The sequence below is a fragment of the Xanthomonas bonasiae genome, assembly GCF_017163705.1.
GTDB lineage: Bacteria > Pseudomonadota > Gammaproteobacteria > Xanthomonadales > Xanthomonadaceae > Xanthomonas_A > Xanthomonas_A bonasiae.
Map to the genome: position 1 here is coordinate 57158 of NZ_JAFIWB010000003.1, position 55135 is coordinate 112292.

Here is a 55135-nt window from a genome sequence, read left to right on the forward strand (position 1 = left end):
CCTGTCCGCTGCCGGCATCGATGCCATGATCGCGGAGCGTACCGGGCGCACCGATATCCGCATCGACCAGGTCTTCTGGGCATCCGCCTATGCGATGAACGCGCGCCTGGCCGATCGCTATCGCGTCGGCCGCATCTTCCTGGCCGGCGATGCTGCCCACATCCATCCGCCGACTGGCGGACAAGGCCTCAACACCAGCGTGCAAGACGCCTACAACCTGGGCTGGAAGCTGGCCGCGATGATCGCCGGCGCCGCCGACGCGTTGCTGGACAGTTACGAGCAGGAGCGGCGCCCTATCGCCGCAGGCATGCTCGGCCTGTCGGTCGAGCTGCTGGGCGCGGCCAAGCAAGGCGACATGCGCCGGGGCCGCGAGACCCAACAGCTGGACCTGTACTACGACGCTTCGGTCCTGGTGCAACCGGCCATGTCTTCTTCCAGGATCGCCTCCGGAACGCGTGCGCCCGATGCGCCGCTGCTCGGTGCGGCAGGCCAGATGACGCGCCTGTTCGAGCTGTTCAAGGGGCCGCACTGGACGCTGCTGGGCTACGGAATCGAACACGCGGCACTGCCGGCCCGTCGCGGTGTGCATGCGTATACCGTTGGCGAGCGCGGCGACGTGCGCGACATTGGCGGACATTTCGCCGAGACCTACGGGCTGTCGCCGGGCGATGTGGTACTGGTGCGGCCCGACGGCTATGTCGGCATGACCGCGCAGGTCGGCGAACGGCATGCGCTTGCCGACTACCTGGCGGCGCTTGGCCTCTAGTCTGCGGGCAGCTTGCCTTTGATGTCGTCGGCGAACTTGCACATGAGCCGGACCAGTTCCTCGACATCCCGATCCTCCCAGTCGGCGAAGACGGAGACGCCGATCCGCTTGCGTGCCTCGTCGACACGGTCCGTCATCGCCTTGCCCTTGTCGGTGACGACGGCCTCGCGAATGCGGCGATCGCTGGCGCTTTCCCGGCGATCGACCAAGCCGTGGCCTTCCAGCTTCGCGACCTGCCGGCTGACGGTGGTGTAGTCGCGCCCCACGCGATCGGCCAGCTCGACCACCCCGATCGGCCCGAGCCGCTCCACCAGCACCAGCAGCGGGAACAGGGCGCGTTCCAGGGAGATTCCCGCTTCCCGAATCATCGCCTCGTCGCGCTGCGGCCTGTTCATGACGCCGACGATCTCGAGCAACGCCCCGTGCAGATCGCGGAATCGATCGTTGCGCTGTGCCTGTTTCGCCTTCTTCATCGACCCTGAATCAGCTTTCTTCGATGCGTGCATGCTACACCCATGCACCTGGGAACGAGGTCTCAGGCGGCATGCACGGCCAGCGTTCGCGCCAGCACCGCCAGCACCGCCAGATGCCCAATGTAGTAGATGTAGAACGCCCAGCGCGTCCGTGGAATGGGGAAATCGCGGTTCGCCAGCAGCACCACCATCGGCAATGCCAGCAAGGCCCAGCCGTTGCCGTTCCACCAGCACAGCGGTCCGAACGCCACGACGAGTACGGCGATGCGCGCATAACGGTGTTCAATCACGTCGCGCAAGCCGTGCCGGGGCGCGCCCTGGCGTGGCGCGTGCGGCATCGCGCGCAAACGGAACACCCACCAGGCGGCCAGTACCAGGATCAGTCCGGCCCAGTTGTAGTCCACCAACGGCGGCGCCGCCAGGACGCACATGCCGAGCAAGGTCCATTGCTGTCGCTGGATACTCCAGATCACCGCCGCCGCCAGGGCGAAGCTCAGCAGCACGTTGAACGGCATCCAGTAGCCGAACGCCAGTCCATACGCCGGCTGGGCCAGGATTCCCCACAGCAGCAGCCTGCGCACGGACTTGAGCAGGTCGGCGCCAGGCTGGGCCAGGTTGTAGGCCATGACCAGGGCGAACAGCGGGAACGCGACGCGACCGAGTTCGGACACGATCGGGATATAGCCGTGGACCAGCACCTTCGCCGCGTGATCGCCGGTCATCAGCAGCAAGGCGATCCATTTCAACAGTTCGCGGGCACTGCTGGTCATCGTGTCGTTCAGAACGCCGCTCCTGGCGGCCAAGTGTCCGCCCTGCCCCTGCCTTGCCGCCATTGCCTGTGACGGCGGCGCGGCGCGCATCGCGGCGGTTCGGCGAGCAGCCGGCGCGCATCGCTGTCGAAGCCATGGACGGTAGACTGTTCCGCGCAAGTCGGCAATACGGGCGACTGCGTTTCCCGGCGCGGCGCGCCATCGCGGATCGCGCCATGGATGCGGCCGCGGTCAGTGCGGCTGTGGCTGCGCCATCGGCAATGGTGCGGAAGCCGGGCGCGCCATGTGCAGGCAGCGGTCGGCCACGGCGGACAGGCTGGTCCGGTGCGATACCACGACCAGCGCGGTGCGCGGCAGGCGTTGCCGCAGCGTCGCCAGCACGTGCTGCTCCGAGACCGCGTCGAGAGCGCTGGTGGCCTCGTCGAGCAAGGCGATCCGCGGTTGCCTGAGGATCACCTGCGCCAGCAGCAAGCGCTGCAGTTCGCCGCCGGAGAGTTTGGCGGCGGCGCTGTTCAAGGTGGTGTCCAGGCCCTGCGCGCCAGTCTGCAGGCGCGCGGCCAGGCCGACGTCGCGCAGCGCCTGCCACATCGCCGCTTCGCTGGCGCCCGGCTCGGCCCAGGCCAGGCAGTCGCGCACCGTGTGCTGCCACGGGCGCATGCTCTGGCCGACATAGGCGCCATGCCGCACCAAGGCGCGGTACGCCGCGAAATCCAGCGTTTGCCCATCACATTGCGCCGCGAACACGCGAGGTTCGACCATGCCGGCGAGCACGTCCATCAGGCTGCTCTTGCCGGCACCGGAGTGTCCGCAGATCAAGGTCATGCTGCCGGGCGCCAGGATCAGTTCGCCGATCACGACCGCGGCCAGCGGCGGCGCCAGGCCGATCCTGTGGATCCGCAACGGGCCATGCATGGGCGCGGCCGCGTGCGGCGTTGCCGGTGTCGCCCTCGCCGTCCCCAGGCCCACATAGTGCTGCCACAGCTCCAGCGCCGGTGCCGCCGAACGCAGTTGCTGGAAGCTCTGCCGGGTCGAGACCAGATACGGCAGCAGCCGTCCCAGCAACAGGCCTACGGTGATCAACGCGCCGCGGTCGATGCCGTGCCAGAAGCAGGCCAGCAGCATGATCGCCGCGATGGCGGCGACGGCGCTGAGTTCGAGCAGCAGCCGGCCCGAGGCGACCAGCGCCTGTTGCCGCCAGTAGCCATGGCTGAGCCGGCTGGAGATCGCGTCGTAGCCGCTTTTCTCCAGGTCTTCGCGTTCGAACGAACGCACGTGGCGCAGGCGCCGCGGGAAATCCTCGCTGAGCCAGAACAGCCGGGTCATGTCGGCGACGTACTGTCGGCTCACCCGCGCCTGTTCGTGGCCGGAAATGCGGAACGCGAGCACGGCCAGGCCCAGCAGCGGCGGCAGCGCCAGCACCAGGGTCGGCGACACCAGGAAGGCGATGCCCAGGCTGACGCCGGCGGTGATGGCGGCCACCAGCAACTGCAGCAATGCGCTGAAGCCCTGGACGATGATCTCGATGTTGTAGGTGAGGACGTTGGCGATTTCCGCCGAACTGGCATCGGCAAGCGCCGGTAGTGGCGCGTCGAGCAGGCGCGCGTGCACCATGCGGCGCAGGCGCGCCGCATGGCCGCTGGCCAGGTCGGCGGCCTGCCGCGCGCCCGTCCAGCGCAGCAGGGCAAAGCCAACGCTGGCGACGACGAAGATCGCCGCCTGGGCGAGGACGCCGTCGGGCAACGCGAGCACGCGGCCGCCGAGCGTCAGTGCATGCCCGGGTTGCACCAGCGGCACCAAAGCGACCGTGGCGACGCCGCCGGCCAGCGCGCAGACCAACGACAGCACGACGTAGACACAGATGCGCATCCGCTCGCCACGATCCAGGGTGGCGATGAAGGTACGCAGCAGCGGCGCCGGGTCGGGCGCGCTGTGGCGGTGCGCGGTCATCGGTGCCGGCCCGGGGACGGCGCCCGTTCGCCGGTCAGCGTGGCAGGCTGCGGCGCGCCAGCATGCCGCGCCACTGCGAGCATGGTGCCGCGGCCGCCCTCGCCTGCGCGCGACGTCGCCGTTCTCATGGCCAGCATACGTTCGTCGTCGCCGCACTCATCGCAGCAACTGCAGCACGGCGTCGACCGAAGCATCAGGATGCGTGCCGCGTTGCAGTTCGTGCACGCCCAGTCGCTGCAGCTGGCGTGCGAACAGCGGCCATCCCGGTTGCGCGGCGGCGTAGGGCTGGTCGGCGGTCAGGCGCTCGAGTACCTCGGGCTCGGCGATGGGCCGCAACAGCTGCTGGGGATCCGCGGCAGCCGTACTGGAAACGAACACCGCACCGGCCAGCTGCAACGGCGCGGGCGCAAGACAGGCGCGACCGTTGCGGATATCGACTTCGTGCTTGACCGCGCCGCTGCGGCGCCGGATCGTCGGCGCGGCGGCGATCCAGGCGCGGGTCCGCGCGTCGACCAGCCGCAGCAGATCCGGCCGCAGGTGCAGGAAATTGCCGATGCCGGTGGCGAGCATGCGCTGCGGTTCGACGAACAACGCGTCCTCGGCGAGGAATTCCAGGCCGCGCAGCAGGCTGTGCAGGGCCAGCGTGGACTTGCCCGCGCCGCTGGCGCCGAGCAGCAGCACGCCGCGCCCGCCGGCGCCGACGCAGGCGCCGTGCAGCGGCACCAGGCGCATCGCGCGCGCCGCCAGCACGAACACCGCGAACTCGATCAGTTCGTAGCGCACATGGTAGGGATGGGCGAGCATGTCTTCCGACACCACCAGCAGCGCCCTGCCCTGGTCCGGCATCAGCACCATGTAGTTGTCGGCGTCGATGACCCCGCACAGCACGCCGGCGCCGGAATGGGTCTGCACCGGCGGCGGCTGCAGCGCGAAGACATAGGGGGCGTCGTGGCGCGCGACCAGGTTCAATTCGATGCAAAAGTCGGCTGGTTCCGGCAACTGGTGCGGCGGTACGCCGCCGAACGCGGCTTCGACCAACTGCAGCAAGGCCTCGCTGTTGCTTTCGAAGCGGAAGCGACCGCCCAGCAGTTGCTTGCTGAGCACGTGGTCGCGCCGCAGCCGGTCGTGAAACGGATCGGCGGCGACGCCAGCCTGCGTTGCGGCAGTGCTGGCCGCAGGCTCCCAGCGTTGCGTGCGCATGGTCGAGAGCTGCATCGGGGATGGGTCCGTGGGGTCGATGCGCGTGAGTGCGTGCAGCGGCAGGAAAGGTTGCGCGGGTCATGCGCGACGATGCGCCTGCGCGGCGTGCACAACCAAAGACGGCGCCGGCGGCACTTACGGCACGGCCACCTGTGCGCGGCCACTGCTGCATGCGCCGCGGCATCCGTTGCCGGCGCCGAACGAGACCCTTCCGCCGATGCCAAAGATCCAGGTCAGCCACTCCTATTTCCTGCGCTACGACCCCAAGCAATGGGAGCGCGGAAAGCCGTATCCGCCGCTGGCCACGCTGCAGGTGGCCACGCTGCTGCGCCGGCACGGGCACGAGGTGACGCTGTTCGACGCGATGCTGGCCGACGGCGTGGAGGACTACCAGGGCTCGCTGCGCGCGGCGCAGCCGGACCTGGTGGTGTTCTACGAGGACAACTTCAATTTCCTGACCAAGATGTGCCTGAGCCGGATGCGCGAGGCCGCCTGCCGGATGATCGCCGAGGCGCGTGCCGGCGGCAGCCGGGTGATCGTGGCCGGCTCCGACGCGTCGGACCATCCCGAAGCGTTCCTGGCCGCCGGCGCGCACGCGGTGCTGATCGGCGAAGGCATCGCGCCGCTGCTGGAACTGGTCGAGCGGCTGCAGCGAACGCCCGACATCGATGCCGCGGCCTGGGTGGCGGACGTGGCCGATGTCGCCACCGCTGCGCTGCCGCAGCTCAAGCGCGCGCAGATCGGCGCGCGGCCGCCGGATCCGCGCCTGTCCGGGCTGGCCGCCTGGGACCTGGTCGATATCGAGCGCTACCGGCGCCTGTGGCTGCAGCGGCACGGCTATTTCAGCCTGAACATGGCCGCCTCGCGCGGCTGCCCGTTCCGCTGCAACTGGTGCGCCAAGCCGATCTGGGGCAACCACTACAAGCGTCGCAGCGCGCCGGAAGTGGCCGCGGAAATGATCCATCTCAAGCGTGCCTTCGCCCCCGACCATATCTGGATGGCCGACGACATCTTCGGCTTCCACATCGAGTGGGTGGAAGAATTCGCCGCGGTGCTGGCCGCCGCCGATGGCTCGATCCCGTTCACCATCCAGACCCGCGCCGATCTCGGCAGCGAGCGCATGGCCGCCGCGCTGGCCCGCGCCGGCTGCGCGGAAGCGTGGATCGGCGCGGAAAGCGGCAGCCAGCGCATCCTCGACAAGATGACCAAGGGCACCGCGGTGGAGGACGTGATCGCCGCCCGCCAGCGCCTGGGCGCGCACGGCATCCGTGTCGGTTTCTTCCTGCAGCTCGGCTACCTGGACGAGCAACTGGACGACATCCTCGCCACCCGTGCGCTGGTGGCGACGGCGCGTCCGGACGACATCGGCGTCAGCGTGTCCTACCCGCTGCCCGGAACCAAGTTCTACCAGCAGGTGAAGAACCAGCTCGGCCGCAAGACCCATTGGCAGGACAGCGACGACCTGGCGATGATGTTCCATGGCGCCTACCACTCGGAGTTCTACCGGCGGGTGCGCGATCTGCTGCACCGGCAGGTGGACCTGCAGCGCAGCGAGGCCACGCGGCCGCCGCAGGACTACGCGCAGGACTGGCTGGCACTGGATGCGCAGTGGGACGCATTGATCGCCAGCGAAGGCCGGCACCGGACCGACGCCGCCCTGCCGGCCGCAGCCACTGCCTCCGACCGCCGCATCCCGCTGGTGCAACGCCAATGACCGCGCAGGCGACGCCGCAAGCGCATGCGCCCTCCTCCACCGATCCCTTTGCCGAGCGTGCGACGCAACCTGCGTTGAAGCATGTCGGCACCGGGTTGCGGCTGGCGACCGAAACCCTGGCGCGCGAGCTGGCGCGGCCGGGCAACGCGATGCCGCAGTGGGACCGGCTGCAATGGCAGCTGGCCGCGGCGGCGACCGCCGCGCACGGCATCGGGCCGTTGCTGAGCCGGCTGTCGGTATGGCCCAATCGCGACTGGAGCGCGTTCCTGGCCGAGCAGCGCGAGCACGTCGCCCACCGCTACCGGCGCATCGCCGCGCTGCTGGAGCGGATCGATGCGCTGGCGCAGGCCGCCGGCGTGGCGATCGTGCCGCTGAAGGGCGCGGCCTTGCACGCACAGGGCCTGTACCTGCCTGGCGACCGGCCGATGGCCGACATCGACCTGCTGGTGCGCGCCGAAGATGCGGCGCAGGTGGGTGCGCTGCTGGAAGAGCTCGGCTACGTGGCCGAGTTCGCGCAGTGGAAGCACCAGACCTTCCGCCCCGCGCAGGCGCACTCCGTCGCCAGCCTGGGCGAGCATCGCGACACGCCGATCAACATCGAGCTGCACCTGCGCATCCAGGAGCGGCTGCCGCTGGCCACGGTCGATATCAGCGAGCGCATATTCCCGCGCGACAGCCGCCCGGGGCTAAACCCCTACCCGTCCAACGGCGCGCTGATGAGCCATCTGCTGCTGCATGCGGCCGGCGGCATCTGCAGCCGCAGTCTGCGCTTGATGCATCTGCACGATATCTCGTTGCTGGCCACGCGGATGAGCGGCAAGGACTGGCGGGTGCTGTGCGACGCCGCCGATGGCGCGGCGTGGTGGGCGTTGCCGCCGTTGCAGCTGGTGCTGCGCTATTACCGCACGGCGATTCCGAAGACGGTGCTGGCGCAGCTGCGCGCGCAGTGTCCGCCGCTGCTGCGGCTGGTCGCGCGGCGGCTGGATCTGACCCGCGCCTCGTGCTCGCAGCTGTGGCTGCCGGCGCTGCCCGGGATCGAGTGGGCGCGCTCGCTCGGCGAGGTCGTACGCTATCTGCGGCAGCGGCTGCAGCCTTCGCAGGAAAGCCGACAGGAACGCGCGGACATGATCCGCACCCAGCTGTGGCTGCAGGGCCAATCCTGGGTCGCCCTGCCGCAGCGTCGGCGCGTGCTGCTGCGCCTGCTGCGGCCGGTGCCGCGCATGGATACGCTGTATGCGGTGCGCAGCGCGCTGCAGGGATATGCGGCGGCGCGTTGAGTGATGTAGCTCCCTGTAGGAGCGGCTTCAGCCGCGACAGGCATCACCGGAAACGCTGTCGCGGCTGAAGCCGCTCCTACAGGGAAGACGTTATGTTCACGCGCGCGCCGGGCACAGCCGGCGGTAGATCGCGCCGAAGCTGCGCACGGTGTGCTCGGCATCCTCGCGCACCGCGCGGCACTGCGCGGACCAGGCCAGGCGCAGGCGCAGTTCGTCGTCGGCCAGGACCTGGCGCAAGGCTTCGGCCAGGCCGGCCCAGTCGCCGGTCGGCACTGCCAGCGCCGCCGACGGTGCCCATTCCAGCAGGTGCCCTACCCCGGTGCCGACGGTGGGCACGCCGGCCACCGCCGCTTCCAGCAGCACCATCGGCCCGGCCTCGTGCAGCGACGACAGCACCAGCAGATCGGCGGCCTCCACCAGCGGGCGCAGTTCGCGCTGGGTCTTGAAACCGAGAAAGCGCACCTGCTGCGACAGCCCCAGTTGCGCGACCAGGCGCTGCATCTCGCCGTCGAGCGTGTCCACGCCGACGATATCGATCCGGAACGCGACCCCGGCACGTGCCAGTGCCGCCAGTGCGCGCAGCAGCGTCGGCTGGTCCTTGACCCGGTTGAGGCTGGCGACGTGCAACAGTTGCGCCGTGCCGCCACCGCGCCGGCGCGGCGCGCGCTGCGGCCAGGCGCGCAGGTCCACGCCCAGCGGCACGCGTTCGGCGGCGATGCCCAGCGCCTGCACTGCCTCGACGATCGGCACGCTGGCCGCGGTGACCGCGTCCGCCAGCCGCAGCACCAGCGCCTCGCGCAGCCGCCCTTGCCATTTGCGCCGTCCGCCATAGCCAATGGCATGCAGCGCAACCAGTTCGCCGCCGGCGATGTGCACCAGGCTCGGCCGCCGCAGCAAGCGCGCGGCGGCCACCGCGATCAGGCTGCAATGGCCGGAGAAGATCGATTGCACCAGGTCGAACGGCGCCAGGCGATGCTCGGCGCGGATCGCGGCGACCGCGCGCAGGCGGGTGCGGCCGTCGCCGATGTTGTGGATGCGCGCGCCGAGCAATTCCCAGCACGCCGGCGTGGGCTCCTGGTGCAGCACGAACACATGCACCTCGTGGCTGCGCGCCAGGCGCTCGATCAGGGTCAGCAGCACCGGGATCACCCGGTACTCGCCGCTGCGATCGACTCCGCCGGGCACCACCAGCGCCAGCTTCATGCGTCGCTCCGCGCGGCTTGCTCCAGCAACTGCGCATAGGCGCGCGACCAGCGCCGGCCCACCGCCGCGAACGACAGCTGCGCATCGAAATGGGCCCGGACCTGCGCCGGCGACGGCCGTTCGCTGGCGGCATGCACCAGCGCCTCGGCGAGCAGCCCGGCATCGCCGCACGGCCACAGTTCGCCGACGCGGCCGCAGTCGGTGAGCGCACGGAACGACGGGATGTCGGTCAGCACCGGCAGCGTGCCGCAGGCGAACGCTTCCAGCGCCGCGTAGCCGCAGCTTTCGGCCAGGCTGCCCGACACGAACAGATCCGCCGCGCGCATCAGCGTCTGCACCTGGGCGTGGTCGACCTTGCCCAGCAGATGCACGCGCCCGCGCAGACGCGAGTCCCGCTGCACGCGTTGCTCGACCGCTTCCAGCAACGGCGCGCTGCCGAACGCGCAGAACAGCTGCAGTCCGGGCAGCCGCGCGGCGGCGCGGGCCACGCCGTCGAGCACGGTCAACGGATCCTTGCCGGCGCTCAGGCGCCCTACCCACAGCACGCAGGGCGCGCCATGCAGGCCGCTGTCGCGCCGCGCCTGCGCGCGATCGCCGGGGGTGAAGCGGCAGCTGGATTCGGGGATCGCGAACAGGCGGGTGGACGGCGCGAACAGACCGGCATGCACGAACGTCCGCGCCAGATCCAGCGAGGTGAAGGCGATTCCCGCTGCGGCCGCGTACCACTGCCGCCACTGCGAACGGCGCCACCAGCGCGGCGGGCGATTGGCGTGGTCCTGCAGCAGGATCGGCACCTGCGGCAACTGCCGCGCCATCGCGCAGGCCTCGCGCGCGAACTCCAGGCCGTGCACGTGGACCACGTCGGCGCCGATCGCGTGCACGATGCCGGCGATGCGCCGCGCCCGGCTGCTGGTGCCAGCATTGCCCGGATCGGTGAAGTGATATTCCACGCCGTTGCGCAGCAACTGCTCCGATACGTCGGCGGCCTGGATCACCGACACCCGGGTACCGGCGCTGGCCACCGCTTCGGAGATGTCGGCCAGCGACGGCCAGTGCGCGAACACCTGCGCCGGCGCCAGTCCCGGCGGCGTGCGGACGAAATTGATCTGGGCGACGTGCATGGGGTTTCCGCTGGGGGGCGACTCGCTAGATGCCGGAGACCTGCGGCCGGCGCAGGCGCACCAGCCAATTGGCCAGGTTCAGTTCCCACGGCCGGTCGTAGCGCCGGTAGCGGTAGCGCCACGCCGCCATCGCGCTCAAGCCGCGCTTGGCCCAGCGCGGCGAGCGCAGGTCCTGCGCGGTGGGATAGCGGCAGCCCAGCACGGTGACGAAGTCGCGGATGCGCTGGCGCAGCGCGTCGTCGAGCCAGGGCGCGTCGGCATGGCAGGCGTAGTCCACCCATTGCGGCTGGGTCCATTCCTCGGGCGTGCGCGGGAACACCACCGGCGCGCCGTGCAGGTCGCGCAGCGGCATCGACGCGCGCTTGCCGCGATCCTTCTCGTGGCGGCTCGCCTCCGGCAGCGGCGTGTACACGTAGACGATGATTTCCGATTGCGGATTGATCCGCTTGAGCTCGCGGATGAACTCGAAGGTCTGCTCGGTCTCGTGCACGGTGTCCTGCGGCGGCGCGACCATGAACGACAGTTCCGGGATCACCCCGTTGCGCCGGCACAGCTCGGCCACCTCCAGGGTCTGGTCGGGGCGCGTGCCCTTGCGGATTTCCTTGAGCATCGCCCCGCTCGGCGATTCGGCGCCGATGTAGGCCATGCGCAGCCGGCTCTTGCGCACCAGCTTCCAGGTGCTCTCGGACAGGTTGAGCAGCGCGTCGGCGCGCGCATAGCACCACCACGGCATCTCCAGCTTGGCCATGACCTCCAGCAGCGGGATCATCTCCGCCTCGCGGTCGAAGAAGTTGTGGTCGAAGAACTGAATCGAATCGGCGCCCAGTTCCTCTTTCAGATAGCGCAGCTCGCGTTCCAGCCGCGCCGCGGTAGGCAGCGCGGTGGCGCCGCCGAACATCGCCGCCACGCCGCAGAAGGTGCAGCGGAAACGGCAGCCCAGCGCGGCCTGGTGCGAAGCGGTGCGGCGGCCGAGGAAACTGCGGCCGAGATAGTGGCGCGGATCGCCGAGCTTGTCGTACGGCAGCGCCGGCGCCGCCTCGCCGCGGCTGAAACCGCGATTGCGGTTGTGCACGATCGCACCGTCCTGTTTCCACGACAGGCCGTCGATCTGCGCCAGGCCGGGGCCTTCGCCGCGCAACGCGGCGACCAGTTCCGGCAGGGTGTCCTCGCCCTGCGCGCGGATCGCGTAGTCCACGTACGGCGCGCTCAGCGCGGTGTCGGTGTACAGGGTCGGGAAATAGCCGCCCCAGACGATCGGCATGGCCGGGAAGCGCTCGCGGATCGCGGTGGACAGCGCGATCGACGGCGCGATCTGCGGCCCGCCCATGACGCTGATGCCGACCGCGTCGTAGCGTTGTTGCTGCAACGCCTGCAGCGCGCTGTCGATGAAGCCGCGATCGACGTTGCCGTCGATGATGCGGCTGTCGCCGCGGCGGTCCAGTGCCGCGGCCAGGTTCAGCAGCGCCAGCGGGAAGCGGGCGTTGCCGCGCGAGGTGATGGTCGGATTGACCAGCAGCGTGTTCGGTGTGGAAGGCATGGCAGGAGACCGCAGGGCGAGGCTCACGGCAGGCGCCGCAGCCGGAACACCAGCGCCACCGGGACCTGCAGCGCGGCAGGATCGAAGTGCGCGCCGGCGGGAATGTCGGCAGGGTCGAGCATCGGTTCGCGCGCCGCCTCGATCGCCAGCCCGAGCGCGGCGCAGGCCGCATGCCAGTGGCTGTAGAGGTGCTGGGTATGGCGCACCGCATAGCGCTGGCCAGCGGCCCTGAAATCGCGCTTCCAGCCCAGCGCGTGGCCGATCGGGTGCACGTCGCTGCACAGCACGCTGCCGCCCGGGCGGGTGGCGCGGCGCAGTTCGGCCAGCGCCGGCAGCAGTTGCGGCAGATGCCCGACGACCAGGGCGCAGATGCTCAGGTCGGCGTCGGCATCGGCCACCGGCAGCGCGTCCAGGCTGCCTTCGCACAGGGTGTAGCGATTGCCGGCGCCGGCCGCATCCAGTTCGCGTGCGGCGCGGCCAAGCATCTGCGGCGACAGGTCCACGCCGGTGGCGTGCGCTGCATGACGCTCCAGCGCATGCAACAGATAGCGTCCGCTGCCGCAGCCGGCATCGAGCACGCGCTGGCCGTGCAGCGCGGGCGGCAACAGCGCCAGCATGGCGCGCTGCTCGGCCTGCATCACCGGGTTGTGGGCGTGCGCCGGGTAGCTCGCCGCCCACAACGCATAGGCCTGGACCGGATCCAGGATCGGCACCGCGCTCATGCGCGGCGCGCCTGCAGCGCGGACGGCGCGATCGTGCGAAGCGCAGCGCCGCCTTGAAGCTCCAGCCCGGGTTCGAGCGCGAGCAATGCGGGGTCGGCCAGTTCCGCGGCCAGCAGCTTCGGCACGCCGTCCAGCGTGACCGGCACCGCCGCCACGCCGGTGGCCTCGAACCAGTCGGCGAAATCGGGATCGGCGATGCGCGGGCGGCCATCGCGCACCACCGCGCGCAGCTCGCTGCGTGCCAGCCCGACCAGGCTATGCGCCGGATCGCCGCCACGGTCGCCGACGATCAGCAGGTCCGCAGTGCTGCCGACCGCGAGACTGCCGCGTCCGGGCAGGCGCAGGATGCGCGCCGCGGCGGTGGTCGCCAGTGCGAGCGCCTGTCCGGCATCCAGGCCGTTGGCGGTGGCCACCTGCAGTTCCTCGAGCAGGTCGCGCGCACCGCTCAGGCGCGAATCGCTGCCCAGCGCCAGGCGCCCGCCCGCGTACAGACGGCGTGGATCCAGTGTGCGCCCCAACAGCGCCAGGTTGCTCGACGGGCACCACACCACGGCGGCGCCGCAGGCGAGCACGCGCTCGATGTCGGCCGCGCCGAGGCCGACCCCGTGGATCAGCACGCTGTTGGCGGCCAGGCAGCCGCGCCGGTCCAGCTCGGCCAGTTCGCCAGCGGCGACCGCATCGGTGCCCTCGGCCAGGTGAATCATCCACGGGCGGTCGGCGGCGGTCGCGGCGAAGCTCTGCGCCAGCGGCGGGCCGTAGTCGGGGCCGTGCAAGGCGTAGCTCCAGCCGAACTCGCGCAGCAGCGCGACCGGGAAGTCCGCCGCGTCCAGTTCGGCATGCCACGGATCGTGGTGGGCGACGCAGGTGACGCCGGCGAGCAGGTTCTTCAGCGCGCCGTGGCGCAGGCGCAGCGCTTTCGGCAGTTGCAACGCGGCGGCGACGGCGGGATCGCGGAAATGCGCGGCGAACGCCTCGATCCACGCGTAGCTGTTGGCGAACGGCGCGGTCTGCGGCAATGGCGGCACCGCGTTGACCTGCAGGTGCTCGTGCGCATTGAGCAGCCCCGGAAACACCAGGTGCCCATGCAACGCGACCCGGTACGCCGCAGTGGCCGGCGCAGCGGCGATGCGTGCGCCGCGCAACCCCAGGGACGCGCGTACCGCGCCGGCCGGCGTGGCCAGGCGCGCGCCGTGCAGGCAGATCTCGGTGGCAGCGGAAGGCGTGCGCATCGGTCAGCGCTTGCGCATCACGATCAGGAAGTGATCGCCCATGTCGCGCAGCAGCGGCCAGCCGCCGATGCGATCGTCGAGCCGGCCCAGGCGCTCGCCCCAGCGCGGGTGGCGCCGGTAGTGGTCGACCAGGTACGGCGGCGGCAGGCACAGGCTGAGCGCGCGGTAGGAGTCCAGTTCGAAATGCGCGGAGAAGGCGCGGTAGAACTCGCGCGGCAGGTAGTACCAGGTCCAGATGGTGTGCCCGTTCATGCCCACCGCGGTGACCCCGCGCGCGCCACGCACCGCGGCGCGGCGGAAGCGCCCGCGCAGCGCGTAGTGCCCCACTTCCCACGGGCACAGGCGGCCGATCACCGAAAACACCAGGCGCCCGTCGCGGCGCAGCAGGCGCGCGCATTCGGCGGCGACCGCGGGCAGATCCGGCGCGCAGTTCAGCGGGCCGAAGTTGGAATACATGCCGTCGAACTCGCCGTCGAGGCGGTCCAGTTGCTGGATGCCGACGTGCGCCGCGCTGAGCCGCCCCTGCAGCGCCGGGTCCTGCGCCCGCTGCCGGGTGCGCGCCACCATCTGCGGCGACCAGTCGGTGGCCAGCACGCGATAGCCGCGTTGCGCGAACTCGTGGGCGTCCAGGCCGGTGCCGCAGCCCAGGTCGATCAGCCGTGCGCCGACCGGCAACTGCGCGGCCACCGTGTCCCACAAGGTGGTGCGCATGCGCTGGATCAGCTCGTTGTTGCCGCGCGGGCCGTCGTAGTCGGCGGCGACGCTATCGAAGGCGCGCTGGGTCTCCAGCAGCAGCGCCGGATCGATCGTCGCCGCGCGCGCAGCGGCGCCGGGCTTGCCATTCGCAGTCACATCCACTCTCCACTCGCCTGCCGTCGTCGTCGGGAATTGCCGTGCCGGCCGCAAGCGCGGATCGCACGGTATGCCAGTGAGTGCGGGTGGCGGGCGGTTTGGTTGAATCGCCGTGAGCGGCGTCGGTGGTCTTCGCGCTTATGCGCCGCTGCCGGCCGGCGCAGGCTGCGGCATGCGTGCGGCCTGCCGGCGCCGCAGCGCGTTGCGGACGATCGCGGCGAACACGCCAAGCCCGACGCCCAGCATCAGCCCCACCGCCAGCACCAGCACCGGATTGGGAAATGCGGGGCGTTCGGGCACGTAGGCCGCCCATGGCGCGGAGGTGTCGTAGGTATAGCGTGCGCCGAGCCGGGCCAGCAGGTCGTCGCGCTCGGACTTCAGGCTGCGGATGGTCGCGTTCTTCTCCGACAGCAGCATGTTGCCGAGCAATTGCTGCTCGACGCTGCCCTTGCCCTCGGCCTGCTGTTGCAGCAGGCGCGCGCGCTCGGCCTGGGTCGTAGCGAGTTCGCTGCCGATGTCCTGCAGGCGTTCGCGCGTCTGCTGCATCGGCACGGCCTGGATGCGCCGGTGCAGTGCCTGCAGCTGCGCCGTGGTCGCCGTGGCCAGGGCGCGCGCCTGCTGCGCCGAATCGGCACGCAGGCTCAATTCGATCAGGTTGGCGTAGGGATCCGGGTCCAGCTTCAGGCTGCTGCGGTACAGCGCAGCCTCGCGCCCGTTCAACGGCAGGCCCAGGCTCTGCAGCACCTGGTCCTGGAACAGCCGGGTCTTGATCCGCTCGATCACGCGCTGGAACGGCTCCAGCTTGGGATCGCGCCCGGCCGGGGTCGGGCCGAATTCGCCGACCTGCACCCACGCGGTGGCCTGCCACTGGCGCGTGGCGCCATGCAGGAAGGCGAACGCCAGCGCCAGCGCGGCGAGCAGCGGCAGCACGCACCATCTCCACTCGCGCCGCAGGATCCGCCACAGGTCGATCAGGTAGATTTCGTCTTCTTTCATGGCAAGGCACTTCCCGGAGAAAAAGGTGGCGACGGCGCCTGCCCCGCCCCGCCCGGCGCCGTCAGCGCCGCGCGGCGGTTCGGCAGCAGCGCGCTGCAGGCGTGCAGGACCAGGCACAGCACGATGAAGCCGGCGTTGGTCCAGGTGAAGGCCTGCGGCGCGAACGGCGACATCAGGCAGGCGTAGGCGATGCGCAGGAACACCAGCAGGTTGAACAGCGACACCGTGCTGCCGAGCAGGCGCACGCTCCACAGCAGCGCCGCGTACAGCGCCAGCATCGCCGCCAGCGCGGCGCCGGCGCCGCCGGCCAGCAGGAACGGGAAGAATTCGGTGCCGACGTTGATGTTCGGCGCATCCAGCGGAATGCCGGTGCCGGCGGTGGCGATCGAGCCGCTCAGCGGCACCAGCTGGTTGACCAGGAAGCTGGCGTTGACGTAGTCCTTGGCCAGCATCGCGCCGAAGTTGTACGGGCCGGCGCCGATGTACAGCAGCAGCCACTTGATGCCTTGCGGCGCGGCGCGGTACAGCGCGCCGAACGGCAGCGTCACCGAATCCAGCGACCCCGAACGCAGCGTGCCCAGCAGCGAGAACGCCGCGCCGCCGGCGACCAGCAACGCCACGATGGCCTTCCACGGCACCGGCCGCGCCGGATCGCGCCGCAGCAGCAGGAGCAGCGCGAAGCTGAACAACGCGGCGAAGATGCGGTTGCGGTCGATCACCAGCACCGGGAACACGAAGCCGGCGACGATCATCGCGTTGCGCAGCGCCTTGTCGCGCACGCACAGCAGCGCGATCGGCGGCAGGATCCAGCACATGTTGGACAGGTGCCGCACGTGCGAATGCAGCGGCGTCAGGTCGGCATACGCGGAGGGATTGGTGAACAGCGGGATCGGGAACAGCGCCAGGTCCAGCACGCACAACACGCCGACCAGCGCGGCCAGGCACAGCGCGACGAAGGCCTCGCGCGTGCCGGCATAGCGGCGCGCGCGAAACGCGGCCAGCGACGGCAGGCGGATGCCGTGCAGCGCATCCAGCAACAGCGTCGCGGCGGCCGCGGCGGCCAGCAAGGCGATGCCGGCGGCATAGCCGGGCGGCAGATCGAAGCTGAGCAGGGTCAGCGCGCAACTGAACAGCAGCGGCAGGCCGAAATAGCTCGACGGCAGGCGCAACAGGCGTTTCATGCGCGCTCCGCCAGCGGCGCCGCTGCGGCCGGCCGCAGGCGTGCCAGCAGCGACAGCCAGGCATGCGCCAGCAGGTGGCCGCCCAGCGCCGCCGGCTGCCGCCGCAGGAACGCGATCTTGGCCGCGATGTAGTGCGCCTGCGCATGCAGCAGCGTGCGGCATGGGGGATCGAACAGCGCAGCGCGGCGCAGCGCCACCTGCCGCGACTCGGTCAGATTGGCCAGACGGCTGGGCAGGTGCCGGGTCCTGCTGGCGTTGGCGCCGTGCAGCCGGTAGGCGCAGACGCCGACGTCGATGAAGCCCAGCGCGTCGCGCGCGACCAGGCGCAGGAAGAAGTCCCAGTCCTCGATGTGCAGCTCTTCGTCCCAGGCCACGCGCGCCTGCAGCGCGCTGCGCCGCACCAGGGCCACGGCCCCGCTCACCGCCCAGTGCCGGATCACCGCGCGGCGGATGCCGGCGTCGCTCAGGTACAGGCGTTTGTCCACGCCGTGCAGGTCGCGCATGCTGCTCTGGTGGAGCAGGCGCCCGTCCGCGTCGACCACGACCGCATCGCCGATCACCGCGGTCTTCTCCGGCGAGGCGCGCAGATAGGCGACCTGCGCGGCCAGACCGCCCGGCAGCAGATAGTCGTCGCTGGCACCCAGGCGCAGGAACTCGCCGCTGGCCATCGCCACCAGGTGGTTCAGCGTGGCGGCGATGCCGCGGTTCTCGCGCGGCCAGAACCGCACCGGCAGGCGCTGTCCGTGCAGCGCGATCCACTCGGCGATGCGCGCGGCGGTAGCGTCGCTGGAGCCGTCGTCGACGATCACCAGTTCCTTGTTCGGATACGGATCCTCCAGCACGCTGTCCAGGCAGCGCTGCACGAAGCGTTCGTGGTTGTACGCCGGCACCAGCACGGACACCAGCGGCACGTCGTGATGCGGTCCAAGCTCGGCCATCAGCGCAACCCTCCCAGATAGCGCCGCACCACCACGACGTTGAACGCCAGGTACAGCGCATAGTTGACTGCGAATGCGTAGGCCGCCCCGATCAGGCCCATGCGCGCGGTGAACAGATAGACCAGTCCCAGATAGCTGGCGGCGAACACGCATTCGGAGATCACGAACAGCCGCGTCATCGCCTTGGCCAGCATCAGGTACGACAGCACGAACGAGGCGATCTTGATCACGTCGCCGACCAGCTGCGGCGCGTACAGCGGCGCGGCGGCGGCGAAGTCGGCGGCGAACAGCAGCCGGGTGAGCCAGTCGCGGCACAGGTAGATCGCCGCGGCCAGGGCGATCACCGCCGGCAGCACGTAGCGGTAGGCGGTACGCAATTCCAGCAGCAGCCCGGCGCGATCGCGCAACGCCGCCAGCTTGGGCAGGTAATAGACGTTGATCGCGGTGGTGAAGAACAGCAGGTAGGCCTCGGAGACCTTGCTCACCGCCTGCCAGTAACCGACCTGCTGCCAGCCGAAGGTCTCGGCCAGATGGTCGCGCACGCCGATGTTGACCAGCAGCGGCAGCAGCGCCGAGGTCAGCGTCATCACCGAGAACGCGGCCAGGCGCCGGGTCATTTCCGCATCGAAGCGGATGCGCAGCATGTCGCGGCGGAAGTACGGGCTGCGCCGCAACGTCGGCAGGCCGGCGCACAGCCACAGCACCTGCCCGGCGACCAGCGCCAGCAGCGCGCCGTACAGCTGCAGCCAGCGCGATAGCCACAGCACCACCAGCACGCTGAGCACCGAGCCGGCGACCTGGATGAAGGCCAGCCGGCGCACGTCCATGAAGCCGTTGACCACGGCCAGGATGTAGTTGACCAGGGCGATGCCGAGCTGGGCCACGGCCAGCACGCAGATCAGGCTCTGGTACTGCGGATCGCCGAGCAGGCGTTGCGCGATCTGGCGGCTGAACAGCAGCGCGAGCACGCCCATCACGCACGCGGTGCAGCACGCATAGCCCAGCGCCGCACCGAGCAGCCGCGCCAGTGTCTGCGCATCGTCGCGGTACTCGGCCACGTACTTGACGATGCCCGCACCGATGCCGCCGCCGGCCAGCACCGCCAGCAGCGACATCAGGCTGGTGAACTGGCCGAGCCGGGCCACGCCGGCCGGCCCCGCGTAGACGGCGACCAGCTTGAGCACCAGCAACGCGGCCAGCAGCTTGGCCGCGGTGGCCGCGCCGCTGTACAGGCCGCTGCGCAGCACGTTCATGCCGCCATCGCCTCGAATTCCAGGCAGGCTGCGATCACCTGTTCCACCGCATCCGCGTCCAGGGTCGGCCCGATCGGCAGGCTCAGCACCTCGCGATGCAACTGCTCGCATAGCGGCAGGCTGAGTCCGCTCAGTGCGGCATAGGCCGGCTGCCGGTGCGGCGGCTGAGGATAGTGCACCAGGCAGTGGATGCCGCTGGCCAGCAGATGGCGCTGCAGCGCGTCGCGCCGGGCGCAACGCACCACGAACAGATGCCAGGCGTGGGCCGCATCGTCGGCCACCTGCGGCAACTGCAGCTGCGGATGCACGATGCCTGCGCGGTAGCGCCGCGCCACATCGCGGCGCAGGGCGATGTCGGCATCCAGGTAGTTCAGCTTGACCCGCAGCAACGCCGCCTGCATTTCGTCCAGGCGCGAGTTCACGCCTTGCACCAGGTGCCGGTACTTGATGTCCGACCCGTAGTTGCGCAGCATCCGGATCTGCGCGGCCAGCGCGGCATCGTCGGTCGTCACCGCGCCGCCGTCACCGAGCGCGCCCAGGTTCTTGCCGGGGAAGAAACTGAAACCGGCGGCGTCGCCGAAACTGCCGGCGTGGCGCCCGTGCCGGCGCGCGCCGTGGGCCTGCGCCGCGTCCTCGATCAGCAGCAGGCCATGCTGTCGCGCCAGCGTTCGCAGCGCCGCCATGTCCGCCAGCTGGCCGTACAGGTGCACCGCCATTATCGCCCGCGTGCGCGGGCCGATCGCGCGTTCCACGCTGGCTGGGTCCAGGTTGAAGCTGACCGGATCCGGCTCCACCGGCACCGGCAGCAGCCGGTTCTCGCTGATCGCCAGGAAGCTGGCGATGAAGGTGTTGCCCGGCACGATCACCTCGTCGCCGTCGCGCAGCCGGCCCAGTTCGCGGTAGCCGCGCAGGATCAGGGTCAGCGCGTCCATGCCGTTGCCCACGCCGATCGCATGTTCGGTGCCGCAATAGCCGGCGAATTCGCGCTCGAACGCGTCCAGTTCCGCGCCCAGCACGTACCAGCCCGAGTCGATGACCCGTGCTGCCGCGGCCTTCAGTTCGTCGGCGTAGCGGGCGTTGAGCGCGCGCAGGTCCAGGAACGGCACGCTCATCGCAGGTCCCAGGCGTAGAAATCGTGAACCACGCCGCGCGCGCCGAAGCGCTCCTTCTGCGTGACCAGGCCGTCGTTGAGCACCTGGCCCTGCTGCTCGGTGGAAATGCCGAGGCTGAAGTAGTCGCGCTGCGCGTAGCGGTCTTCGATCAGCTCGGCCAGCAGCAGACTCAGCGCGTCCACGCGCCGGCCCTGCTCGGAGCAGGCCAGGTACTGGGCGTGCACCACGCGGCCGAAGTCGTACAGCAGCGTGCCGGCCAGCAGCGTCTCGCCATCACGCACTTCGTACAGCACCAGGTGTTCCGGGAAGCGCCCGCACAACAGGCGCAGTTCCTGCAGGCTGTGGGTGGGCGTGGCGCCGTGGCGCTGCAGCACCTCGCTCAGCAGCGCATGGAACGGCGCCGGATCGCCGCCGCGCTGCACGCGCAGGCCGGCCTTGCGCGCCTTGCCGACCGAGCGCCGCCGTTCGGCGGCGAAGCGCGGCGGCTCGCGCAAGGCGATCGCCGAAGACAGGTCGCGGCGCTGCAGGCGCGCACCGAGCCGATGCAAGGCGTAAAGATCCTCTTCCGCAGGCGTGGCATGGAACAGGTGCGGCACCGCCTTGTACAGCAGCTCGCGTACGCCGCGGGCGCGGTAATGCGCGGCGATCTGCTTGAACACGTCCAGCGTCGCCGCCGCGCGCAGGGCATGCGCGGACAGCAGCCCGGCATAGCTCAGCCCGGCATGGCTGACCACGCGCGTGCCGTCGATGTTGGCCGGGAACGCGGCCACCAGCGTACCGCCGCGTTCGACCAGCAGCGAGGCGTCGACGAAGCGCTCGGCGTGGTAGTCCATGTAGCCGCGCCGGTGCAGCAGGTTGCCGTTGCGGGATTCGGCGATCAACGCGTCCCAGGCCGGCGCATCCTCGGCGCGATAGGGCCTAACCGAATACATCGCCGCTCTCCTCGCCCGCACCCTGCGCAAACGGCGCCATCGCCACGCCGAAGCCGTCGCGGCCCATGTCGTTGCCGTTGTAGAACATCAGCACGCGGTCGCGGTGCCGGATCAGCGCCGGATAGCACAGCGTGCGCGCGTCCCAGCCGCCGGGCGAGAGCGCCAGGCCGAAGGCGTCGTCGCAACGCTGCCAGTGGCGGCCGTCGTCGCTGCGCGCCACACCGGGGAAATACGCGCCGCCGATGTTGCCGCGGGTGAAGTACATCAGGTAGCCGCCCTGGTGGCGGTACACGCGCGGGCGGCCGATGCGGTATTCGCTGCCCTGCGGCTGCAGGCACGGCGTGTCCTGGCGCGGGATCGCCTGCAGGTCCTCGGTCTCGGCGTAGCGGATGTGGTAGCGCGGGAACGGCGTGCCGTCGATCCATTCCCAATCGTCGCCGACCGCGTACCACAGTCGCCAGCGGCCGTCCTCGTAGCGTGCCGAATGCACCGCGGCGATGGTGCTGCGCCCGGGCGCACGGTCCAGCAGCGGCGTGTCCTGGCGCCGCTGGAACGTCTCGCCGCCGTCGCTGGACACCGCCAGCCCGGTGAAGGCCAGGAACTTGGCCTTGGCCACGCGCTGGAAACCGACATAGAACATGTACAGCCCGTCCGGCGCGGCGACCACGTCGCCGAGGATCATGCCGTTGTCGTCGAAGCAGCCGTCGCGGCCGATATCCAGCACCGGCGTGGCGCTGACCCGCACCACCCGGGTCGGGTCGTCGCCGCGCACGTCGACGTAGCCGATGCGGCTGATCCCGGCGTCGTCGCGGAAGCCGGCGTAGACGCGGATCAGCTCGGCGTCCAGGCGATGCGGGGTCGGCGTCAACGCCGAATGCCGCATCCAGCCGCCGACGCCGTCGCGTGCGGTGGCGAACGCCAGGCCGCGTTTGCTCCAGTCGAACATGGCGTCAGAGCGTCACGTCGAAGCTGGACTTGCCGGCCACCGCGCGCGCCGGCGCGCCGACGTAGACCCGGCCCGGCTCGGTGTCGCGGGTGACCAGCGCGCCGGCGCCGATCACGTTGTCCGCGGCAACCTTGACCCCGTCGCTGAAGGTGGCATTGACCCCGACGAAACTGCTCTGGCCGATCTCGCAGTAGCCGGAAATCACCGCATGCGAGGCGACGAACACATGGTCGTGGATCACCGTGCGGTGGCCGACGTGGTTGCCGCTCCACAGGATGCAGTTGTCGCCGATGCGGGTGAACGGCTGCACCACATTGCCTTCGAACACGAAGCAGTTCTCGCCCAGCTGCGCATTGCGCCAGACGAAGGCGTGCGAACTGACGTAGCTGGCCAGGCGATAGCCGCGGCGCTTGGTGTCGAGGAAGAACCGCGTACGCAGGCGGTTGAGGCCGCTGGCGGGAATCGCCACGAACGCCTCCACCTCGCCCGGCGGGTACAGCCGCTCCAGCTCCTCGTACGCCACCACCGGCCGTTCGGCCAGGATCGGCGCGGCGATGTAGGCGCGCTCGGCGCTGAAGGCCAGCACCTCGTAGTCGCTGTCGTGGCTGAAGTACTCGCAGGCGATCTGCGCCAGTTCGCCCGCACCGATGATGACCAGCGGTTTCGCCATGGCCCTACGCCTCCTGCCTGCGTTCGCCCGCGGCTTCGCGCAGGAACTCGTCGTAGTCGAGGATGTAGTCGGCCGGATCGTAGGCCTGGTCGGCCAGCACCATCAGCACGCAGTCGGCGCTGAAGTCGTACAGGTCGCGCCACACCATGCTGCCGAGCAGCAGGCCCTGGCAAGGGTCGTCGAGCACCACCTGCACCGGTCCGCTGCCGTCGTCGAGCAGGAACGATACCGAGCCATGCAGGGCCACCGCCAATTGATTCAGATGGCGGTGCGCGTGCTGGCCGCGGTGCACGCCGTGCTTGGTGGCGAACAGGTAGTACACGCGCCGGATGTCGAAGGGCACGTCGCGTTGCTGCTCCAGGGCCACGAGCAGACCGCGCTCGTCGCCGTGCGTACGCAACTGGATTCGTTCGATTGCCATAGTGTGTCCGACACGGACTCCGACGCGGAGTTACCAGGCTGAGTGCCGCCGGCCTGCGGAAAGGTTGCGCCATGCCATCGCAGCGCGATCCGAAGGCGGCCGCCACGCCGACGCAACCTTTTGCCGCGCCCCCGGCACCCATCTGCGACCACCACTGCGCCAGCCGTTGCGCTGCCCGCCGGTGGCGCAGCACGACGCCGCGAACGGCAGCGCGCATTCCATCGACACGACCTGGACAGGGCACGCCACCATGACTTCATCCACGCAGGCCGACGACGGCACCTCTCTCTCCGACGCGGCGGCGCATTCGCCACCCGCATCCGCCGCTGCAGGGTTGCCGCGGCCGATGGTGCTGCTGCACTGGCTCACCGTGCTGTGCCTGGTGCTGGCGGCGGGCCTGATCCTGCTGCGCGAAGAGGTCGAGGGCCGTGCCGTGCGCCAATGGTTGCTGGAGGGACATCGGCATTTCGGCCTGTTCGTGCTCGGCCTGTTCTTCCTGCGCGTGGCGCTGCGCCTGCGCCTGGGCAAACGCCACGACCCCGATGCCGCCTCGCCGCTGCTGCGTGCGCTTGCCGGGCTCACCCACGTGGTCATGTACGCGCTGCTGCTGACCCTGCCGGTGCTGGGCTGGGCGCTGAGCCAGTCCATGGGCAAGCCGGTGCATCTGTTCGCCGCCACGCTGCCGGAACTGGTCGCCCCCGATCCGGATCTGGCCGACACGCTCGGCGCCTGGCACGTGTATGCCGCCTGGGCGCTGCTCGGCCTGATCCTGCTGCATATCGGGGCCGCGCTATGGCACCACTTCGTGCGCCGCGACGACACCCTGCGGCGAATGCTGCGCTTGCGCCGCGGCTGAACCGTGCTTTACGCCCTTCCCTCGTCCGCCGCCGCGCCGACCCGCTCAAGGACCCATCGCATGCAGACCACCCCGTCCCCTTCTTCCTTCTTCCGTCCCGGCACGCTGCGTGGCGCCGAGCAGGTGCTGCTGTGGTCCACGCTCGGCTCGCTGTTGCTGCTGGCCAGCCCGCGCGCCGCGGCGGTGCCGGCGTTCGCGCGGCAGACCGGCTCCTCCTGCGCGGACTGCCACATCGGCGCCTACGGCCCGGCGCTGACCCCGTACGGCATGCGCTTCAAGCTCAACGGCTACACCGACAGCGACGGCAACGGGACCAAGATCCCGGCCTCGGCGCAACTCACCGGCACCCGCAGCGTGCCGGTGCGCGGCAAGACCAACAACCAGCTCAGCGAGGCCGACCTGTACCTGGCCGGCCGGGTCAGCGACAACGTCGGCGGCTACATCAAGGTCTCCAGCACCAACAACGGCAAGGACAAGTTCACCACCAAGCTGGACAACGTGGACCTGCGCTTCGTCGCCAAGACCTTCAAGCTCGGCGGCAAGGACGCGCTGCTCGGGGTGAGCGTCAACAACAACCCCGGCAGCCAGGATCCGATCGGCGTGCTGCCCAATGCTTCCGGCCTGGGTCCGGCCTCGGCCTACGCCGGCTCCACCACCCTGCTCAACCAGTCCTCGCTGTCCAACCGGGTGATCGGCACCAGCGTCTACGGCGTCTACGACCGCAACTGGTACGGCGAGATCGGCACCTACAACGCGCTGCCGGTCTCCACCCAGGACGACCTCGGCTACGCGGTCGGCGGCGACCCGGGCAAGCTCAGCGACACCGGCTACCTGCGCCTGAGCTACATGAAGGACATGAAGAAGCAGTTCTTCTCCGCCGGCGTGGTCGCGCTGACCACCCATCGCCAGCTGCCGCGCAGTACCGGCCCGCGCGACGACTTCACCGATCTGGGCTACGACCTGAACTACCAGTTCCTGGGCACCCGCGAGCACATCCTCAAGCTCGGCTACCTCAACATCTACGAGCGCCGCCGCTACGGCAGCGCGGCGATCGACCCGGCCGACCCCAGCGTGGCCGGGCTGCGCCGCGGCAGCATCCGCGACCAGTCGATCAATCTCAGCTACACCTACAAGCAGAGCTACGGCCTGCTGCTGGCGCACTTCATCAATACCGGTTCGGCCGACCCGTTCCGCTACAGCCCGTACGGCACGCCCGACACCACCAGCAACCTGATCAGCGCCTCCTGGGCGCCGTTCGGCAAGGACGATGCGTTCACCTCGATCGCCAACCTGCGCCTGTCCGCCACCTGGTTCCGTTTCAGCAAGTTCAACGGCACCACCGGCAACGTGTTCGGCGCCCTGCCGGTGACCCGCCCGCACGACCTGAACCAGTTCTCGCTGGCCTTGAGCCTCGCGTTCTGAGCACACCTTTCCCCCCAGTACGGATCGTCATGAAACCAGCCAACGCATTTCCCCTGTGGTGCACCCTGATGGCCAGCCTGCTGCCGCTCGGCGTCGCGCTCGCGCCCGCCGCGCATGCCGGCGGCGGCCTGCCCGGCGCCGGCGTGTTCGCCACCGAATGCGCCGAATGCCATAGCGCGGCGCCGGGCAAGAACAAGAAGGGCCCGACCCTGTTCGGCGTGGTCGGGCGCAGCGCCGGCAGCGTGCCCGACTACCGCTACTCGGACGCGATGAAGAAGACCCAGTGGACCTGGAGCGACGACAAGCTGCGCAGCTACCTGGCCCAGCCCGCGTCCAAGGGCATCCCCGGCGCCAACATGAAGTACGACGGGCTCGACGACAGCAAGCAGCTCAAGGACCTCATCGCCTATCTCAATACCCTGCATTGAAGTCGGCGCCCGGCCCCGGCATAGTCGAAACTGAACCCGGCGTCCGACGCCGGGTGTGCGCCGTGTCGCCGCCAGTCCGCAACGCCGATAATGGCGAGCGTCCACGCGGCGAGCGCTCCGGCGTTGCCGCTGCCACGCGCCCCAGCGTCCCCTGCGATCCGACCCGCGACCATCGAGCGACCGTGCACAACCGCCCTTCCGCCGCCGGCTCCCTGTCCCCGACCGCCCTGCCCGCGACCGACATGGGCCGCCGCCGCGGACACCGCCATGCATGGGCATCCCGACCGGCATGACCGCGGCCGCAGGTGACCTGGCGCAGCGTGCCGCGCGCCAGCGCCCGCTGCGCGGCACGCTGGCGCTGGCGGCGGCGCTGTGCCTGCCGGGCACGGCGCTGGCGGCCAAGCTGGGCGGCGCGGTCGGGCTCAGTTCGCAATTGGTCGATCGCGGCATCGCGGTGACCGCCGACACCCCGTCCCTGCAGCTCGCCGGCTACTGGCTGCCCGCGCCGGGCTGGTCGCTGGGCGCGTCCGCCAGTACCGCGCTGGACGCGCCGGGCCACCAGTTGCTGACCACGATCGAGCTGTCGCGCAGCTGGACCCTGTCCGACAGCTGGCAGATGCAGGCCGGGCTGCTGCGCTACGACTACCCCGGCAACCGCATCAACCGCCTGTTCAACCGCAACGAGGCCAGCCTCGGCTGGTCCTACCGGGACCGGCTGAGCGTGTCGCTGGCCGCGTTCGAGCTGCCCGACAGCTACCGCGGCCGCTGGTACGGCGCGGCCGACCTCACCGTGCACCAGCCGCTGCCGGGGCAGCTGTCGCTGTCGGCCGGGATCGGCATCAGCCAGGCCCCGCCGGCGCTGTACGGGCTGGACTACGCCGACCACTACAGCTACGGCCACGCCGGGCTGATGTGGAACGCCGGCGCCTGGAGCGTGGAGGTCGACCGCGTGTTCAGCGACGCGCGCAGCATCTACGCCAGGCGCGGCAACGGGATCTGGCCGTGGGTGGTCACCGTGTCGCGCGCCTTCTGATCCGCACGCAACCTTTCCGTGCCGACCCGGCACATACCGGTGCCTGTTGCCAAGCCAGCCCTCCATGACCGACACCGATCCACTAGGCGATGCCACCGACCGCATGCTGCTCCGGCGCATGGCCGGCGGCGACCGCGATGCGCTGGCCACCCTGTACCGCAACTACCACGGGCGCCTGTGCCGGTTCCTGTCGCGGCTGACCCGGCGCCCGGACATCATCGAGGAGGCGATCAACGACTGCTTCTGGATCGCCTGGCAGAAGGCCGGCGATTTCCGCGGCGACTCGCAGGTCTCGACCTGGATCATGGGCATCGCCTACCGCTGCGGGCTCAAGGCGATCCGCCACCACAGCGACGAGGCGATCGAGGACGGGGTGAGCGCCGAAGAGCATTTCGCCTCCTCCGCCGACCCGGACGAGGACCGCGAGCTGCGCGACTGGCTGGGCAAGGGCCTGGAGCGGCTGTCGGCCGACCAGCGCCTGGTGGTCGAACTGGTCTACGGCCTGGGCCACAAACTGGAAGAAGTCGCCGCGATCATGCAGTGCCCGGTGGGCACGATCAAGGCGCGGCTGTTCCATGCCCGGGTCAAGCTGCGCAACGTGCTGCCGGGATTGGCCGGCGGCGCTTCCCCTCTGACGGAGAGCGTGTCATGAAGACAGGCTTCAACGAGCCGGGCAACGAGTGCTCGCATGCCTGGGAACTGATGCCGTGGGTGCTGCAGGCCAGCGCCACGGAAGAGCAACACGAGTGGCTGATCGCGCATCTGGCCAAGTGCAGCTTCTGCAGCGCCGAGTTCGCGCAGCAGAGCCGGCTGCGCATGGCGATGTCGCTGCCCAGCGACGTGCCGGTGGACGCCGAGGCCGGGCTGCAGCGCCTGCTCGGCCGCCTCGACGCGCCGGAACCGCAGCGCCTGCCGGCGCGCGCGCGCTCCAGCTGGACCACGCGGGCGCTGGTCGCCGCGGCGCTGGTGCAGGCGATCGGGCTGGGCGTGCTCGGGGTCAGGCTGTCCGCCAGCGACCAGGGCCAGGGCGCCAGCTACCGCACCCTCAGCGAGACCGCGCAGCCGCTGGCGAGCGACGCGATCCGCGTGGTGCCGGACGCGCGCATGACCCTGGCCGACTGGGACGCCGTGCTGCGCAAGCTGCAGCTGCGCGTGGTCGGCGGCCCCAACGGCGCCGGCGCCTACACCGTGGTGCCGGTCCAGGCCGGGTCGCCGGCGCAGCCGCAGCGCAGCGTGCAGCAGCTGCGTGCGACGCCCGGCATCCGCCTGGCGGAGCCGATTTCCGCACCATGAGCCTGCGTCGTCTCTGCCTGCTGATGGCCTGCCTCGCGCTCGGCGCCTGCGCCCATGGCGGGCGCGGTGCCGCCGACGCGCCCGTGGCGGCCGCAACGGCGCCGGCGAAGACGCCGACCCTGGACGCCTCGCCGGCGTTGGACAGCCAGCGCCAGATCGTGCTCGCGGTGGCCAACCCGATGGCCGCACCGGGCCGGCATGCCGGCTCCAACCTGATCGGCTATGCCTCTTCCAAGTATTACGGGGCGGGCACCCAGGCAGCGGCGACGCTGGACGCGCTGGCCCAGCGCTACGGCCTGCGCCAGGTGACCGGTTGGCCGATCAAGCCGCTGGGCGTGTACTGCGTGGTGTTCGAGCCGGCACCGGGCGCGGCGCGCGACGCGCTGCTCGCCGCGCTGGCCAAGGACGAACGCGTCGCGCTGTCGCAGCCGTTGCAGGAATTCGCCACCTACGCCGACCCGGCGCCGCCGGCCAAGCCCGCGCAGCCGCTGCGCTACAACGATCCCTACGTCGACATGCAACGCGGCTTCGCCGCGACCAACGCCGCCACCGCGCAGGTGCTGAGCCAGGGCCAGGGCGTGGGCGTGGCCATCGTCGATACCGGCGTGGACACCGCCCACCCCGACCTGCAGGGCCGCCTGCGCGAGGTGCGCGACCTGGTCGGCGCCGACCCCGCCGCGTTCAATCGCGATCACCACGGCACCGAGGTCGCCGGGATCATCGCCGCCGGCAGCAACAACCATCTGGGCATCGTCGGCATGGCGCCCAAGGCCATGCTCGACGTGTACAAGGCCTGCTGGTACCCGCAGCGCGCCGGGGCCGGCGCCGGCTGCAATTCCTTCACCCTGGCCAAGGCGCTGGTCGCGATCGGCGACACGCGCACGCGCATCATCAATCTGAGCCTGGGCGGGCCGGCCGATCCGCTGCTGCGCAAGCTGCTCGAGCAGTTGCTGCGGCAGGGCCGGATCGTGGTCGCGGCGATGCCGCCGGACGGCCGCCTGGACGGCTTTCCCGACGGCACCCCGGGCGTGATCGTGGTGCGCACCAGCAGCGCTACCGCGTCGCCGCCGGGGGTGCTCAGCGCGCCGGGCGAGGACATTCTCACCACCCAGCCCAACGGCGCCTACGATTTCACGTCCGGCTCGTCGATGGCCACCGCGCACGTCAGCGGCGTGGTCGCGCTGCTGCTTTCGCTGGCGCCGCAGCTGGACGCGCGCAGCGTGCACGAGCTGCTGCGCCGGACCAGCCGGCAACGCGACGGCCTGCTGCAGGTGGATGCCGCCGCCGCGGTACAGGCGCTGCCCCGCGCCGCCACGACGTCCCGCTGAGCGCAGCGGCCATGGCCAAGTGGATTCCGCACTGGATGCACCGGCTCGCCTCACCGCCGACGTTCTATCGCGTCGCCGGCGCGATCCGGCCATGGGCGCTGGGCGCGGCGCTGCTGCTCGGCGCAGTGGCGTTCTACGGCGGCCTGGTGCTGGCGCCGCCGGACTACCAGCAACACGACGCCTACCGGATCATCTTCATCCACGTGCCCAGCGCCTGGATGAGCCTGTTCGTCTATGCCGCGATGGGCGCGGCCGCCTTCGTCGCCCTGGTGTGGCGGCTGAAACTCGCCGAAGTGGCGTGCATGGCCTCCGCCTCGATCGGCGCCGCGTTCACCTTCATCACCCTGTGCACCGGCTCGCTGTGGGGCAAGCCGATGTGGGGCGCCTGGTGGACCTGGGACGCGCGGCTGACCTCGGAACTGGTGCTGCTGTTCCTGTACCTGGGCGTGATCGGCCTGTACCGCGCGATCGAGGATCCGCGCCAGGGCGCGCGCGCCGCCGCGCTGCTGGCGCTGGTCGGGCTGATCAACCTGCCGATCGTGCATTTCTCCGTGGTCTGGTGGAACACCCTGCACCAGGGCTCCACGGTGCGCGTGCTGGGTCCGTCGAAGATGCCGCTGGCGATGCTGTGGCCGCTGCTGACCGCGGTGCTGGCGAGCAAGTGCTATTACCTGGCCAGCCTGCTCGGGCGCATGCGCACCGACCTGCTGGCGCTGGAGCGCGGCAAGGGCTGGGTGCGGGCGCTCGCCCTGGCCGCACACGCGCCGGCGCCGCTGCCGGAAGCGCGCCTGGCGGCGGAGCGCGCGGCATGAGCGGCTTCTGGGCGATGGGCGGCTACGCCGCCTACGTATGGCCGGCCTACGCGCTGTTTCTACTGGTGCTGCTGCTGGACACGCTGCTGCCGCGCTGGCGGCAGCGGCGCCTGCTTGCCGAGACGCGCGCACAGGTGGTGCGCGAACACAGCCGCCGCCAGCGCGGCGCCGTGCCGCTGTCGCCAGGTCCCACCCATGAATCCCACCCGTAAGCGCCGCCTGCTGATCGTGCTGCTGGTGCTGGGCGCCGCCGCGCTCGCCACCGGCCTGTTCGTGCTGGCCCTGCAGCACAACATCAGCTACCTGTTCACGCCGAGCCAGGTGCAGGCCGGCCAGACCGAAGGCTACCGCGTGTTCCGCCTCGGCGGCATGGTCAAGGCCGGCTCGATCCGGCGCAGCGCCGATTCGCTGCGGGTGGACTTCACCGTGATCGACGCCTCCGGCGCCACCGCGGTCGCCTACACCGGGATCCTGCCCGACCTGTTCCGCGACAACCAGGCGGTGATCGCCACCGGTTCGCTGCACGGCGCCGCTTTCGTCGCCACCGAGGTGCTGGCCAAGCACGACGAGACCTACATGCCGCAGGAGCTGAAGGACGCGATGGCGCAGGCCCATGAGGGCCGCACCGCAGCGGCGGTTTCCGCGTCGGCGGCCACGTCCGCAACGCCATGAAGCCGATGCCGCCCCACCGCGCCGCGCGGCGCTGGCCACGCTCGGCCGCCCTGCCGCGATGACCGCCGAACTGGCCCAGCTCGCGTTGATCCTGGCCCTGCTGCTGGCGCTGGCGCAGGGCGTGCTGCCGCTGCTCGGCGCCTGGCGCGGCGATCGCGCGCTGATGGCGGTGGCGCGGCCGGCCGCCTGCGCGCAGGCGCTGTTCGCCTGGCTGGCCTTCGCCCTGCTCGCCTATGCGCTGCTGCGCCTGGATTTCTCGGTGCGCTACGTGGCCGCCAACGCCAACCTGGCGCAGCCCTGGTACTACCGGCTGGCCGCGGTCTGGGGCGCGCACGAAGGCTCGCTGCTGCTGTGGATCGCCATCCTCGATCTGTGGACGGTGCTGCTGGCGCGCAGCAGCCGGCACCTGCCGGAGGCGTTCGCCGCGCGTGTGCTGGGCGTGCTCGGCCTGATCGCCGCCGGCTTCCTGGCCTTCGTGCTGTTCACCTCCAACCCGTTCGCGCGGCTGTCGCCGATGCCGCTGGACGGCAACGAACTCAACCCGGTGCTGCAGGATCCGGGCATGGTGTTCCACCCGCCGGTGCTCTACACCGGCTACGTCGGCTTCTCGGTGGCCTTCGCCTTCGCCATCGCCGCCCTGCTCGGCGGCGAGCAGCAGCAGGCCTGGGTGCGCTGGGCGCGGCCGTGGACCAATGTCGCCTGGGGCTTCCTCACCGCCGGCATCGTCGCCGGCAGCTGGTGGGCCTATGCCGAACTGGGCTGGGGCGGCTGGTGGTTCTGGGATCCGGTGGAGAACGCCAGCTTCATGCCGTGGCTGGTCGGCGCGGCGCTGATCCACACCCAGGCGGTCACCGAGAAGCGCGGCGCGCTGGGCGCCTGGACCCTGCTGCTGTCGATCCTCGCCTTCTCGCTGTCGCTGCTGGGTACCTTCCTGGTGCGCTCGGGCGTGCTGACCTCGGTGCATGCCTTCGCCGCCGACCCGCGCCGCGGCCTGTACATCCTCGGCTTCCTGATCGTGACGGTCGGCGGTGCGCTGCTGCTGTACGCGCTGCGCGCGCCGCGGCTGGCCGCCGGCAAGCCGTTCGCGGCGCTGTCGCGGGAAACCGCGATCCTGGTCGGCAACCTGATGCTGACCGTGGCCGCGGCGATGGTGCTGCTGGGCACGCTGTTCCCGCTGCTCGGCGATGCGCTGCGCTTGGGCAAGATCTCGGTCGGCCCGCCCTACTTCGGCCTGCTGTTCCCGCTGCTGATGCTGCCGGTGGTGCTGTTGCTGCCGTTCGGCCCGTACCTGCGCTGGGGCCGGACCGAACCGGGCGCGCTGCAGGCAGTGGCTGTGCGCGCGGTGCTGGCCGCACTGGCCTGCGCGCTGGTCGCCTTCGTGCTGACCGACGGCTCGGCCCGCGCGGTGGCCGGCGTCGCCGCCGCCACCTGGATCGGCATCGGCACCGCGTTGTATGCCTACAAGCGCCTGCGCGAAGCGCCGCGCGGGCGCCGTTTCCCGGCGGAGCTGGCCGGCATGCTGTTGGCCCATGCCGGCGTGGCGGTGTTCGTGGCCGGCGTGCTGCTGTCGGAAAGCCTGTCGATCGAGCGCGACGTGCGCCTGGCGCCCGGGCAAAGCGAACACATCGGCGGCTACGCGTTCCGCTTCGATGGCGTGCGCATGATCGACGGGCCGAACTGGAAGGCCGAGCAAGGCACGCTGACGGTGAGCCGCGACGGTGCGGCGGTGGCGGTACTGCATCCGCAGAAGCGCCTGTATTCCAGCGAACGGATCCAGACCGAGGCGGCGATCGATGCCGGCGTCGTCCGCGATCTGTACGTCGCGCTGGGCGAGCCGATGGACGACCAGCACATCGAGAACGCCTGGACCCTGCGCCTGTACTACAAACCCTTCATCCGCTGGATCTGGCTGGGCGGCCTGCTGATGATGCTCGGCGGGTTCGTCAGCGCCTGCGCGCGCCGGCTGCGTGCGCCGCACCCGGTCGCACCCGGCGCCGAGCTTGCCGCGCCGCTCGCCACGACCGCATCGGCGATACCGACATGAGCCGGCTGCTGCCACTGCTCGGTTTCCTGCTGCTGGCCGCGCTGTTCGGCTTCAGCATCTACTGGAGCCGCGCGCACGACCCGCGCGAGGTGCCCTCGCCGCTGATCGGCAAGCCGGCGCCGGCGTTCTCGCTGCCGCGCCTGGACGATCCCGCGCAACGCGCCGGCAGCGCCGAATTGCGCGGCCGCCCGTACCTGCTCAACGTGTTCGGCAGCTGGTGCCTGGCCTGCGGCGAGGAGCATCCGCTGCTGCTGGCGCATGCCAACGACCTCGGCGTCGCACTGATCGGCTACGCCTACAAGGACGACCCGCGCGACGCGCGCGCCTGGCTCGCGCAGCGCGGCAATCCGTATGCGCTGGTGGTGGTCGATCAGGATGGACAGCGCGCGATCGACTTCGGTGTCTACGGCGCTCCGGAAACCTTCCTGATCGATGCCCGGGGCGTGATCCGCTACAAGCATGTCGGCGTGCTGACGCCTGCGGTGATCGCCGGCGAACTGCGTCCGGCGATCGCCGCGCTGGACGGAGCGCAACGATGAGCGGGCCATCTGCGCGGGCGCTGCGCGGCCGGCCATGGACCAGGCCGTGGCTGTCGCTGCTGGTCGTGCTGCTGCTCGCCCACGCGTTGCCGGCGGCGGCGCAGGCGGTGGATCCGTTGCCGTTCCGGGATCGGCAGCAGGAACTGCGCTTCCAGCACCTGACCGCGCAATTGCGTTGCCTGGTCTGCCAGAACGAGAACCTGGCCGACTCCAACGCGACGCTGGCGCGCGACCTGCGCCACCAGGTGTTCACGCAATTGCAGGCCGGCCGCAGCGATGCGCAGATCAAGCAGTACATGGTCGATCGCTATTCCCGGTTCGTGCTCTACGACCCGCCGCTGGCGCCCGGCACCTGGCTGCTGTGGTTCGGCCCGCTGCTGTTCCTGCTCGGCGGCACGGCCATGGTCGTGGCCACGCTGCGGCGCCGGGCCGGCGCCGCGGCACACGTGGCGCCGGACCAGGAGCCGGAAGAACAATGGTGACGGCCGGCTTCGGCATTGCTGCCGCGGGAATGGTCGGCATCGCCTTGGGCGCCTTGCTGTGGCCGCTGCTGCGCCGGCGGCCCGGCGCCCGCGTGCAGCGCTGCGTCGCCGCGGCGCTGGTGGCGGTGACGCTGCCGCTGGCGAGCGCGGGCCTGTATCTGCTGGTCGGCGATCCCGCCGCGCTGGCAGGCATCCCCGTGCAAGCCGCGCCTGCGCCAGACCCGGACGCGGCGCAAGGCGCGCTGCAGCGATGGATGGAGCAGGCCGCGGCCGCGGCGCAGGCCAAGCGCAGCGCCGAGGCGCGCGACGCCTATGCGCAGGCGCTGCGGATCGCCCCGGACGACAGCGAGGCGATGCTCGGCTGGGTCGAGGCGGACATGGCGCAGCAGCCCGACTTCGCCGTCGGCCCGGCCGCGCACGGCATGCTCGAGCGCATCCTCGCGCGGCAACCGGACAACCAGCGCGCGCTATGGATGCTCGGCATCGGCGAGTTCCAGCAACACCGCTACGCCAACGCCGCGATGCGCTGGCGTCACCTGCGGACCTTGCTGCCGGACGCTTCCCCGCTGCGCGAGGCGGTGGCACAGAAGATCGCCGCCGCCGACGCGATGGCCGCGGCGCCCGCCGCCCGGGCGCCTCCCGGGGCGCGCTGAAGCGCGGCTATCGATACGGGCGCGACGGCGCGCTGCCTACGCATCCCCAGCACACGCGAGCCCAGGCGCCACTTGCGCTGATCGAGGCCTGCAGCGCGATCGGCCCGCAGGTGGCCGGCGCTGCCGGTCAGTCGCGCTGCGCAGCCACGGCGCTTGCCCGCCTTGGCCATGCCGCGACCAGCGCACGCACCGCAGGCCGGTTGGACCCTGTCGCATCGCCGATCGCCGAAACCGGTCAGAGCACGGCCTTGATCTTGCCCTGCAGCGTCTCGGCGTTGAAGGGCTTCATGATGTAGCCGCTCGCCCCCGCCTCCTTGAGGGCGGTGATGTCGTCGCGCCTGTCGTTGGCCAGGACCATGATGAACGGCGTGCCGGCCAGCGCACGGTCGCTGCGGATTTCGCGCAGGAGCTGCAGGCCGGTCATCGGTTGCATGTTCCAGTCGCACAGGACCAGGCCGATCCTGTCCGCCCGCAACGCCGCCAGGGCCGACGCACCGTCTGCGGCCTCGGCCACGTCGTCGTAGCCGAGCCGGTTCAACAGGTTCTGGATGGCACGCCGCATGGTGCGGTAATCGTCGACCACGAGAATCTTCATCCATCGCATCTCCGCAGTGATCCGTTGCCGGCATCGATCGGCGATCGCGCGCATCAGGCGCGGGACCGTGCCGTGACGGGAGCGCGGCACCGGCCGTCGGCCCCTTGCGCTCGGCATCGTTGCCTGGCCCATGGTGCCAGCAGCGCGAGAACGATGGCAGCGCAGGAACATGCCCCGAGAGATCGTCATTCGTCCCGAGCCGCTTGCCGGTGCCGTGGCCTGACTGCCGCCTCCGCTACCTGCGGCCATGGCACCAGGCATGGCCGCAAGGTTCGAGCGCCGTCGCCGCGGATCGCTCCGCCAGCGCTTCAGCCGACGGCCAACCCCGGCGGCACGTTGCGCAGCATGGTCCTGGCATGCGCTGCGCCACTGCCGCATTGGCGGCGCATTGCGCAGCAAAGATAGGAATGCGTATCATTAACGTGTTCGGCATTGTTTCATCGCCGCCACGCTCCCGCCTAGCCCGATGCCAAGCCGGTGCCTTTTCCCGACAGGCTTCCATGCATCCAGTTCCTCCCGCGCCCCTGCACGATCCCCACGCCTCGCGCCCGCCCGCCGCGTCGCGGCGTCCATTGCCACCCTGGCTGGGCGTGCTGTCGCGCACCCTGGCGGCGATCTTCGGCGGTTATGCGCTGGCCGCGGCGACCTCCGCGCTGCTGCCACTGCTGTGGCCGAGCCTGCGCGCGCAGGCCGTGCTCAGCGGCATGATGCTGGGCATCCTGGTCTGCGCCTGCACCGCGTTGTGGGCGTTCGCCGCGCGCAGCGCCGGCCGCGCCTGGCTGGGGATCGTCGCGTTGCTGGCGCCGATGGCCCTGGCCATCGCCTGGCTGCAGCAGCACACGCCATGAAGCAGGGATTCCGCCAGTCGATGGCCTGGCTGCACACCTGGACCGGGCTGCTGGTCGGCTGGGTGCTGCTGCTGATCTTCATGGCCGGCACCGCCAGCTACTTCCGCAACGAGATCAGCCGCTGGATGCGCCCGGAATTGCCGCGCGCGTCGCTGGGCACGGACACCGTGGCCGCACGTGCAGTCGCGTTTCTGGAGCGGCAAGCGCCGCAGTCGCCGCAATGGACGGTGTCGCTGCCGGGCGCGCGCTCCTCGTTCACGCAACTGTTCTGGCGCAATCCGCCGCCGGCCGACGGCAGCGCCCAGAGCCGCAAGCAGATGTTCGGCGACGCGCTGCTGGATCCGCTCAGCGGCCAGGCCAGCACCGCGCGCGACACCCGCGGCGGCGAGTTCTTCTATCGCCTGCACTTCGACCTGCACTACATCCCGGTGATGTGGGCGCGCTACATCGTCGGTTTCTGCGCCATGTTCATGCTGGTGGCGATCATCAGCGGGGTCATCACCCACAAGAAGATCTTCAAGGACTTCTTCACCTTCCGCCCGGCCAAGGGCCAGCGCTCGTGGCTGGACTTCCACAACGTCAGCGCGGTGCTGGCCCTGCCCTACCACGCGATGATCACCTACACCGGGCTGGTCACGCTGATGCTGATGTACCTGCCGTGGGGCATCAAGGTCGCCTATCCGAATGCCGAAGAAGCGTTCTACGCCGAAGCGTTCTCGCAGCCGGAGAATCCCCGCGAAGCCAGCGGCCAGCCGGGCACGCGCCTGCCGATCGCGCGCCTGCTGGACGTGGCGCGCGCCGAATGGGGCGCGCAGGCTCCGATCGCCGGGTTCTCGCTGTACAACCCGGGCGATGCCGCGGCGGTGATCGAGATCCGCCAGGGCGAGGGCCGACGCCTGGCCTACGACCCGCCGTCGCTGCTGCTGGATGCCGGCAGCGGACAGGTCCTGGCGCGCAGCGGCAGCCCCGGCGCGGCCGCGCAGACCCGCAGCACGCTGTACGGCCTGCATCTGGCGCACTTCGCCGGGTCCGGGCTGCGCTGGCTGTTCTTCGGTTCCGGCCTGCTCGGCTGCCTGATGGTGGCCAGCGGCGTGATCCTGTGGGCGGTCAAGGAACGGCCCAAGCACGCCAAGGCCGGCCGGATCGGTGTCGGCCTGCGCCTGGTCGACGCGCTGAACATCGGCACGGTGGCCGGCCTGCCGATCGCCTTCGCCGCCTATTTCTGGGGCAACCGGCTGATCCCGGTGCATCTGGCCGAGCGCCCGGAGCAGGAAGCGGCGGCGTTCTTCCTTGCCTGGGCAGCGGCGCTGGTCGCCGCCTTCGTCTGGCCAAGGCGCGCGATGTGGGCCTGGCAGTTGTACCTGGGTGCGGCCCTGTTCGCGCTGCTGCCGGCGCTCAACGCACTGACCACCGACGCGCATCTGGGCAATACCCTGCCGACCGGCGATTGGGCGCTGGCCGGCGTGGACCTGGTCTGCTTCGGGCTGGGCTGCGTGCTGGCGGTCGCGGCGCGGCGCATGCAGCGCTGGCAGCCGCCGCTGTCGGCGGCCGAACGCCGCGCGCGCGAACGGGCGGCGGCGCAGCCCGTGTCGACCACGGCACTGGAGACGCCATGAACCTGCTCGGCCTGGGCCTGGCCTTTTCCGGCTTCGTCGCGCTGTGCCTGGCGATGGAGAAACACCAGCTGGAGCTGTACGGCGCGCAGCGCGCCGCGCCGGCGCGGATGCGCCAGCTGCGCATCGGCGGCTGGCTGCTGCTGGCCGCGGCGTTCGCGTGCTGCGTGACAGCGCTGGGCTGGACCATCGGCCCGGTGCTGTGGCTGGGCACGCTCAGCGCCAGCGCCGCGCTGCTGACCTACGGCCTGCTGCCGTACCGGCCGCGCGCCATCGTGCCGCTGGCGCTGGCAGCGCCGCCGCTGGGGCTGGCGGCCGCGCTGCTGTCCTAGCACGCACGGCCAATGCACTCACTTGCCGGCACTGGCTGCCGGCGGTCGCAGTTCGGTCGCCACGCGGGCGCCGCCGATCACCAGCAGCAGGCCCGCCGCCAGGGTGATCGCCAGGTACAGCGGCACCATGCCGCCGCGCCCGTTGCGCAGGAACACCAGGCTTTCCATCATCAGCGAGGAGAACGTGGTCAGGCCGCCGAGCAGGCCGACGACCAGCAACGCACGCCAGTACGGCGCGCTGGCGCCCTTGCCTTCGATCCAGACCAGGAGGAAACCGCCGAAGAACGCGCCGACCAGGTTCACCGTCAGCGTGCCCCACGGGAAACCGGCGCCGTAGCGCTGCAACAAGGCGCTACCGACGGCGAAGCGCACACCGGAGCCGACCGCGCCGCCGGCCATCGCAAGCAACAGCTGCTGCCACCACAGGGCGAAGTTCATGCGCTGCCCCGCTGCGCGGCGGCGCGGCGGCGTGGGAAAACGAAAACGAAGTGCGGCATCGTGGTCTCCAGATCGGGCGATGCCGGGGCGCAGGCCTGCCGCCCCGGCGGGGGTTGGGCAGGCATCATCAGCGCGCAGGGACTGCGGGCGGTTCGAGGAGGAATGCCATCTCCTTGATGCCGATTATGAGCGCGTCGGCTTGGCCTTGTCAGCCCGTGCCTGCTCGCGTGCGGCGCGCAGCCGGTCGAGCTTGTCCTTGAGCTTGATCTCCAGGCCGCGCTCCACCGGCCGGTAGTACACGCGCTCGCCCATCGCATCCGGAAACCCGGTCTGGTCCAGGGCGATGCCGCCTTCGGCATCGTGGTCGTACTGGTAGTGCTCGCCGTAGCCGAGGGTCTTCATCAGCTTGGTCGGCGCGTTGCGCAGATGCAGCGGCACCTCCTGGGTACCGCTCTCGCGCACTTCGGCCTTGGCCTGGTTGAACGCGGCGTAGCCGGCGTTGGACTTGGCGGTGCTGGCCAGGTACAGCACCAGTTGCGCGAAGGCCAGTTCGCCTTCCGGGCTGCCCAGCCGCTCGTAGATGTCCCAGGCTTCCAGCGCCATCTGCTGGGCGCGCGGATCGGCCAGGCCGATGTCCTCGATCGCCATGCGGGTCAGCCGCCGCGCCAGGTAGGCCGGATCGCAGCCGCCGTCGAGCATGCGCGTCAGCCAGTACAGCGCCGCATCCGGGTTGGAGCTGCGCACCGACTTGTGCAGCGCCGAGATCTGGTCGTAGAACTGCTCGCCGCCCTTGTCGAAGCGGCGGGTGCGGTCGGCCAGCACCTGCAGCAGGGTCTGCGGGGTGATCTCGCCGTCCTCGCCCTGGGCCAGCTCGGCGGCGATCTCCAGCAGGGTCAGCGCACGCCGCACGTCGCCGTCGGCGGCGCTGGCGATCTCCAGCAGCGCGGCGTCCGAGACCTGGATCGCGTCCTCGCCCAGGCCGCGCTCGCTGTCGTGCAGCGCACGCTGCAGCGCCTCGACGATGTCCTGCGGCGACACCGATTCCAGCACGTGCACGCGGCAGCGCGAGAGCAGCGCCGAGTTCAGTTCGAACGACGGGTTCTCGGTGGTGGCGCCGACGAACAGGATGGTGCCGCGCTCGATGTGCGGCAGGAACGCGTCCTGCTGCGCCTTGTTGAAACGGTGCACCTCGTCCACGAACAACACCGTGCGGCGCCCGTCGGCGAAGCGCTGCGCGGCCTCGGCCAGCACCAGCCGCACCTCCGGCAGGCCCGACAGCACCGCCGAGATCGCCTTGAACTCGGCCTCGGCATAGTGCGCCAGCAGCAGCGCCAGGGTGGTCTTGCCGCAGCCGGGCGGTCCCCACAGGATCATCGAATGCACGCGCCCGGACTCGACCGCGCGGCGCAGCGCGCTGGCCGGGGCCAGCAGGCGTTTCTGCCCGACCATTTCGTCCAGCGTGCGCGGGCGCATGCGCTCGGCCAGCGGGCGCATCGCATCGCGATCGACGCTCAGCAGGTCGGGGGTATCGGGGGCGAGGAGTCTGCGCTTGGCCACCTGCGCATTCTATCGCCGGCGCGTGCAGGCCGCGCGTTGCCGGTGGCGCCGGCAGCGCAAACCGGCGCCGCGCTGTCGCTACAATCCGTTGCGTTCCCCCTGCCCCGCGAGTGCCCCGATGAGCCACCACCGCACGCTGGACGCCTTCACCCATGCGCACGACTTCCTCGGCGATCGCCACGAGCGCAATGCGCGCCGGACCTGGGCGGTGGTCGCGCTGACCGCGGCGATGATGCTGGTGGAGATCGTCGCCGGCTGGTGGACCGGCTCGATGGCGCTGCTCGCCGACGGCATGCACATGGCCACCCATGCCGGGGCGCTGTCGATCGCCGGCTTCGCCTACTGGTTCGCGCGCCGCCACCGGCACGATCCGCGCTTCAGCTTCGGCACCGGCAAGGTCGGCGACCTGGCCGGGTTCTGCAGCGCGCTGATCCTGGCCCTGATCGCGCTCGGCATCGGCGTGGAGTCGGCGCTGCGCCTGGCGCAGCCGGTCCACATCGCCTACGACGAGGCGATCTGGATCGCGTCCTTGGGCCTGTTGGTGAACCTGGTCAGCGCCTGGATGCTCGGTGCCGACCATCACCATGGTCACGATCACAGCCACGATCACGATCACAGCCACGATCACGGGCACGGCCATTCCCACGCGGCGCAGGCGTCGGCCGCGCAGCGCCACGCACATCACGACCACGACCACGACCACGACGATCATGCACACGGGCACGGGCATGGGCACGATCATGCCCACGCCCCTGGGCCCGACCATACGCATGGCAGCAGTGACCACGCCACGCACGCGCACACCGACAACAACCTGCGCTCGGCCTACGTGCACATGCTGGCCGATGCGCTGACCTCGGTGCTGGCGATCGTGGCCCTGCTGCTGGCCAAGACCCTGGGCTGGCTGTGGATGGACGCGCTGATGGGCATCGTCGGCGCCATCGTCATCGCGCGCTGGTCGCTGGGCTTGTTGCGCGACACCGGCGCGGTGCTGCTCGACGCCTCGGCGCCGGCCGCCTTGCAGGCGCAGATCCGGCAACGCCTGGAACAGGACGACGAGCGCATCGCCGACCTGCACGTGTGGCGGATCGGTCCCGGCCAGCATGCGGCGATCGTGTCGCTGGTGACCCACCGGCCGCGGCCGGCGGCGTTCTATCACGCGCGCCTGGAAGGCGTGGCGACACTGGGGCACGTCAGCATCGAAGTGCAGACCTGCCCCGATTGAGCCGGCCCGGCGTGGCCGCAGCCGGCGTTCGGCGCCTCAGCGGTCGCCGACCACGTCCACGTCCTTGTCCGGCACGTAGCGGAAGGTGCCGGCGGCGAAGGCCGGGTTGCGCTTCCAGCCGCTGAAGCTGATCTCGGTGCGCTGGCCGACCGCATCGACCACCTCCATCCGCGCCAGGCCGTTTCCGTCGAAGCCGAGCTTGGCGATCTGGAAGCTGGCCTCGGTGTCCACCTTCGGCGTCATCGACAGCCACTGCAGGCCGTCGCGCGCCACCGCTTCCTCGCTGACGTCGTACTGGCGGTCCAGCTTGCCCGGGTCGATCAGCGCGGTCAGCGGGCTGTTCTGCTCCTCGGCGCCCTGGGTGCGCACGGTGACCTGCTTCAGGTCCGGATCGTAGACCCAGACCTTGGCGCCGTCGGCGACGATCAGCTGCGTATAGGGCTTGCGGTATTCCCAGCGGAACAGGCGCGGCGCCGACAGCGCGACGCGGCCGCTGGCGGTTTCCTTCAGCGCGCCCTTGCCGTCATAGACTTTCTGCGCGAACTGGCCGTCCAGGCCCTTGAGCCCGCGGGTGAAGGTGTTCAGGTCGTCGCGCGCGCCGGCGAAGGCGCTGCCGGCCAGCAGCGCGCTGGCGAGGACGGTATAGCGGAGTGTGCGAAGCATGCGGATGGGGTTCCGGATGGAGTGTGGGAAGTGTGCCGCGAACAAGCTGAATAGGCGATCAGACCCCGATGCGCTCAGTGCCCGGTCTGCATGCGGCCGAGGTCGCCGTACAGGATCTGGCCGCGGAAGCCGCGCCGCACCTGCTGGTACAGCTCGCGGAACGCGGCGTAGTCCTGCGGCTGGCACAGCGCCTGCGGGCCATGCACCGCACGCCGGTGCAGCGTGTGCGTGGCGACCACCGTCTGCCCGTCGCGCACCCAGGTCGCGGCGTATTCGCCGGCGGCGTTGCGGAAATGGGTGTCGGCCGGGATCGCGATGATCGGCACGCTGTCCGGGAAGGTCAGCCGGTAGGTCTCGCTGCGCGCGTTGTCGTTGCAGTAGAACGGGGTCAGGTTGCGCTCGGCCGAGGTAGTCGCATAGACCCCGCGCACCGAATCGGCGCCGGGCATCTGCGGCAGGGTCATGCCGCCGACCACGCCGAAGTCGACGTAGTCGCTGGCACGGAACCGGTAGGCGTAGCCGAACGGCCGGCTCAGGTCCTGCGGCGCGCCCTGCAGCTCCAGTTCGCCGCTGCCGTCGAAGCCGGACGCGGCCAGGATCGATTCCTCGATGCGGGTGCGGTTCTGCGTATTGAGCTGCACGAACATGGTGCGCAGGCCGATCTCGCCGATCTGGCCGCTGTCCAGCCGGGTGGTGCCGCTCAGGCTGCCGTCGGCGGCGAAGCGGTAGTCGGCCTCGGCCTGGTACAGGTTCAGCCGCGCATCGTTGGGCGGGGTCCGCGCCACGCTGCCGTCGACGGTGTGCAGCACCGGCACGCCGAGATCGCCGGCCGGCAGCTGGCCGAAGCGCGCGTAGGGATTGGTCGAGTCCACGTACAGCTTGAACTCGGGCAGATAGGTGATGGCGTGGTTGAAGCGGCCGAGCACCGGCACCTCGGGCAGGGTCGGCCCGCCTTCGGCGCCGATCAGCACCGGCGTGCTGGCGATGCCCTTGGCCGCCAGCAGCGCCTCCAGCACCACGGTGTGGTCCTTGCAGTCGCCGTAGTGGTTGTCGAGGATACTGTCGGCGCTGTTCGGCTCCAGCCCGCCGTTGCCCAGGTACACCGCCACGTAGCGGATGTTGCGCGCCACCCATTCGTACAGCGCCGCGGCCTGTGCGCGGCGGTCGCCGATGCCGGCGGTGATCTGCTCGGCGCGGGCGCGCACCTTCGGCGTGACCTGCGCGGCGACGCCGCTGCTGCGCTGGTAGGCCTGGCCCATCTGCGACCAGCGGCGGAAGCTGCTGGCCATGATGGTCGGGCTGAACTCCCAGGTCGCCGCCGCCCAGTTCTGGCTCTTCATCGGCTCGCGGCGCTGGTAGCGCCATTCCCAGCGCGCCTGCGCGCCGTCGATCTTCGGCGTGTCGGCGCCGTCCACCCCGCGCGTGGACACGTGCATCGGCATGCGCCGCGGCGCGACCAGGGTCACCGTCGCGTCGTCGTACTGGGAGAACACGCTGAAGGTCTCCCACAGGCTGAAATAGCCCGGGAAGTACGGCACGGTCTGGGTGCGGCGCACCCGGTACACCAGCCGCGTGCCCGGCATCAGGTTGGGGAACACCACCACCTTGACCTTGCGGTCGGCGTACATCGCCGCCGAGGCGCTGGAGTAGCTTTCCTGGGTGTAGATCTTGTCGGCCGGCACGTCGTGGCGCAGCCCGTCCGGGGTGATCGCGTAGGCCGCCAGCACCTCCAGCGTCTCCAGCTTCTCGCTGTAGCTCAGCCGCACCTGGCTGAACTTGTCCACGCCGGCCTTGGTCTTCAGCAGCAGCTCGTACTCGTCGGTCTCCACGCTGCTGGCGTCGTCGCGCACCTCGTAGTCGGCGCGGTAGCGCACGTAGCTGTAGTTGTTGGCGACTTCGGGCGTGGCCGCTGCAGGGCTGGCCGCTGCGGCGGCAGCGGCTGGCGGCTGCGCGGCGGCGGCGGATCCGGCCACGGCAAGGACGGCGCACAGCAACAGGCGCACGGTGCAGGCGGTTCGGGACATCGGCAACGGCAGCGGGCGGGAACGGCCGCCAGCATCGCATGCGGCGCTGCGCCGGGTGGTTCCGATGGCCGGGAACCGGGATGCGGGCCGCGTCGCGCGTCTCACTTCGGCGGCGGCGGCGCCAGCACGCTGCGGTCGCCGTTGTGTTCGGGCGGGCTGACCACGCCGGCCGCCTCCATCGCTTCGATCAACCGCGCGGCGCGGTTGTAGCCGATCTTCAGCCGCCGCTGCACGCCGGAGATCGACGCGCGGCGGGTCTCGGTGACGATGCGCAGGGCTTCGTCGTACAGCGGGTCGGATTCGTCCCCGCCGCCGCTGCTCTCCGGCAGGCCGGTGGCGCCTACCACGGTGCCGTCGCCCATGGTCTGCACCTCGTCGAGCACGCCCTCGATGTAGTCGGCCGGGCCGCTGGCCTTGAGGTGCTCGACCACGCGGTGCACTTCCTCGTCGCTGACGAAGGCGCCGTGCACGCGGTCGGGCATCGCCGTGCCCGGCGGCAGGTACAGCATGTCGCCGTGGCCGAGCAGGGTCTCGGCGCCGGACTGGTCGAGGATGGTGCGCGAGTCGATCTTGGAGCTGACCTGGAACGCGATGCGGGTCGGGATGTTGGCCTTGATCAGGCCGGTGATCACGTCCACCGACGGGCGCTGGGTGGCCAGGATCAGGTGGATGCCGGCGGCGCGCGCCTTCTGCGCCAGGCGCGCGATCAGCTCTTCGACCTTCTTGCCGACGATCATCATCATGTCGGCGAATTCGTCGATGAAGATGACGATGAACGGCAGCGTGTCCAGCGGCCGCGGCGCCTCGGCCAGGTCCGGGTTGGGCTTGAACAGCGGGTCCATCATCGGCTGCCCGGCGTCCTGCGCGTCCTTGACCTTCTTGTTGAAGCCGGCCAGGTTGCGCACCCCGACCGTGCTCATCAGCTTGTAGCGGCGCTCCATCTCCGCCACGCACCAGCGCAGGCCGTTGGCGGCCTCCTTCATGTCGGTGACCACCGGCGCCAGCAGGTGCGGGATGCCCTGGTAGACGCTCAGCTCGAGCATCTTCGGGTCGATCATCAGCATCCGCAGTTCCTTGGCCGAGGCCTTGTACAGCAGGCTCAGCACCATCGCGTTGACCGCCACCGACTTGCCCGAGCCGGTGGTGCCGGCGACCAGCAGGTGCGGCATGCGCGCCAGGTCGGCCACGGTCGGGCGGCCGGCGATGTCCTTGCCCAGCGCCAGGGTCAGCGGGCTGGCCGACTTGTCGTATTCCTTGGAGCGCAGCAGCTCGCTGAGATAGATCATCTCGCGGCTGACGTTGGGGATCTCCAGGCCGACCACCGACTTGCCCGGGATCACGTCGACCACGCGCACCGACTTCACCGACAGGCCGCGCGCGATGTCCTTGTCCAGCGAGCTGATCTGGCTGACCTTGACGCCCGGCGCCGGCTCGATCTCGAAGCGGGTGATCACCGGGCCCGGATAGGCGCCGACCACCTGCGCCTCGATGCGGAAGTCCTTGAGCTTGAACTCGATCTGCCGCGACAGGGTCTCCAGGGTTTCCTCGGAATAGCCCTTGGTCTGCGGCTTGGGATCGTCGAGCAGGGCCAGCGGCGGGATGCCGGACTGGTCGCCGCCGGTCCCGTGGAACAGCGGGATCTGCTGCTCGCGCTTGGCCCGCTCGCTCTTCTCCACCACCGGCGCCGGCGGCGGCTCGATCTTGACCGGTTCGCGCTTGGCGCGCTGCACCGCATCGACCTTGCGCACTTCCTCGCGTTCCTCGCGCATGGCGCGGGTCTGCTGCCATTCGTTGGCCTGCTGGCTGCCGCGCCGGGCCAGCGTCGGCAGGGTCATCACCGCGCGGCCGATGCGCTCCATCACCGCGAACCAGGACAACCCGGTGGCCAGGGTGATCGACACCAGCAGCAGCACCAGCACGAACAGGTTGCTGCCCAGCGCGCCGAAGCCGGCGGTCAGCGAACTGCCGACCAGCTTGCCGAGGATGCCGCCGGCACCGGCCACGTCGCCGCTGAACAGGCGCAGGTGCAGCAGCCCGGTGCCGGCGATCAGGAAACCGACGATCCCGACCAGGCGCAGCGCCGGGCCCAGGTCGGCCTCGCCGTCGCCATCGCTGTCCATGCCGAACAGCGCGATCCAGGAGACCGCGCCGATCACCACCGGCAGCAGGAACGCCACGTAGCCGAACAGCTGCAGCAGCACGTCGGCGATCCAGGCGCCGAACTTGCCGCCCATGTTGTGCACCGGCGCGACCACGCTGCCGGTATGCGACCAGCCCGGGTCGGTCGCCGAATAGGTGGCCAGGCTGGCCAGCAGGTACAACAGCAGCGGCGCGATCGCGATCAGCGCCAGGTCGCGCCACAGCTTCTGCCGACGCGGATTGGCCGCGGCGGCCTGCTTGCGTGCGGCCGCATTGGCGCCCTGGGATTTGCCGCGTTCCGGAACCTGCTTCGCCACGCTATGACCAGACCTTAGAAATACACCGTTAGTGATTGATAATAAACGAATCGGATCGGCATTTCAGCAGTCGGCACCGGATCGGCAGGCGAAGCCTGAATCGTCCAGCGCCCTCTTCCCCACCGCGACGCGGCGGCATGGACACGCGGCGGGCGCAAGGCGGCGCGCTGGCCGCAGGCCGCAGCGTTCTCGCCACGCGGCTTGATTCATCCCAGGCCGGCCGCCACTCTATGCGACTACGCCGGAAGCCGCGCAATGCCGCGAATCCGCCGCCATTTCCACCTCTTCGCGAGTATACATGAGCTCTTCTGTCGCCAATTCCGCCAAGCATTCCCGCCTGCTGATCCTGGGGTCGGGCCCGGCCGGCTGGACCGCCGCGGTCTACGCCGCGCGCGCCAATCTCAAGCCGGTGGTCATCACCGGCCTGCAGCAGGGCGGCCAGCTGATGACCACCACCGAGGTCGACAACTGGCCCGGCGACGCCCATGGCCTGCAGGGTCCCGACCTGATGGCGCGGATGCAGGCGCATGCCGAGCGCTTCGATACCGAGGTGATCTTCGACCACATCCACACCGCCGACCTGTCGCAACGCCCGTTCAGGCTCAGCGGCGACAGTGCCGAGTACACCTGCGACGCGCTGGTCATCGCCACCGGCGCCACCGCCAAGTACCTGGGCATCCCCTCGGAAGAAGCGTTCAAGGGCCGCGGCGTGTCCGCCTGCGCCACCTGCGACGGCTTCTTCTACAAGGACCAGGACGTGGTCGTGGTGGGCGGCGGCAACACCGCGGTGGAAGAGGCGCTGTACCTGTCCAACATCGCCCGCAAGGTCTACCTGGTGCACCGCCGCGACACCCTGCGCGCCGAGAAGATCATGCAGGACAAGCTGTTCGCCAAGGTCGCGGCGGGCAAGATCGAGACCGTCTGGCACCACGCCATCGACGAAGTGCTGGGCAACGAGGCCGGCGTCACCGGGGTGCGGGTCAAGTCCACCCAGGACGGCAGCACCCGCGAGATCGAAGCGCATGGGTTCTTCGTGGCCATCGGCCACCACCCGAACACGCAGCTGTTCGACGGCCAGCTGGCGATGAACAACGGCTACCTGGAGATCCGCTCCGGCCTCGGCGGCGCGGCCACCGAGACCTCGGTGCCGGGCGTGTTCGCCGCCGGCGACGTCGCCGACCAGCACTACCGCCAGGCGATCACCTCGGCCGGCTTCGGCTGCATGGCCGCGCTGGATGCCGAGCGCTATCTGGACAAGGGCGCTTGACCGAATCGGGCTCCCGGGCCGCCGAGCGCGGCCGCCGTGGCGTCGCGCTCGCCGGCCTGCTCGCGGCGGCGGGCGCGCTGCATGCCGAGCCCGTGGCGCCGCCGCTGACGATCGGCTCGGTGGAAGCGGCGCATATGGCGTTCTGCATGTCCCCGGAACAGGTCGATGCGCTGGCCGCGACGATGGCCGGCGGCTTGCTCGGTACCGGGGCCGACGACAGCATCAAGCTGCTGATGAGGTCGATGAGCAAGTCCGTGCGCGACACCGGCGACCGCATCACGGCCGAGGCCATCGCTGGCGATGCCGGCGCGCGGGCCGTGTTCACCCGTTTTCTCGGCGAGTGCCTGCTGGCTGGCATTCCGACAGCCGCGCAGCGCCGCGAGCGCGCCCTGGGCTGGTTGCGCGAGGACGCGGCTGGCGGCACCGCCGACGCGGCCGACACGCTTGCGGCCCTGGTCGCGCTGGGCGATCTTCCGGGCGGCGCCAGCGAAGTGCAACGCTTGCTGGCAGCGCGTCCGTCGCAGGCGCCGGCAGGCGCGAAGACCGAGGCCGCCGTGCAGAGCGAGGCGGCGCAGCAGCACCTGGCGCTGGCCTCGGCGCTGTTGCGCGGCGCGATGAGCACGTTCTCCAGCGAACTGGGCGTCAACGCGTCCGATGGCACCCAGTTGCGCTTTCTCTACCGGCCCTGCCCGGGCTCGTTCGAATCCAGCGCAGCGCAGGCGGCGGCGCCGCCGCAACGTGCCGCCGGCCTGGCTCGGGTGACGGCGCGCCTGGCGCAGTTGCCCAGGACCGGGCTTGACTGCACCGACCGGGCGCTCGCCGCGGTCGTCCTGCCGCTCTCGTTCACCGCGCCGGCCCGTCCCGAACCAGCCCGGCGATGACCCAGCAGGTACGCTGGCTGCACCGGCTCGACGAGGTCGCCGCGTCCGCTTGGGACGCCCTGCACGACGGCCGCAACCCGTTCGTCGCGCACGCGTTCCTGGCCGGCCTGGAACGGCATGGCTGCCTGCGCCCGGACTGGGGCTGGAATCCGCTACACCTGACCCTGTGGGACGGCGACGCGCTGGTCGCCGCTGCGCCGGGGTACCTGAAGACCAACTCGCACGGCGAATTCGTGTTCGACCATGCCTGGGCGCATGCCTATGCGCGCTACGGCCAGGACTATTTCCCGAAATGGCTGTGCGCGGTGCCGTATTCACCGGTGACCGGACCGCGCCTGCTGGCGCGCGACAGCGCCGGCCGCCAGGCGCTGCTGGCGGCGATGCAGGCGTTGACCCAGGCCAGCGGCCTGTCCTCGGCGCACGTGAACTTCCACAGCGCCGACGAGGACGCCGCGTTCGGCGACGACTGGCTGGCGCGCAGCGACGTGCAGTACCAGTGGCACAACGACGCCGGCTGGACCGAGTTCGATGCCTACCTGGCGGCGATGGACCACAAGCGGCGCAAGAACATCCGCCAGGAGCGGGCCAAGGTGCAGCGCGCCGGCATCGGCTTCCGCGTCGTGCACGGCGACGAGGCCAGCGCCGCCGACCTGCAGGCGATGTACGCGTTCTACCTGCGCACCTTCGACGACTACGGCAACTCGCCGGCGCTGACGCTGGAGTTCTTCTCGCATCTTGCGCGAGAAATGCCGCGTAATTTCCTGATATTCCTAGCCATTCTGGATGAAACGCCGGTAGCCGGAGCGCTGTGCCTGCGCGGTGGCGACACCTTGTACGGCCGCTACTGGGGCGGCGACACCCTGCCCGGCCTGCACTTCGAGACCTGCTACTACCAGGGCGTCGACTACTGCCTGCGCGAAGGCCTGACCCGGTTCGAGCCCGGCGCGCAGGGCGAGCACAAGATCGCCCGCGGCTTCCTGCCGCGGCTGGTGCGCAGCCGCCACTGGATCGCCGACCCCGGCTTCCGCGCGCCGCTGGCCGACTGGTGCGCGGAGGAAACCGCAGCGGTGCGCCAGCATGCGGCGACCCTGCTGCGGCACTCGCCGTTCCGCCAGGACTGAACCGCCCGCCCGATCGGCTACCCTGCGCCGATGCGCCGTCTCCCTGCCCTGCTTGCCGCCGATCCGGCCGCCCCGTTCCCGCCCGCGGCGAGCGCGCTGCGCGAACCGGAAGGCCTGCTCGCGATCGGCGGCGACCTGACCCCGACGCGCCTGCTCAATGCCTACGCGCACGGCATCTTCCCCTGGTACTCGGACGGCGATCCGATCCTGTGGTGGAGCCCGGACCCGCGCACCGTGTTCCGCAGCGACGGGGTGCGGCTGTCCTCGCGCTTCCGCCGTTCGCTGCGCCACTCGCCGTGGCGGGTGCGCGCCGACACCGCGTTCGCGCAGGTGATCGCGGCCTGCGCGCAGGCACCGCGCCGCGGCCAGGACGGGACCTGGATCACCGCCGAGATGACCGCCGCCTATGTTGCCCTGCATCGCGCCGGGCACGCGCACTCGGTGGAGGTGTTCGACGGCGAGGCACTGGTCGGCGGCATCTACGGCGTGGCGCGCGGACGCATGTTCTTCGGCGAAAGCATGTTCAGCGCGCGCAGCGGCGGTTCCAAGGTGGCGCTGGCGGCATTGGCCAGGCGCCTGCATGGCTGGGGCTGGCCGCTGATCGATGCCCAGGTCGAGAACGACCACCTGCTCAGCCTCGGCGCCGAGCGCTGGCCGCGTGCCGCGTTCCTCGACGCGATCGCCGCACTGGTGGCCGAGCCCGGCCCGGCCGGCCCGTGGACGCCGCGTTTCGGCGAACTGGCGGCCGCGGAACTGGCCTTGCCCTGAGCCGCATTAACGCAAACTTTGCATGCTGCGGCCGAGGCGAGTAAAATCCCCGCTCTTAAGGCCTTTGGCCGCACGCGAAATCGCACAGGATTACATGTCGAAAGACGACTCCATCGAATTCGAAGGCACCGTCAGCGAGACGTTGCCCAATACCACCTTCCGGGTCAAGCTGGAAAACGGGCACGAGATCATCGCCCACATCTCCGGACGCATGCGCAAGAACTACATCCGCATCCTGACCGGCGACCGGGTGAAGGTCGAGATGACCCCGTACGATCTGACCAAGGGTCGTATCACCTACCGCATGAAGTGACCGCCCCGCAGCGGTTGTAAGAAAGGCGGCCACCGGCCGCCTTCTCGTCTCTCATCGGTGACATCGCAAGGCGACTGCAGGGTCTGCAGCCGCCTTCTGTCGTGCCTGGCGTTCTAGCGCGCCATCACTCCACGGTTGCCGGCAGCAGGCGCTCCGGCTCGGCCTGGGTGTCCACCACCAGCTCGCCGTCCTGCACGTCGATGGTGACGCGGCCGCCGCCGACCAGCTTGCCGAACAGCAGCTCGTCCGCCAGCGGGCGCTTGACCTTGTCCTGGATCACCCGCGCCATCGGCCGCGCGCCCATCAGCGGGTCGAAGCCGTGCTGGGCCAGCCAGTCGCGCGCGGTCGGCGTGGCCGACAGCGACACGTGCTTCTCCTGCAGCAACATCTCCAGTTCGATGATGAACTTGTCGACCACGCGCAGGATGTGGCTGAACGCCAGCGGCTGGAACTGCACCACCGCGTCCAGGCGGTTGCGGAATTCCGGGGTGAAGCTGCGGCGGATGGTTTCCATCGCGTCGGTGGAATGGTCCTGCTTGGTGAAGCCGATCGAGCGCCGCGAGGCCTGGGTGGCACCGGCATTGGTGGTCATCACCAGGATCACGTTCTTGAAGTTGGCCTCGCGCCCGTTGGTGTCGGTCAGCACGCCGCGGTCCATGACCTGCAACAGGATGTTGAAGATGTCCGGATGCGCCTTCTCCACCTCGTCCAGCAGCAGCACGCAGTGCGGGGTCTTGACGATCTTCTCGGTCAGCAGGCCGCCCTGGTCGAAGCCGACATAGCCGGGAGGCGCGCCGATCAGGCGGCTGATCGAATGCGGCTCCATGTACTCGGACATGTCGAAGCGCACCAGCTCGATGCCCAGCTGCAGCGCCAGCTGCTTGGTCACCTCGGTCTTGCCGACGCCGGTGGGGCCGGCGAACAGGAAGTTGCCGATCGGCTTTTCCGGATTGGCCAGGCCCGAACGCGCCAGCTTGATCGACGAGGCCAGCGTCTCGATCGCCGGATCCTGGCCGAAGATCACCATCTTCAGGTTGCGCTCCAGGTGCTGCAGCACGTCCTTGTCGGTGGCGCTGACCTGCTTGGCCGGGATCCGCGCCATCTTGGCGACGATGGTCTCGATCTCCTCGATGTCGATCAGCTCCTTGCGCACGCCCTGCGGCAACAGCCGCTGGCGCGCGCCGGCCTCGTCCATTACGTCGATCGCCTTGTCCGGCAGCAGGCGGTCGCCGATGTGCTTCACCGACAGGTCCACCGCCGCCTGCAGCGCGTCGTCGGCGTAGGTCACGCCGTGGTGCGCCTCGTACTTGGGCTTCAGGCCCTGCAGGATCTCGAAGGTCTCGCCCACGGTCGGCTCGACGATGTCGATCTTCTGGAAGCGCCGCGCCAGCGCGCGGTCCTTCTCGAAGATGCCGCGGTATTCCTGGAACGTGGTCGAGCCGATGCAGCGCAGATCGCCCGAGGCCAGCGCCGGCTTGATCAGGTTGGAGGCGTCCATGGTGCCGCCCGACGCCGAGCCGGCGCCGATGATGGTGTGGATCTCGTCGATGAACAGCACCGCGTTGGGCACCTTCTTCAGCGAGGTCAGCACGCCCTTCAGGCGCTTCTCGAAATCGCCGCGGTACTTGGTGCCGGCGACCAGCGCGCCCAGGTCCAGCGAGTAGATGACCGCGTCGGCCAGCACCTCGGGCACGCTGCCCTCGACGATGCGCTTGGCCAGGCCCTCGGCGATCGCGGTCTTGCCGACGCCGGCCTCGCCCACGTACAGCGGGTTGTTCTTGCGCCGGCGGCACAGCACCTGGATGGTGCGCTCGATCTCGTCGGCACGGCCGACCAGCGGGTCGATGCGGCCGTTGCGCGCCTGTTCGTTCAGGTTGCTGGCGTATTCGGCCAGCGCGTCGCCCTTGGGCTCGCCCTCGCCCGCCTCGCCCTTGGCTTCGCCGTCGGACGGCGCCGGGCTTTCGCCCTCCTCGCCGAGCTTGGCGATGCCGTGCGACAGGTAGTTGACGATGTCGAGCCGGGTGATGTCCTGCTGATTCAGGAAATACACCGCATGCGAATCCTTTTCGCCGAAGATCGCGACCAGCACGTTGGCGCCGGTGACCTCCTTCTTGCCCGAGGACTGCACGTGGTAGACCGCGCGCTGCAGCACCCGCTGGAAGCCCAGCGTGGGTTGCGTGTCGCGGCCGTCGTCTTCGGCCAGGCGCGACACCGAGGCTTCGATGGCCTGCTCCAGCTCGCCGCGCAGGCGTTCGGTATCGGCGCCGCAGGCTTTCAGCACCGCCTGCGCCGAGGGGTTGTCGAGCAATGCCAACAACAGGTGTTCGACCGTCATGAACTCGTGACGGGCTTCCCGGGCGCGCTTGTAGCACTGGCCGATGGTTTGCTCGAGATCTTTGCTGAACATGGTTCACTCCGACGTCTGTTGCCAACAATATGCGGCTGGAGTTGCGAATTTCCACAACCCTATCGGATCAGTGTGTTCAGACCGCGTTAGTCCGGGCAAACCGGTGACCGACGCTTACCAATATCAGGCTTTTTCCATCGTGCACAACAGGGGATGCTGGTTCATCCGCGAAAACTCGTTGACCTGAGCTACCTTGGATTCAGCCACTTCGCGGGTGTACACCCCGCAAACGCCGCGGCCGCGGGTATGCACGTGCAGCATCACCTGCGTGGCCTTCTCCAGGTCCAGCGAGAAAAACTGCTGCAACACGGTCACCACGAAGTCCATCGGGGTGTAGTCGTCGTTCAGCAACAGCACTTGGTACATCGGCGGGCGGGCGACTTCGGGCTTGCCGGTCTCCACCATTACGCCGTGGTCGTGGTCTGAAGAATTCTTGCGAGGCATGCGCCGATTATATACGGCGGCTGTCGGCCCGGATTGGACGATCGCCGATCCTGCCCGCACAATTCCCCTTCTTTGATGGCGCAACGCATGCAATCGACGAATTTCCGCACGGCCGCCCTGCTCGCCGCGCTCCTGGTAGCCTCTGTGCCAGCCGCCGCCGCGCCGGACCAGGCGCTGGGCAAGCGCCTGAAGGCGATGGGCTACGACGTCCAGGCCGATGCCGACGGCGACTACCAGTTGCTGTTCGGCCTGCGCGAACAGGGCCGCGAGCGCCAGCAGCTGATCTACGTGCGCTCGCCGGTGGAGAGCTTCGGCAGCCACCGCATCCGCGAGATCTGGTCGCCTGCCTACCAGGCCAAGGGCGACACCCTGCCCGCCGCGGTCGCCAACCGCCTGCTGGAAGACGCCCAGGCCGACATCCTCGGCGGCTGGGTGCGCCAGGGCGGCACGGCGGTGTTCGTGGTCAAGGTCGCCGCCGATGCCGACGACACCGCCTTGCGCGAGGCGCTGGAAGCGGCCGCGCGCGGCGCCGACGCGATGGATGCCGAACTCAACGCCGGCAAGGACGCGTTCTGATGGCGCTGGCCCCCGGCCCCTGGCAGCCCGACGTGACCGTGGCCACGGTGGTGGTCCGCGACGGGCGCCTGCTGCAGGTGGAGGAGTCCATCGCCGGCGCGCTGGTGCTGAACCAGCCGGCCGGACACCTGGAGCCGGACGAGAGCCTGCTGCAGGCGGCGCTGCGCGAGACGCTGGAGGAGACCGGCTGGCAGGTGCGGCTGACCGCGTTCATCGGCGCCTACCAATGGAAGGCCGACAACGGCCGCCACTACCTGCGCTTCGCCTTCGCCGCCGAGCCGGTGGCGCACGACCCGCAGCGTCCGCTGGACGACGGCATCGTGCGCGCGCTGTGGATGACCCCGGCCGAGCTGCAGGCCGCCGCGCCGCGCTGGCGCAGCCCGCTGGTGTGGCAGGTGGCCGCCGATTTCCTCGCCGGCAAGCGCTATCCGCTCGAACTGGTGCGGCAACTGGCATGAACGGCGCGCGGATCATGGTCGGCGTCTCCGGCGGGGTCGATTCGTCGGTGGCGGCCTGGCAACTGGTGCAGCAAGGCGCCGACGTGGCCGGCCTGTTCATGCAGAACTGGGCCGACGACGGCAGTGGCGACTGCCGCGCCGAGGACGACCGCCGCGACGCGGTGGCGGTGTGCGGCCTGCTCGGCATGCCGTTCCACTTCCGCGATTTCTCGCAGGAATACTGGCAAGGCGTGTTCGCCCACTTCCTGGCCGAATACGCCGCCGGGCGCACCCCGAACCCGGACGTGCTGTGCAACCGCGAGGTCAAGTTCAAGCATTTCCTGGATG

56 protein-coding genes and 1 riboswitch (2 of these 57 cut by a window edge) are annotated in these 55135 nt (G+C 70.3%); of the genes, 29 read left to right on the forward strand and 27 right to left on the reverse strand.

What is annotated here, in order from left to right:
• Positions 1-766, forward strand: partial view of an FAD-dependent oxidoreductase gene (locus JR064_RS04870; protein WP_206228990.1) — the 3' portion only. 725 nt of this gene lie to the left of the window's left edge; 766 of the gene's 1491 nt are visible here — the last part of the coding sequence; its start codon lies off the left edge, out of view; its stop codon occupies positions 764-766.
• Here the strand turns inward: JR064_RS04870 and JR064_RS04875 are convergent.
• From JR064_RS04875 to JR064_RS04890, 4 genes are all read right to left on the reverse strand, one after another.
• Entirely contained in the window at positions 763-1239 is a 477-nt protein-coding gene (locus JR064_RS04875; protein ID WP_206228991.1) for a MarR family winged helix-turn-helix transcriptional regulator, read from the reverse strand. The genes JR064_RS04870 and JR064_RS04875 overlap by 4 nt on opposite strands.
• Before the next feature lie 62 nt (positions 1240-1301).
• Complete coding sequence (locus tag JR064_RS04880; RefSeq protein WP_206228992.1) at positions 1302-2009, reverse strand: TraX family protein; 708 nt, start codon at positions 2007-2009, stop codon at positions 1302-1304.
• Between the two features lie 231 nt (positions 2010-2240).
• Positions 2241-3956 (reverse strand): ATP-binding cassette domain-containing protein, encoded by a 1716-nt coding sequence (locus tag JR064_RS04885; protein WP_206228993.1) that lies wholly within the window; start codon positions 3954-3956, stop codon positions 2241-2243.
• Between the two features lie 156 nt (positions 3957-4112).
• Positions 4113-5171 (reverse strand): phosphoenolpyruvate carboxykinase (ATP), encoded by a 1059-nt coding sequence (locus JR064_RS04890; protein ID WP_206228994.1) that lies wholly within the window; start codon positions 5169-5171, stop codon positions 4113-4115.
• 202 nt (positions 5172-5373) lie between these two features.
• Here JR064_RS04890 and JR064_RS04895 point away from each other — a divergent pair, with 202 nt between their 5' ends.
• Both JR064_RS04895 and JR064_RS04900 read left to right on the forward strand, forming a co-directional pair.
• Complete coding sequence (locus JR064_RS04895; RefSeq protein WP_206228995.1) at positions 5374-6870, forward strand: B12-binding domain-containing radical SAM protein; 1497 nt, start codon at positions 5374-5376, stop codon at positions 6868-6870.
• Complete coding sequence (locus JR064_RS04900; RefSeq protein WP_206228996.1) at positions 6867-8147, forward strand: nucleotidyltransferase family protein; 1281 nt, start codon at positions 6867-6869, stop codon at positions 8145-8147. The genes JR064_RS04895 and JR064_RS04900 overlap by 4 nt, the downstream gene beginning before the upstream one ends.
• 96 nt (positions 8148-8243) lie before the next feature.
• Here the strand turns inward: JR064_RS04900 and JR064_RS04905 are convergent, their stop codons facing one another.
• The 15 genes from JR064_RS04905 to JR064_RS04975 form a co-directional block, all read right to left on the reverse strand.
• Positions 8244-9350, reverse strand: coding sequence for a glycosyltransferase family 4 protein (locus JR064_RS04905; protein ID WP_206228997.1), 1107 nt, complete (start codon positions 9348-9350; stop codon positions 8244-8246).
• The gene (locus JR064_RS04910) at positions 9347-10471 is read right to left on the reverse strand and encodes a glycosyltransferase family 4 protein (RefSeq protein WP_206228998.1); all 1125 of its coding nucleotides are present in this window, start codon (positions 10469-10471) and stop codon (positions 9347-9349) included. The genes JR064_RS04905 and JR064_RS04910 overlap by 4 nt, the downstream gene beginning before the upstream one ends.
• Positions 10472-10496: 25 nt before the next feature.
• Positions 10497-12008, reverse strand: a complete 1512-nt coding sequence (locus JR064_RS04915; RefSeq protein ID WP_206228999.1) for a B12-binding domain-containing radical SAM protein — start codon at positions 12006-12008, stop codon at positions 10497-10499.
• A 23-nt stretch (positions 12009-12031) separates the two neighbouring features.
• Entirely contained in the window at positions 12032-12730 is a 699-nt protein-coding gene (locus JR064_RS04920) for a class I SAM-dependent methyltransferase (protein ID WP_206229000.1), read from the reverse strand.
• The gene (locus JR064_RS04925) at positions 12727-13959 is read right to left on the reverse strand and encodes an amidohydrolase family protein (RefSeq protein ID WP_206229001.1); all 1233 of its coding nucleotides are present in this window, start codon (positions 13957-13959) and stop codon (positions 12727-12729) included. Before JR064_RS04925 ends, JR064_RS04920 begins: the two co-directional genes overlap by 4 nt.
• Before the next feature lie 3 nt (positions 13960-13962).
• Positions 13963-14811, reverse strand: a complete 849-nt coding sequence (locus tag JR064_RS04930) for a methyltransferase domain-containing protein (protein WP_206229002.1) — start codon at positions 14809-14811, stop codon at positions 13963-13965.
• 138 nt (positions 14812-14949) lie between these two features.
• Positions 14950-15807 carry a Wzz/FepE/Etk N-terminal domain-containing protein gene (locus JR064_RS04935; RefSeq protein ID WP_206229003.1) on the reverse strand — a complete coding sequence of 286 codons (858 nt, stop codon included), beginning with the start codon at positions 15805-15807 and terminating at the stop codon, positions 14950-14952.
• Complete coding sequence (locus JR064_RS04940; RefSeq protein ID WP_206229004.1) at positions 15804-16988, reverse strand: hypothetical protein; 1185 nt, start codon at positions 16986-16988, stop codon at positions 15804-15806. Before JR064_RS04940 ends, JR064_RS04935 begins: the two co-directional genes overlap by 4 nt.
• Complete coding sequence (locus JR064_RS04945; protein ID WP_206229005.1) at positions 16985-17926, reverse strand: glycosyltransferase; 942 nt, start codon at positions 17924-17926, stop codon at positions 16985-16987. The genes JR064_RS04940 and JR064_RS04945 overlap by 4 nt, the downstream gene beginning before the upstream one ends.
• The gene (locus JR064_RS04950; protein ID WP_206229006.1) at positions 17926-19179 is read right to left on the reverse strand and encodes an O-antigen translocase; all 1254 of its coding nucleotides are present in this window, start codon (positions 19177-19179) and stop codon (positions 17926-17928) included. The genes JR064_RS04945 and JR064_RS04950 overlap by 1 nt, the downstream gene beginning before the upstream one ends.
• The gene (locus JR064_RS04955; protein WP_206229007.1) at positions 19176-20291 is read right to left on the reverse strand and encodes a DegT/DnrJ/EryC1/StrS family aminotransferase; all 1116 of its coding nucleotides are present in this window, start codon (positions 20289-20291) and stop codon (positions 19176-19178) included. Before JR064_RS04955 ends, JR064_RS04950 begins: the two co-directional genes overlap by 4 nt.
• A complete protein-coding gene (locus JR064_RS04960; RefSeq protein WP_206229008.1) occupies positions 20288-21223 on the reverse strand; it encodes a GNAT family N-acetyltransferase in 936 nt (311 codons plus the stop codon). Before JR064_RS04960 ends, JR064_RS04955 begins: the two co-directional genes overlap by 4 nt.
• Positions 21210-22169, reverse strand: coding sequence for a glycoside hydrolase family protein (locus tag JR064_RS04965; RefSeq protein ID WP_206229009.1), 960 nt, complete (start codon positions 22167-22169; stop codon positions 21210-21212). The genes JR064_RS04960 and JR064_RS04965 overlap by 14 nt, the downstream gene beginning before the upstream one ends.
• 4 nt (positions 22170-22173) lie before the next feature.
• Positions 22174-22839 carry an acetyltransferase gene (locus JR064_RS04970; protein ID WP_206229010.1) on the reverse strand — a complete coding sequence of 222 codons (666 nt, stop codon included), beginning with the start codon at positions 22837-22839 and terminating at the stop codon, positions 22174-22176.
• Positions 22840-22843: 4 nt separating this feature from the next.
• Entirely contained in the window at positions 22844-23260 is a 417-nt protein-coding gene (locus JR064_RS04975; protein ID WP_004425725.1) for a sugar 3,4-ketoisomerase, read from the reverse strand.
• Positions 23261-23606: 346 nt separating this feature from the next.
• Here JR064_RS04975 and JR064_RS04980 point away from each other — a divergent pair, with 346 nt between their 5' ends.
• The 14 genes from JR064_RS04980 (at position 23607) to JR064_RS05045 (ending at position 34822) form a co-directional block, all read left to right on the forward strand.
• Positions 23607-24116, forward strand: a complete 510-nt coding sequence (locus JR064_RS04980) for a cytochrome b (RefSeq protein ID WP_191824280.1) — start codon at positions 23607-23609, stop codon at positions 24114-24116.
• Positions 24117-24176: 60 nt separating this feature from the next.
• Entirely contained in the window at positions 24177-25538 is a 1362-nt protein-coding gene (locus JR064_RS04985; protein WP_206229011.1) for a cytochrome C, read from the forward strand.
• 29 nt (positions 25539-25567) lie between these two features.
• Positions 25568-25966 carry a c-type cytochrome gene (locus tag JR064_RS04990; protein ID WP_206229012.1) on the forward strand — a complete coding sequence of 133 codons (399 nt, stop codon included), beginning with the start codon at positions 25568-25570 and terminating at the stop codon, positions 25964-25966.
• 271 nt (positions 25967-26237) lie between these two features.
• On the forward strand, positions 26238-26999 hold the full coding sequence (locus JR064_RS04995; RefSeq protein WP_241092865.1) for a TorF family putative porin: 762 nt from the start codon (positions 26238-26240) through the stop codon (positions 26997-26999).
• A gap of 64 nt (positions 27000-27063) precedes the next feature.
• The gene (locus JR064_RS05000; RefSeq protein ID WP_179564641.1) at positions 27064-27651 is read left to right on the forward strand and encodes an RNA polymerase sigma factor; all 588 of its coding nucleotides are present in this window, start codon (positions 27064-27066) and stop codon (positions 27649-27651) included.
• Entirely contained in the window at positions 27648-28292 is a 645-nt protein-coding gene (locus JR064_RS05005; RefSeq protein ID WP_206229013.1) for a zf-HC2 domain-containing protein, read from the forward strand. The genes JR064_RS05000 and JR064_RS05005 overlap by 4 nt, the downstream gene beginning before the upstream one ends.
• 2 nt (positions 28293-28294) lie before the next feature.
• Positions 28295-29620 carry a S8 family serine peptidase gene (locus JR064_RS05010; RefSeq protein ID WP_425510273.1) on the forward strand — a complete coding sequence of 442 codons (1326 nt, stop codon included), beginning with the start codon at positions 28295-28297 and terminating at the stop codon, positions 29618-29620.
• 11 nt (positions 29621-29631) lie between these two features.
• Complete coding sequence (ccmC, locus tag JR064_RS05015; protein ID WP_179564635.1) at positions 29632-30432, forward strand: heme ABC transporter permease CcmC; 801 nt, start codon at positions 29632-29634, stop codon at positions 30430-30432.
• Entirely contained in the window at positions 30429-30644 is a 216-nt protein-coding gene (ccmD, locus tag JR064_RS05020) for a heme exporter protein CcmD (protein ID WP_206229015.1), read from the forward strand. Before ccmC ends, ccmD begins: the two co-directional genes overlap by 4 nt.
• Entirely contained in the window at positions 30628-31104 is a 477-nt protein-coding gene (ccmE, locus tag JR064_RS05025) for a cytochrome c maturation protein CcmE (protein WP_206229016.1), read from the forward strand. Before ccmD ends, ccmE begins: the two co-directional genes overlap by 17 nt.
• 58 nt (positions 31105-31162) lie before the next feature.
• Positions 31163-33148 carry a heme lyase CcmF/NrfE family subunit gene (locus JR064_RS05030; protein ID WP_206229017.1) on the forward strand — a complete coding sequence of 662 codons (1986 nt, stop codon included), beginning with the start codon at positions 31163-31165 and terminating at the stop codon, positions 33146-33148.
• The gene (locus JR064_RS05035) at positions 33145-33687 is read left to right on the forward strand and encodes a DsbE family thiol:disulfide interchange protein (protein ID WP_206229018.1); all 543 of its coding nucleotides are present in this window, start codon (positions 33145-33147) and stop codon (positions 33685-33687) included. The genes JR064_RS05030 and JR064_RS05035 overlap by 4 nt, the downstream gene beginning before the upstream one ends.
• The gene (locus JR064_RS05040) at positions 33684-34169 is read left to right on the forward strand and encodes a cytochrome c-type biogenesis protein (protein ID WP_206229019.1); all 486 of its coding nucleotides are present in this window, start codon (positions 33684-33686) and stop codon (positions 34167-34169) included. Before JR064_RS05035 ends, JR064_RS05040 begins: the two co-directional genes overlap by 4 nt.
• The gene (locus JR064_RS05045) at positions 34163-34822 is read left to right on the forward strand and encodes a tetratricopeptide repeat protein (RefSeq protein WP_206229020.1); all 660 of its coding nucleotides are present in this window, start codon (positions 34163-34165) and stop codon (positions 34820-34822) included. Before JR064_RS05040 ends, JR064_RS05045 begins: the two co-directional genes overlap by 7 nt.
• A gap of 235 nt (positions 34823-35057) precedes the next feature.
• Here the strand turns inward: JR064_RS05045 and JR064_RS05050 are convergent, their stop codons facing one another.
• Positions 35058-35417 (reverse strand): response regulator, encoded by a 360-nt coding sequence (locus tag JR064_RS05050; RefSeq protein WP_206229021.1) that lies wholly within the window; start codon positions 35415-35417, stop codon positions 35058-35060.
• Between the two features lie 500 nt (positions 35418-35917).
• Here JR064_RS05050 and JR064_RS05055 point away from each other — a divergent pair, with 500 nt between their 5' ends.
• Genes JR064_RS05055 through JR064_RS05065 form a run of 3 tightly spaced genes read left to right on the forward strand, consistent with a single transcriptional unit; the run spans position 35918 to position 38210 of the window.
• Complete coding sequence (locus JR064_RS05055; RefSeq protein WP_191824223.1) at positions 35918-36265, forward strand: DUF3649 domain-containing protein; 348 nt, start codon at positions 35918-35920, stop codon at positions 36263-36265.
• The gene (locus JR064_RS05060) at positions 36262-37881 is read left to right on the forward strand and encodes a PepSY-associated TM helix domain-containing protein (protein WP_206229022.1); all 1620 of its coding nucleotides are present in this window, start codon (positions 36262-36264) and stop codon (positions 37879-37881) included. The genes JR064_RS05055 and JR064_RS05060 overlap by 4 nt, the downstream gene beginning before the upstream one ends.
• Positions 37878-38210, forward strand: a complete 333-nt coding sequence (locus JR064_RS05065; RefSeq protein ID WP_179564617.1) for a DUF3325 domain-containing protein — start codon at positions 37878-37880, stop codon at positions 38208-38210. The genes JR064_RS05060 and JR064_RS05065 overlap by 4 nt, the downstream gene beginning before the upstream one ends.
• A gap of 18 nt (positions 38211-38228) precedes the next feature.
• Here the strand turns inward: JR064_RS05065 and crcB are convergent, their stop codons facing one another.
• Positions 38229-38648 carry a fluoride efflux transporter CrcB gene (crcB, locus tag JR064_RS05070; RefSeq protein ID WP_179564615.1) on the reverse strand — a complete coding sequence of 140 codons (420 nt, stop codon included), beginning with the start codon at positions 38646-38648 and terminating at the stop codon, positions 38229-38231.
• A gap of 111 nt (positions 38649-38759) precedes the next feature.
• A riboswitch (Fluoride riboswitch) is annotated at positions 38760-38830 on the reverse strand.
• Between the two features lies 1 nt (position 38831).
• A complete protein-coding gene (locus JR064_RS05075; protein ID WP_206229095.1) occupies positions 38832-40142 on the reverse strand; it encodes a replication-associated recombination protein A in 1311 nt (436 codons plus the stop codon).
• 181 nt (positions 40143-40323) lie between these two features.
• Between JR064_RS05075 and dmeF the strand changes: the two genes are divergently transcribed.
• Positions 40324-41430: a CDF family Co(II)/Ni(II) efflux transporter DmeF gene (dmeF, locus tag JR064_RS05080; protein ID WP_206229023.1), complete on the forward strand. Its 1107-nt coding sequence runs from the start codon at positions 40324-40326 to the stop codon at positions 41428-41430.
• Between the two features lie 36 nt (positions 41431-41466).
• On the opposite strand, the gene lolA is transcribed toward dmeF, so the two are convergent.
• From lolA to JR064_RS05095, 3 genes are all read right to left on the reverse strand, one after another.
• The gene (gene lolA, locus JR064_RS05085) at positions 41467-42093 is read right to left on the reverse strand and encodes an outer membrane lipoprotein periplasmic chaperone LolA (RefSeq protein ID WP_191824226.1); all 627 of its coding nucleotides are present in this window, start codon (positions 42091-42093) and stop codon (positions 41467-41469) included.
• A gap of 74 nt (positions 42094-42167) precedes the next feature.
• On the reverse strand, positions 42168-44117 hold the full coding sequence (locus JR064_RS05090; protein WP_241092866.1) for a DUF3857 domain-containing protein: 1950 nt from the start codon (positions 44115-44117) through the stop codon (positions 42168-42170).
• Positions 44118-44218: 101 nt separating this feature from the next.
• Complete coding sequence (locus JR064_RS05095; protein WP_206229024.1) at positions 44219-46573, reverse strand: DNA translocase FtsK 4TM domain-containing protein; 2355 nt, start codon at positions 46571-46573, stop codon at positions 44219-44221.
• Positions 46574-46871: 298 nt separating this feature from the next.
• On the opposite strand from JR064_RS05095, the gene trxB reads away from it, so the two are divergent.
• The 5 genes from trxB to infA all read left to right on the forward strand — a co-directional run bounded on the left by trxB (position 46872) and on the right by infA (position 50923).
• On the forward strand, positions 46872-47840 hold the full coding sequence (trxB, locus tag JR064_RS05100; RefSeq protein WP_179564606.1) for a thioredoxin-disulfide reductase: 969 nt from the start codon (positions 46872-46874) through the stop codon (positions 47838-47840).
• Positions 47837-48721: a hypothetical protein gene (locus JR064_RS05105; RefSeq protein ID WP_206229025.1), complete on the forward strand. Its 885-nt coding sequence runs from the start codon at positions 47837-47839 to the stop codon at positions 48719-48721. Before trxB ends, JR064_RS05105 begins: the two co-directional genes overlap by 4 nt.
• Positions 48718-49842, forward strand: coding sequence for a GNAT family N-acetyltransferase (locus tag JR064_RS05110; RefSeq protein WP_206229026.1), 1125 nt, complete (start codon positions 48718-48720; stop codon positions 49840-49842). The genes JR064_RS05105 and JR064_RS05110 overlap by 4 nt, the downstream gene beginning before the upstream one ends.
• A gap of 30 nt (positions 49843-49872) precedes the next feature.
• On the forward strand, positions 49873-50610 hold the full coding sequence (gene aat / locus JR064_RS05115; RefSeq protein ID WP_191824229.1) for a leucyl/phenylalanyl-tRNA--protein transferase: 738 nt from the start codon (positions 49873-49875) through the stop codon (positions 50608-50610).
• 94 nt (positions 50611-50704) lie between these two features.
• On the forward strand, positions 50705-50923 hold the full coding sequence (gene infA, locus JR064_RS05120) for a translation initiation factor IF-1 (protein WP_004425677.1): 219 nt from the start codon (positions 50705-50707) through the stop codon (positions 50921-50923).
• Positions 50924-51047: 124 nt separating this feature from the next.
• Here infA and clpA read toward each other — a convergent pair whose 3' ends face one another.
• Positions 51048-53330: an ATP-dependent Clp protease ATP-binding subunit ClpA gene (gene clpA, locus JR064_RS05125; protein WP_179564598.1), complete on the reverse strand. Its 2283-nt coding sequence runs from the start codon at positions 53328-53330 to the stop codon at positions 51048-51050.
• A 123-nt stretch (positions 53331-53453) separates the two neighbouring features.
• Complete coding sequence (clpS, locus tag JR064_RS05130) at positions 53454-53774, reverse strand: ATP-dependent Clp protease adapter ClpS (RefSeq protein ID WP_046979857.1); 321 nt, start codon at positions 53772-53774, stop codon at positions 53454-53456.
• Between the two features lie 75 nt (positions 53775-53849).
• Between clpS and JR064_RS05135 the strand changes: the two genes are divergently transcribed.
• The 3 genes in view from JR064_RS05135 to mnmA are tightly spaced (each overlapping or abutting the next) and all read left to right on the forward strand, a layout consistent with a single transcriptional unit that may run on beyond the window.
• Positions 53850-54350 (forward strand): hypothetical protein, encoded by a 501-nt coding sequence (locus tag JR064_RS05135; protein ID WP_206229027.1) that lies wholly within the window; start codon positions 53850-53852, stop codon positions 54348-54350.
• A complete protein-coding gene (locus tag JR064_RS05140) occupies positions 54350-54808 on the forward strand; it encodes an NUDIX hydrolase (RefSeq protein WP_206229028.1) in 459 nt (152 codons plus the stop codon). Before JR064_RS05135 ends, JR064_RS05140 begins: the two co-directional genes overlap by 1 nt.
• On the forward strand, positions 54805-55135 hold the 5' portion of the coding sequence (mnmA, locus tag JR064_RS05145; protein WP_206229029.1) for a tRNA 2-thiouridine(34) synthase MnmA. 809 nt of this gene lie beyond the right edge of the window; 331 of the gene's 1140 nt are visible here — the first part of the coding sequence; its start codon is at positions 54805-54807; the stop codon falls past the right edge of the window. Before JR064_RS05140 ends, mnmA begins: the two co-directional genes overlap by 4 nt.

Excerpts from the sequence above, each read along its gene's own strand:
- JR064_RS04880 (WP_206228992.1), bottom strand. The coding sequence starts at position 2,009 with ATGACCAGCAGTGCCCGCGAACTGTTGAAATGGATCGCCTTGCTGCTG.
- JR064_RS05030 (WP_206229017.1), top strand. The coding sequence starts at position 31,163 with ATGACCGCCGAACTGGCCCAGCTCGCGTTGATCCTGGCCCTGCTGCTG.
- JR064_RS05140 (WP_206229028.1), top strand. The coding sequence starts at position 54,350 with ATGGCGCTGGCCCCCGGCCCCTGGCAGCCCGACGTGACCGTGGCCACG.
- JR064_RS05005 (WP_206229013.1), top strand. The coding sequence starts at position 27,648 with ATGAAGACAGGCTTCAACGAGCCGGGCAACGAGTGCTCGCATGCCTGG.
- JR064_RS05065 (WP_179564617.1), top strand. The coding sequence starts at position 37,878 with ATGAACCTGCTCGGCCTGGGCCTGGCCTTTTCCGGCTTCGTCGCGCTG.
- ccmE (WP_206229016.1), top strand. The coding sequence starts at position 30,628 with ATGAATCCCACCCGTAAGCGCCGCCTGCTGATCGTGCTGCTGGTGCTG.
- JR064_RS04945 (WP_206229005.1), bottom strand. The coding sequence starts at position 17,926 with ATGGCCGAGCTTGGACCGCATCACGACGTGCCGCTGGTGTCCGTGCTG.
- lolA (WP_191824226.1), bottom strand. The coding sequence starts at position 42,093 with ATGCTTCGCACACTCCGCTATACCGTCCTCGCCAGCGCGCTGCTGGCC.
- JR064_RS04970 (WP_206229010.1), bottom strand. The coding sequence starts at position 22,839 with ATGGCGAAACCGCTGGTCATCATCGGTGCGGGCGAACTGGCGCAGATC.
- JR064_RS04975 (WP_004425725.1), bottom strand. The coding sequence starts at position 23,260 with ATGGCAATCGAACGAATCCAGTTGCGTACGCACGGCGACGAGCGCGGT.
- JR064_RS05055 (WP_191824223.1), top strand. The coding sequence starts at position 35,918 with ATGCATCCAGTTCCTCCCGCGCCCCTGCACGATCCCCACGCCTCGCGC.
- JR064_RS04980 (WP_191824280.1), top strand. The coding sequence starts at position 23,607 with ATGGTGCTGCTGCACTGGCTCACCGTGCTGTGCCTGGTGCTGGCGGCG.
- dmeF (WP_206229023.1), top strand. The coding sequence starts at position 40,324 with ATGAGCCACCACCGCACGCTGGACGCCTTCACCCATGCGCACGACTTC.
- JR064_RS04925 (WP_206229001.1), bottom strand. The coding sequence starts at position 13,959 with ATGCGCACGCCTTCCGCTGCCACCGAGATCTGCCTGCACGGCGCGCGC.
- JR064_RS05135 (WP_206229027.1), top strand. The coding sequence starts at position 53,850 with ATGGCGCAACGCATGCAATCGACGAATTTCCGCACGGCCGCCCTGCTC.
- JR064_RS05090 (WP_241092866.1), bottom strand. The coding sequence starts at position 44,117 with ATGTCCCGAACCGCCTGCACCGTGCGCCTGTTGCTGTGCGCCGTCCTT.
- JR064_RS04890 (WP_206228994.1), bottom strand. The coding sequence starts at position 5,171 with ATGCAGCTCTCGACCATGCGCACGCAACGCTGGGAGCCTGCGGCCAGC.
- JR064_RS05110 (WP_206229026.1), top strand. The coding sequence starts at position 48,718 with ATGACCCAGCAGGTACGCTGGCTGCACCGGCTCGACGAGGTCGCCGCG.
- JR064_RS04990 (WP_206229012.1), top strand. The coding sequence starts at position 25,568 with ATGAAACCAGCCAACGCATTTCCCCTGTGGTGCACCCTGATGGCCAGC.
- crcB (WP_179564615.1), bottom strand. The coding sequence starts at position 38,648 with ATGAACTTCGCCCTGTGGTGGCAGCAGCTGTTGCTTGCGATGGCCGGC.
- JR064_RS04920 (WP_206229000.1), bottom strand. The coding sequence starts at position 12,730 with ATGAGCGCGGTGCCGATCCTGGATCCGGTCCAGGCCTATGCGTTGTGG.
- aat (WP_191824229.1), top strand. The coding sequence starts at position 49,873 with ATGCGCCGTCTCCCTGCCCTGCTTGCCGCCGATCCGGCCGCCCCGTTC.
- JR064_RS04915 (WP_206228999.1), bottom strand. The coding sequence starts at position 12,008 with ATGCCTTCCACACCGAACACGCTGCTGGTCAATCCGACCATCACCTCG.
- JR064_RS05035 (WP_206229018.1), top strand. The coding sequence starts at position 33,145 with ATGAGCCGGCTGCTGCCACTGCTCGGTTTCCTGCTGCTGGCCGCGCTG.
- JR064_RS04950 (WP_206229006.1), bottom strand. The coding sequence starts at position 19,179 with ATGAACGTGCTGCGCAGCGGCCTGTACAGCGGCGCGGCCACCGCGGCC.
- JR064_RS04885 (WP_206228993.1), bottom strand. The coding sequence starts at position 3,956 with ATGACCGCGCACCGCCACAGCGCGCCCGACCCGGCGCCGCTGCTGCGT.
- JR064_RS05000 (WP_179564641.1), top strand. The coding sequence starts at position 27,064 with ATGACCGACACCGATCCACTAGGCGATGCCACCGACCGCATGCTGCTC.
- JR064_RS05075 (WP_206229095.1), bottom strand. The coding sequence starts at position 40,142 with ATGCGCCCGCTGGCCGAGCGCATGCGCCCGCGCACGCTGGACGAAATG.
- clpS (WP_046979857.1), bottom strand. The coding sequence starts at position 53,774 with ATGCCTCGCAAGAATTCTTCAGACCACGACCACGGCGTAATGGTGGAG.
- trxB (WP_179564606.1), top strand. The coding sequence starts at position 46,872 with ATGAGCTCTTCTGTCGCCAATTCCGCCAAGCATTCCCGCCTGCTGATC.
- JR064_RS04895 (WP_206228995.1), top strand. The coding sequence starts at position 5,374 with ATGCCAAAGATCCAGGTCAGCCACTCCTATTTCCTGCGCTACGACCCC.
- JR064_RS04905 (WP_206228997.1), bottom strand. The coding sequence starts at position 9,350 with ATGAAGCTGGCGCTGGTGGTGCCCGGCGGAGTCGATCGCAGCGGCGAG.
- JR064_RS04965 (WP_206229009.1), bottom strand. The coding sequence starts at position 22,169 with ATGTTCGACTGGAGCAAACGCGGCCTGGCGTTCGCCACCGCACGCGAC.
- JR064_RS04955 (WP_206229007.1), bottom strand. The coding sequence starts at position 20,291 with ATGAGCGTGCCGTTCCTGGACCTGCGCGCGCTCAACGCCCGCTACGCC.
- JR064_RS04910 (WP_206228998.1), bottom strand. The coding sequence starts at position 10,471 with ATGCACGTCGCCCAGATCAATTTCGTCCGCACGCCGCCGGGACTGGCG.
- JR064_RS05060 (WP_206229022.1), top strand. The coding sequence starts at position 36,262 with ATGAAGCAGGGATTCCGCCAGTCGATGGCCTGGCTGCACACCTGGACC.
- ccmC (WP_179564635.1), top strand. The coding sequence starts at position 29,632 with ATGGCCAAGTGGATTCCGCACTGGATGCACCGGCTCGCCTCACCGCCG.
- clpA (WP_179564598.1), bottom strand. The coding sequence starts at position 53,330 with ATGTTCAGCAAAGATCTCGAGCAAACCATCGGCCAGTGCTACAAGCGC.
- infA (WP_004425677.1), top strand. The coding sequence starts at position 50,705 with ATGTCGAAAGACGACTCCATCGAATTCGAAGGCACCGTCAGCGAGACG.
- JR064_RS04900 (WP_206228996.1), top strand. The coding sequence starts at position 6,867 with ATGACCGCGCAGGCGACGCCGCAAGCGCATGCGCCCTCCTCCACCGAT.
- JR064_RS05045 (WP_206229020.1), top strand. The coding sequence starts at position 34,163 with ATGGTGACGGCCGGCTTCGGCATTGCTGCCGCGGGAATGGTCGGCATC.
- JR064_RS04940 (WP_206229004.1), bottom strand. The coding sequence starts at position 16,988 with ATGAAACGCCTGTTGCGCCTGCCGTCGAGCTATTTCGGCCTGCCGCTG.
- ccmD (WP_206229015.1), top strand. The coding sequence starts at position 30,429 with ATGAGCGGCTTCTGGGCGATGGGCGGCTACGCCGCCTACGTATGGCCG.
- JR064_RS04875 (WP_206228991.1), bottom strand. The coding sequence starts at position 1,239 with ATGAAGAAGGCGAAACAGGCACAGCGCAACGATCGATTCCGCGATCTG.
- JR064_RS04960 (WP_206229008.1), bottom strand. The coding sequence starts at position 21,223 with ATGTATTCGGTTAGGCCCTATCGCGCCGAGGATGCGCCGGCCTGGGAC.
- JR064_RS05050 (WP_206229021.1), bottom strand. The coding sequence starts at position 35,417 with ATGAAGATTCTCGTGGTCGACGATTACCGCACCATGCGGCGTGCCATC.
- JR064_RS05040 (WP_206229019.1), top strand. The coding sequence starts at position 33,684 with ATGAGCGGGCCATCTGCGCGGGCGCTGCGCGGCCGGCCATGGACCAGG.
- JR064_RS04995 (WP_241092865.1), top strand. The coding sequence starts at position 26,238 with ATGGGCATCCCGACCGGCATGACCGCGGCCGCAGGTGACCTGGCGCAG.
- JR064_RS04985 (WP_206229011.1), top strand. The coding sequence starts at position 24,177 with ATGCAGACCACCCCGTCCCCTTCTTCCTTCTTCCGTCCCGGCACGCTG.
- JR064_RS04935 (WP_206229003.1), bottom strand. The coding sequence starts at position 15,807 with ATGAAAGAAGACGAAATCTACCTGATCGACCTGTGGCGGATCCTGCGG.